The sequence below is a fragment of the Acaryochloris sp. CCMEE 5410 genome (assembly GCF_000238775.2).
GTDB lineage: Bacteria > Cyanobacteriota > Cyanobacteriia > Thermosynechococcales > Thermosynechococcaceae > Acaryochloris.
The window spans coordinates 1748871-1806541 of the sequence record NZ_AFEJ02000002.1; the positions used below are offsets into that span (position 1 = coordinate 1748871).

Annotated in this window: 37 protein-coding genes and 1 pseudogene (2 of these 38 cut by a window edge); 13 read left to right on the plus strand and 25 right to left on the minus strand. The window is 47.9% G+C overall.

Annotated features, from left to right (window positions below; translation table 11 throughout):
- Positions 1 to 3573 carry the 3' portion of a GAF domain-containing protein gene (locus tag ON05_RS28895; protein ID WP_010472454.1) on the plus strand. The gene continues 972 nt to the left of window position 1, outside the view, so the window shows 3573 of its 4545 coding nt (coding positions 973–4545); its start codon lies beyond the left edge, outside the window; it ends in the stop codon at positions 3571 to 3573.
- Positions 3574 to 3624: 51 nt separating this feature from the next.
- On the opposite strand, the gene ON05_RS28900 is transcribed toward ON05_RS28895, so the two are convergent.
- Complete coding sequence (locus ON05_RS28900) at positions 3625 to 4248, minus strand: TetR/AcrR family transcriptional regulator (RefSeq protein WP_236618928.1); 624 nt, start codon at positions 4246 to 4248, stop codon at positions 3625 to 3627.
- Positions 4249 to 4364: 116 nt separating this feature from the next.
- Here ON05_RS28900 and ON05_RS28905 point away from each other — a divergent pair, with 116 nt between their 5' ends.
- Positions 4365 to 4754 carry a DUF4345 domain-containing protein gene (locus ON05_RS28905; RefSeq protein WP_010472457.1) on the plus strand — a complete coding sequence of 130 codons (390 nt, stop codon included), beginning with the start codon at positions 4365 to 4367 and terminating at the stop codon, positions 4752 to 4754.
- Positions 4755 to 4762: 8 nt separating this feature from the next.
- Here ON05_RS28905 and ON05_RS28910 read toward each other — a convergent pair whose 3' ends face one another.
- The 4 genes from ON05_RS28910 to ON05_RS28925 all read right to left on the minus strand — a co-directional run bounded on the left by ON05_RS28910 (position 4763) and on the right by ON05_RS28925 (position 14984).
- Entirely contained in the window at positions 4763 to 5329 is a 567-nt protein-coding gene (locus tag ON05_RS28910; RefSeq protein WP_010472459.1) for an SRPBCC family protein, read from the minus strand.
- Positions 5330 to 5524: 195 nt separating this feature from the next.
- A complete protein-coding gene (locus ON05_RS28915; protein WP_010472461.1) occupies positions 5525 to 6124 on the minus strand; it encodes a DJ-1/PfpI family protein in 600 nt (199 codons plus the stop codon).
- A 127-nt stretch (positions 6125 to 6251) separates the two neighbouring features.
- The gene (locus ON05_RS28920) at positions 6252 to 6989 is read right to left on the minus strand and encodes a hypothetical protein (RefSeq protein WP_010472463.1); all 738 of its coding nucleotides are present in this window, start codon (positions 6987 to 6989) and stop codon (positions 6252 to 6254) included.
- Positions 6990 to 7208: 219 nt separating this feature from the next.
- Positions 7209 to 14984, minus strand: a complete 7776-nt coding sequence (locus tag ON05_RS28925) for a choice-of-anchor I family protein (protein ID WP_010472464.1) — start codon at positions 14982 to 14984, stop codon at positions 7209 to 7211.
- 1054 nt (positions 14985 to 16038) lie between these two features.
- Between ON05_RS28925 and ON05_RS28930 the strand changes: the two genes are divergently transcribed.
- The 3 genes from ON05_RS28930 (at position 16039) to ON05_RS28940 (ending at position 19730) form a co-directional block, all read left to right on the plus strand.
- Positions 16039 to 17007 carry a sodium-dependent bicarbonate transport family permease gene (locus ON05_RS28930; protein ID WP_010472467.1) on the plus strand — a complete coding sequence of 323 codons (969 nt, stop codon included), beginning with the start codon at positions 16039 to 16041 and terminating at the stop codon, positions 17005 to 17007.
- Positions 17008 to 17636: 629 nt separating this feature from the next.
- A complete protein-coding gene (locus ON05_RS28935) occupies positions 17637 to 18866 on the plus strand; it encodes an LL-diaminopimelate aminotransferase (protein ID WP_010472469.1) in 1230 nt (409 codons plus the stop codon).
- 18 nt (positions 18867 to 18884) lie between these two features.
- The gene (locus ON05_RS28940; RefSeq protein ID WP_010472471.1) at positions 18885 to 19730 is read left to right on the plus strand and encodes a sulfurtransferase; all 846 of its coding nucleotides are present in this window, start codon (positions 18885 to 18887) and stop codon (positions 19728 to 19730) included.
- A 31-nt stretch (positions 19731 to 19761) separates the two neighbouring features.
- Here the strand turns inward: ON05_RS28940 and ON05_RS28945 are convergent, their stop codons facing one another.
- A complete protein-coding gene (locus tag ON05_RS28945) occupies positions 19762 to 20289 on the minus strand; it encodes a hypothetical protein (RefSeq protein ID WP_262562462.1) in 528 nt (175 codons plus the stop codon).
- 234 nt (positions 20290 to 20523) lie between these two features.
- Here ON05_RS28945 and ON05_RS28950 point away from each other — a divergent pair, with 234 nt between their 5' ends.
- The 3 genes from ON05_RS28950 to ON05_RS28960 all read left to right on the plus strand — a co-directional run bounded on the left by ON05_RS28950 (position 20524) and on the right by ON05_RS28960 (position 22585).
- A complete protein-coding gene (locus ON05_RS28950; protein ID WP_010472474.1) occupies positions 20524 to 21495 on the plus strand; it encodes an aspartate carbamoyltransferase catalytic subunit in 972 nt (323 codons plus the stop codon).
- Between the two features lie 146 nt (positions 21496 to 21641).
- Complete coding sequence (locus tag ON05_RS28955; protein ID WP_010472476.1) at positions 21642 to 21908, plus strand: hypothetical protein; 267 nt, start codon at positions 21642 to 21644, stop codon at positions 21906 to 21908.
- Positions 21905 to 22585, plus strand: coding sequence for an energy-coupling factor ABC transporter ATP-binding protein (locus tag ON05_RS28960; protein WP_010472478.1), 681 nt, complete (start codon positions 21905 to 21907; stop codon positions 22583 to 22585). The genes ON05_RS28955 and ON05_RS28960 overlap by 4 nt, the downstream gene beginning before the upstream one ends.
- Positions 22586 to 22609: 24 nt before the next feature.
- Here the strand turns inward: ON05_RS28960 and ON05_RS38170 are convergent, their stop codons facing one another.
- Complete coding sequence (locus ON05_RS38170; protein WP_316964643.1) at positions 22610 to 23443, minus strand: calcium-binding protein; 834 nt, start codon at positions 23441 to 23443, stop codon at positions 22610 to 22612.
- A 119-nt stretch (positions 23444 to 23562) separates the two neighbouring features.
- A complete protein-coding gene (locus ON05_RS28970; RefSeq protein ID WP_262562463.1) occupies positions 23563 to 27432 on the minus strand; it encodes a G8 domain-containing protein in 3870 nt (1289 codons plus the stop codon).
- 1046 nt (positions 27433 to 28478) lie between these two features.
- On the opposite strand from ON05_RS28970, the gene ON05_RS28975 reads away from it, so the two are divergent.
- Positions 28479 to 30932, plus strand: a complete 2454-nt coding sequence (locus ON05_RS28975; protein ID WP_236618860.1) for a cellulase family glycosylhydrolase — start codon at positions 28479 to 28481, stop codon at positions 30930 to 30932.
- Between the two features lie 38 nt (positions 30933 to 30970).
- A complete protein-coding gene (locus tag ON05_RS28980) occupies positions 30971 to 31981 on the plus strand; it encodes an acyltransferase family protein (RefSeq protein ID WP_010470219.1) in 1011 nt (336 codons plus the stop codon).
- 45 nt (positions 31982 to 32026) lie between these two features.
- On the opposite strand, the gene ON05_RS28985 is transcribed toward ON05_RS28980, so the two are convergent.
- From ON05_RS28985 to ON05_RS29020, 8 genes are all read right to left on the minus strand, one after another.
- Positions 32027 to 33277: a nucleotidyltransferase family protein gene (locus tag ON05_RS28985; RefSeq protein WP_236618861.1), complete on the minus strand. Its 1251-nt coding sequence runs from the start codon at positions 33275 to 33277 to the stop codon at positions 32027 to 32029.
- 15 nt (positions 33278 to 33292) lie between these two features.
- A complete protein-coding gene (locus ON05_RS28990) occupies positions 33293 to 34258 on the minus strand; it encodes a methyltransferase domain-containing protein (RefSeq protein WP_139025623.1) in 966 nt (321 codons plus the stop codon).
- A 117-nt stretch (positions 34259 to 34375) separates the two neighbouring features.
- Positions 34376 to 35527: a glycosyltransferase family 4 protein gene (locus tag ON05_RS28995; protein WP_010470225.1), complete on the minus strand. Its 1152-nt coding sequence runs from the start codon at positions 35525 to 35527 to the stop codon at positions 34376 to 34378.
- An 84-nt stretch (positions 35528 to 35611) separates the two neighbouring features.
- Positions 35612 to 36760 carry a glycosyltransferase family 4 protein gene (locus ON05_RS29000; RefSeq protein ID WP_010470228.1) on the minus strand — a complete coding sequence of 383 codons (1149 nt, stop codon included), beginning with the start codon at positions 36758 to 36760 and terminating at the stop codon, positions 35612 to 35614.
- Positions 36757 to 37908 carry a glycosyltransferase family 4 protein gene (locus ON05_RS29005; RefSeq protein ID WP_010470230.1) on the minus strand — a complete coding sequence of 384 codons (1152 nt, stop codon included), beginning with the start codon at positions 37906 to 37908 and terminating at the stop codon, positions 36757 to 36759. Before ON05_RS29005 ends, ON05_RS29000 begins: the two co-directional genes overlap by 4 nt.
- A gap of 113 nt (positions 37909 to 38021) precedes the next feature.
- Entirely contained in the window at positions 38022 to 38726 is a 705-nt protein-coding gene (locus ON05_RS29010) for a class I SAM-dependent methyltransferase (protein WP_029315038.1), read from the minus strand.
- Positions 38727 to 38740: 14 nt separating this feature from the next.
- Positions 38741 to 40156, minus strand: coding sequence for a hypothetical protein (locus tag ON05_RS29015; RefSeq protein WP_262562464.1), 1416 nt, complete (start codon positions 40154 to 40156; stop codon positions 38741 to 38743).
- Between the two features lie 316 nt (positions 40157 to 40472).
- On the minus strand, positions 40473 to 40883 hold the full coding sequence (locus tag ON05_RS29020; protein ID WP_010471831.1) for a hypothetical protein: 411 nt from the start codon (positions 40881 to 40883) through the stop codon (positions 40473 to 40475).
- Between the two features lie 131 nt (positions 40884 to 41014).
- On the opposite strand from ON05_RS29020, the gene ON05_RS29025 reads away from it, so the two are divergent.
- The 3 genes and pseudogenes from ON05_RS29025 to ON05_RS29035 form a co-directional block, all read left to right on the plus strand.
- Positions 41015 to 42104, plus strand: a protein-coding gene (locus ON05_RS29025) for an ISKra4-like element ISAcas2 family transposase (RefSeq protein ID WP_076612124.1) whose coding sequence is annotated in 2 segments (ribosomal slippage) — positions 41015 to 41178 and positions 41177 to 42104 — 1092 coding nt in all. Because the reading frame shifts where the segments join, the coding sequence is not laid out codon by codon here.
- 1501 nt (positions 42105 to 43605) lie between these two features.
- Positions 43606 to 44127, plus strand: coding sequence for a transposase family protein (locus ON05_RS29030; protein WP_262562125.1), 522 nt, complete (start codon positions 43606 to 43608; stop codon positions 44125 to 44127).
- Positions 44109 to 44522 (plus strand): annotated as a pseudogene (locus ON05_RS29035) (transposase family protein); the annotation flags it as partial. The gene ON05_RS29030 and the pseudogene ON05_RS29035, both read left to right, overlap by 19 nt.
- A gap of 176 nt (positions 44523 to 44698) precedes the next feature.
- On the opposite strand, the gene ON05_RS29040 reads toward ON05_RS29035, so the two are convergent.
- From ON05_RS29040 to ON05_RS29080, 9 genes are all read right to left on the minus strand, one after another.
- A complete protein-coding gene (locus tag ON05_RS29040; protein ID WP_010471438.1) occupies positions 44699 to 45925 on the minus strand; it encodes a glycosyltransferase in 1227 nt (408 codons plus the stop codon).
- A 24-nt stretch (positions 45926 to 45949) separates the two neighbouring features.
- Positions 45950 to 46723, minus strand: a complete 774-nt coding sequence (locus ON05_RS29045) for a bifunctional 2-polyprenyl-6-hydroxyphenol methylase/3-demethylubiquinol 3-O-methyltransferase UbiG (RefSeq protein ID WP_010471436.1) — start codon at positions 46721 to 46723, stop codon at positions 45950 to 45952.
- Positions 46724 to 46731: 8 nt separating this feature from the next.
- Positions 46732 to 47487: a class I SAM-dependent methyltransferase gene (locus ON05_RS29050; RefSeq protein WP_010471434.1), complete on the minus strand. Its 756-nt coding sequence runs from the start codon at positions 47485 to 47487 to the stop codon at positions 46732 to 46734.
- Between the two features lie 20 nt (positions 47488 to 47507).
- Positions 47508 to 49016 (minus strand): lipopolysaccharide biosynthesis protein, encoded by a 1509-nt coding sequence (locus tag ON05_RS29055; protein WP_029315088.1) that lies wholly within the window; start codon positions 49014 to 49016, stop codon positions 47508 to 47510.
- 34 nt (positions 49017 to 49050) lie between these two features.
- Entirely contained in the window at positions 49051 to 51342 is a 2292-nt protein-coding gene (locus tag ON05_RS29060; protein WP_010471430.1) for a polysaccharide biosynthesis tyrosine autokinase, read from the minus strand.
- Positions 51343 to 51352: 10 nt separating this feature from the next.
- Positions 51353 to 52477 (minus strand): glycosyltransferase, encoded by a 1125-nt coding sequence (locus ON05_RS29065; protein ID WP_010471428.1) that lies wholly within the window; start codon positions 52475 to 52477, stop codon positions 51353 to 51355.
- A 458-nt stretch (positions 52478 to 52935) separates the two neighbouring features.
- A complete protein-coding gene (locus ON05_RS29070; protein ID WP_010471426.1) occupies positions 52936 to 54750 on the minus strand; it encodes an ABC transporter ATP-binding protein in 1815 nt (604 codons plus the stop codon).
- A gap of 704 nt (positions 54751 to 55454) precedes the next feature.
- On the minus strand, positions 55455 to 55595 hold the full coding sequence (locus ON05_RS29075; RefSeq protein ID WP_175307196.1) for a hypothetical protein: 141 nt from the start codon (positions 55593 to 55595) through the stop codon (positions 55455 to 55457).
- A gap of 290 nt (positions 55596 to 55885) precedes the next feature.
- Positions 55886 to 57671, minus strand: the 3' portion of a protein-coding gene (locus ON05_RS29080; protein WP_029315087.1) for a lasso peptide isopeptide bond-forming cyclase. It continues 182 nt past the right edge of the window; the window shows 1786 of its 1968 coding nt (coding positions 183–1968); its start codon lies beyond the right edge, outside the window — the gene reads right to left on this strand; it ends in the stop codon at positions 55886 to 55888.

Below are 57671 nucleotides of genomic sequence, written 5' to 3' on the forward strand. Positions count from 1 at the left end.
GACACGGAAAGTCGTCCCTGGTCAGTGGACTGGATGCGCAAAAACTATGCCCTATCGTCCCAGCCTCGTTCTTCAACCCGCAACAAGACGATATGGGCGATTGCGGATATTTACCGAGAGCCATTATTTCGAGTTTTAAGTCCCGCCTTTCAATCCACGCCCATTCGTGGTGTGATGATTCTACCCCTGTATTTTGATACGGAATTGCTGGGGTGCATTACTATTTTCCGCAATGAGGTGGAAGAAGAACTCTGTTGGGCAGGGTTCCATCATCCTGATAGCCGTCAATTGGCTCCTCGCCAGTCTTTTGAAGCTTGGAGGCAAATCAAAGCAGGGCAATCTCAGCCCTGGACAGACGCCGAAGTTCGATTAGCTGAAGCTTTGGGAGAACGGTTTTCCGCCGCAATTAACCAATACCAGCTTTACCAACAGGTCCAGACCCTCAATACCCACTTAGAAGAGCAAATTAAAGAGCGGACCGCTGAACTACATCGTTCGACGGCGATTGCCAATCAACAGCGCGCTTTAACCAATATCTTATCTAAGTTACAAAAAGCCCTGGATCTCGATACAATTTTCCAAACGGCTACTCAAGAAGCCCAACGCTTGTTAGATGTTGATCATGTGGCCGTTTATCAGTTTGACGAAGACTGGGGCGGTTCATTTATTCATAATTTTCGGGCTGTTAAACCTGAATGGCAAGAGGTAGTCTATTCCACCCGTGAAGTCTGGAATGACTCTCATCTACAAGAGACGAAGGGAGGACGATACCGTCAACATCACGTATCCGTTGTCGATGACGTCTCCAAAGCTGGACTTTCCCCCTGTCATTTGGACACCTATCACTACTACCAGATTAAGGCCTTTTTAATTGCCCCTGTTTTTGTCGGTAGCCGCTTGTGGGGACTGATTGGGGCCTATCAGCACTCCAATCCATATGCGTGGAAACCATTGGAGGTTGATTTTATTACCCAGCTGGCAACGCACTTGGGGGTTGCCGTCCAACAAGCGGGCGCCACGGAAAAGGTCCAGAATCAGGCGCAACAGCTCGCCATTATTGCGGAACAGCAGCATACTCTCACGAATGTGATCTCCAAAATTCGAGAGTCCTTGGATTTGGAAACCATTTTCAAGACCACGACCCGTGAGGTCCGTAGGCTCCTGCAAGTGGAGCGGGTAGTGGTTTTTCAGTTTTTACCGGATGTCCAATATAGCCAAGGAGAGGTGATTGCCGAAGATGTTCATCCCGATTACCGATCTATCTTGGGGTATGACGTCAAAGGCGACTGTTTCCAAGACCGCTACACAGCTAGTCCTGGTGCTCACCAAGTTTTTGCAATTGATGATCTCAACACCTGTAATTTACATCCCTGTTATGTAGAGATGATGCAAGGATTGCAAGTTCAGGCCCATTTAGTCGTACCCCTTTTTCGGAGCAATATCCTGTGGGGGCTATTGGCGATTCATCAATGCTCAGCTCCCCGGCAATGGCAAGTCAAAGAGCGGGAATTCGCGATTCAAATTAGTACCCAACTAGGTGTCGCACTTCAGCAATCCGAGTTCCTTAACCAAGCCCAACAATCCAAGGAGGCGGCTGACGCAGCGAGCCAAGCCAAAAGTGACTTTTTAGCACATATGAGTCACGAATTGCGAACCCCCCTGAATGCAATCTTGGGGTATGTGGAGATCATGCAGCGAGATCCCCAATTAGGGGAGACTCAAACTGAACAGCTTGGCATTATTGGCCGGAGTGGAGAACATTTGTTGTCCTTGATCAACGATGTCTTAGAAATGTCCCGGATTGAAGCGGGGCAGTTGGCGCTTACACCAGTCAGCTTTGATCTATATCGGTTATTAGATTCTCTCCAAGATATGCTGGAGGCCAAAGCTGAATTACAAGGATTGCAGCTCTATTTTGAGCGTTCGGCAACCGTCCCCCAGTTTGTGTTTGCCGATGAAGGGAAACTCCGCCAGGTCCTGATCAATTTACTTGGGAACGGTCTTAACTATACGGAGAAAGGCCAGGTCTTGCTCCAGGTGGATACCCCAGAACAGAGCGGTCAACCCGAGAGGGCCTGTCAACTGACTTTTGCGGTCATGGATACAGGTCCTGGCATCAAGGTCTCTGATGTGGAGCAACTCTTTGAAGCCTTTACTCAGACGGATTCAGGCTATCGTGCTCAAGAAGGGACGGGACTCGGCTTGCCGATTAGCCGCCGCTTTGTGCAACTGATGGGGGGCGATATCGAGGTTGATAGTACCGTAGGGCAGGGCTCCACCTTCCGGTTCACGATTCCCGTCACTCTCGCCGATGCGGCAGACGTTAAGACCGTGAAGTCCACACGACAGGTGGTGTCTTTAGCTCCAGGGCAACCCACCTATCGACTCCTGCTGGTGGAAGATAAATGGGCCAACCGACAGCTGATGCAGCAATGGTTGGCTCCTTTTGGATTTGATATTCGAGAAGCGGTGAACGGGGAAGAGGCCCTGGCGATTTGGCAGGAATGGGCTCCCCATTTAATCTGGATGGATATGCGCATGCCAGTGATGGATGGTTACAAAGCCACTCGAAAAATCAAAGCCCAATGTGGAGACAATCCACCTGTGATTATTGCCCTAACGGCGAATGCGTTTGAAGAAGATCGACTCTATGCCCTCTCGGTCGGGTGTGACGATTTTGTCCGTAAGCCGTGCCAAGAAAGTACCATCCTAGACAAGCTAGCAGAACATCTCGGGGTCCAATATATTTACTCGGAGCCTGAGCCGTCTGAGTCAGACTCGTTGGAGGAGATGGCGTCTATCCAGCCTGAAGATCTCAGAATATTAGTGGCGGATGACAATACGCTCAATCAGCAATTAATGGTGCAACGGTTGGTGCATCTGGGTTATTCGGCTGATGTCGTCAGTGATGGTCAGCAAGTGGTGGCGGCTTGCCAAACCCATACGTATGACCTCATTCTCTTAGATGTACAAATGCCCAAGATGAATGGCTTAGAGGTAGTTCAAACCCTGCGGCAACAAGAGTTTTGTCCTTATGTTATTGGGGTGTCGGGACGAACCTTACCCGAAGAGAAACAAGAATGTTTGGATGCAGGGATGCAGGACTATCTGTGCAAGCCTGTGTCTCTTGAGGACCTCAAAATCGCCCTTAGCCAATATCATCCCCCTTCAGACCTTGCCCTGCCCCAGGCGATGAAACCCGCTCTATTAGATGAAGCAGCTATTCAAGCGCTGATAGAAATTGGTGGAGATGATGGTGGTAGCTTTCTCGTTTCTGTGATTGATAACTTCCTCCGGGATGCGGAGCCGATGTTGGCGGGATTGAAGGATGCGATCGCAACAACAAACTACGTCCAAATCAATGAAATTGCCCATTCTCTAAAATCCATGAGCGCTTCGATGGGAGCAACTCAACTGGCGCATCAACTGAAAGAATTAGAGCATATGAGCAAGCTCGAAAATCTGGCGATCTCTTCCACCTGGATGAATAAGCTGGAACAAGAGTTTGAAGCGGTCAGATTGGCCCTGACCATGGAAAAGCAAAACTACCAGACTTCAGCTGTCTCCAGTTAAGCCCCTGCGGTTTGCCGTTGTCTTTGAATCGTCAAGGGTGGGTATTGATGCCTATACCTGAGGCGAATCAGGGCTGATGAATAAACCATCATGTAGCAACTGTGCGATCGCATCCAGATGCACCTCTATAGCGCCAGGCGTCTGCGTCACGTAAGGCATTTGTTCGTCCATCAGTAATACCGCTAGTCCATGTATAGAGGCCCAAATCAGGCGAACCGCCTGCCCTACGTCATTTTCTTTCAGAGTCTGACGTGCTTGAGCAATCTGGACGATTTGATATAGAGGACCTGCCGCTTGCTTGGAAATAGCGTGGAGATCGGGGTCAGTCACCCGTTCTTTCAAGCTAAACATCATCCGGGCAAGCTCCGTATACTCTAGCGAGAATTCTAGATAGGCCTTAGCCAATCCTCTGATGCTAGTTAGGGTCTCCTCTTGCTCAGACTGAGTGGTGGCTTGTAATCGCTGAACCAGTCGTTCAAATCCCCAATGGACCAAGCTAAAACTTAAGGCTTGTTTACTCGCAAAGTGGCGATAAACGGCAGGTTGGCTAACCCCGCATTGGCGAGCTAGCTTGCTCAAATTTAAGGCTGACGCCCCCTCGGATTGAATTTGTGCAAGGGCGGCCTCAATCAATGCTTCTCTTAAATGGCCGTGATGATACGGTTCACTGCTCACTAGTTACGGTCGTTGGTTTCTAGCACCAGTGTACTGCGTTATACTGCATAACATTGTTATAGACTATAACATTGATATTGAGTCCACTCTAATCACTGCACTATTCGGAGGCTTGGATGAAACGCGGATTACAAATCATTATAGGGATGTTAAGCTTAATTCCTTTTATGGTGGCGATACTTGGCCAGACGTCTGGTTTAGGGAGATGGCTACCAGCAGAAGCGATTACGCCAGAGTTCGATAGCCACTATCGCTATATCACCGGTTTTTATATTTCTCTAGGGGTAATCGCTTGGTGGATTATTCCCAATATCGAAAAACACAAAACGGCATTGCGGATTGTGGCGGGTGCAATTTTCGCGGGTGGCGTGGGGCATGTCATTTCCTTCTGGCAAGTCGGAGCACCGGGTCCACTAACGTTGGTCTTTACAGGTATCGAGTTATGTTTTCCCTTGCTGCTGATCTGGCAGGCTAAACTTCCTCGCCGCCAGTCTAAAACAGGATAACTAAGAACTTAAGCCGCCTTGAGTAACGTTCTGGCCTGGGTTTCTGTTTGAATAGCGGCGAGGGTACGCTTCAAAGTCTCGCGAAACAAGAGATGGAAGCTGCCCTCCAGAAAACCTAGATCTGCATCCGCAGAAACGACCTGTTTGACCAATACCTGGGATGTAGCGAGCGGTAAAACTTGCCAATAGCCCTGTAAATGATTGAGATCGCCTTTCAGCAGGTGAAAGCTCAATTTGCCAGGGGCTATCACGCTATTTTCTGTGCGGACTTTTGATTGAACCTGAGCAAATAGAATCTGAGAAACATTCGTTTGCTCCACCACGGTTCGCTGTGCCGATGCCTCCAGCACTTGGGTCGCCATAACATTAGGGAGAAACTGGGCTAAATGCTCAAAATCCGTCAGCACTTGCCAAGCGGTTTCAGGCTCACTCTCAATGACAACTTGGGCCATATACTGACCCGCTTGACCCGAGACAATGGCTTCTCCACGCCGTAATGCTTGCCGTTGTAAATCAGACAGCCCTGTCGTCAGAGCATCCAAGGGCTGGCGCGGGGGAAAAGAGGTTTGCATCATTCAGCGAGTGAAACTATCAGCGAGGCTTGGACAAAGTATTCTTTACAAATCATAAAGAAAGTTTGTCTTTGTTGCATACATAAAGCCCACCGCCCATAGGCCCATCTGCCAGCAGAGCTGACAGGGCAGGAAACAGTGCATACCGATAGATAAACCCTAGCGGCCCCTGAAAGTTGAAGCACTAAAGCCACCTGATCAAGTAAGCACAGCTTCCGGGTGTTCAATCTGAGTGCCTAAAACCTGTAAAAATGCAGACAGCCACTTCGGATGAGCAGGCCATGCCGGGGCGGTAACCAAATTGCCATCCGTCAAAGCATCATCCACGGCCAGATCCACATATTCCCCGCCCGCAGCAGTGACTTCTGGACTACAGGCTGGATAAGCCGAACAGCGCTTCCCCACCAAAACACCCGCAGCAGATAGCAGTTGTGCGCCATGACAAATCGCCGCTAACGGTTTGTTGGCTTGGGCAAAGTGCTGCACAATTTTGATCACATCTGGATTGAGGCGCAAATACTCTGGGGCTCGACCACCCGGAATCACCAAAGCATCGTAATCGGCAGCAGAGACCTCCGCAAAGGTGGCATTCAGGGTAAAGTTATGGCCTGGTTTTTCACTATAGGTCTGGTCGCCTTCAAAGTCGTGAATCGCCGTTCTGACAGACTCGCCAGATTTCTTGTTAGGGCAAACCGCATGTACGGTATGTCCGACCATTAATAATGCCTGGAAAGGAACCATGACTTCATAATCTTCGACAAAATCACCAACAAGCATCAAGATGTTTTTGCTAGCCATCGCGATGGGTCCCCATGTAAAAGAATTTGTTCTAAGCTCTAGGCTTCTCCTTTGAGAATATCAGCCAAGTTCCCAGAATCATCACCACTACTGTCCCCGTAAGTCGTCCCGTTTCATAGAGCGAAACTTAAAGCACCATCTCATTCTCTGCGGGGGGGGCGATGGGGATATCCGCATTAGACGATGGTTGATGGGTTGCGTCCAAAAAGCGTTCATTGATGAGTTGCTGAAACGTGGCGACGGTAGATTGCCAAAGCTGAATTCGTTCTTTGACGTTCTGGACCCGTTTAATCCCCACCTCTCCACGAACGGGATAATTGAAATTCCCAGAAAAAACCACAGCGGAAACGGATTTTCCGTCTTGTCCTTTGAGTTTGGCTTCATTAATGGCCAGATTGAGCTGTCCTTGCTCCAGCACATAACTGAGCTGAATCGCAGCTTGGGCAGGCGCTTGACCAAAGTCTTGCCAAGCGCCTTGGGCAAATAATTTGTGGAATAGAAACTCATGGGCTCCCCGATCGTTTTCAAAGAAAGGGACGAGGCCCCGAGGATTAACCCCCACTGCTAAATAGTCTGCACTGGGGAGAGTCTCCACAAACTTAACAGCCATTGCCTGGATTAGAAATTGCGGCTGATCTTTAGAGGAAATAGCCTGGGCAAAGGCCACTCGATTGGGTTGAGAGGTAACGCGCACACCGTTGTCATAGGAGATTCGTGCCCCCCCATTGGTGATGACGGGCTGCTGATCGTACTGCCAATCCGACGGCACAATATCGCTGTATTGGAGGAATTCAGGATTGAGAATGGACGGGCTCAGATCCTTGGCCGCAATGATAATGCTAATTTCTTGAAGCGAAATACTCATACTGTGGTCACCCTCACAAATCGAAAAAATGTATATGGCCTATCGTCATCACTCTAGGCAATCACCCCATAAACCACCGTCAAAAAATAAAACGGTCAATATTGGACTGAATTGTTTAATAAGTACTGTAAAGCCGTTCCTTGTTCCATCCGCATGATACACCTAACAAATGCGGGGTCATTCTGGTAAATACAAGGAACGGCAGGAACAGGCTAGGGTTTAGAGAGCAGAATAATCTTGGATAGATAGGTCTGCGAGATCAACCGTTACCCCTTTCAAAATCATCAGGGTTTGCTCCGAACCTGATAAGGAGATGCGAGTATCGCCATCATCAGTTGTGACGCTGAGTTGACCTAGGGTTAACCCGCCAGAGAGGCCTAAGGTATCCAAATCAACCTCAAAATCGAGGACGGTATCTGGATCTTGCCCCATTTCAATGACAAACCAGTCTGCACCGGATCCACCCGACAGATGATCTCTCCCTCGACCTCCAACTAAGGTGTCATCCCCAGCCCCGCCAAAAAGCTTATCGGCTCCAGAACCACCCGTTAGCAAGTCGTTATCAGCACCGCCATACAAAGTGTCTTTGCCGCGACCACCCATCAGGGTGTCATCGCCAGCCTCCCCTAGGAGACGGTCTCGGCCCCGATTCCCTGCGATCTGATCATTGCCATCACGGCCAAAGAGGGTATCTCGTCCTCTCAAGCCTTTGATATCATCTGCTTCAGCCGTTCCTCGCAGGATATCTCGACGGTTGGTGCCCGTAATTTCATTAAAGACAGGCATCACTGCATCAATGACGGTATCGTCTCTGAAATCGAGATTCTGAATCCGGGTATCTTCAGCAGGAGCGGTTTCTGAGGCAGTAAACGCAGGCGTGGTTGGATCTGCATCGGCAGGGAAGTTCGCAGCCAGGTACTCCGCTAAGGCATCTTGCTCGGTCCCTGGATCGGCAAAGGTAGCAGCGCCAGGATCCGTGAGTACGTCGGGTAAGTCAATCCGATTGGCCTCGGGTCCGGTGGGGAAGGGATAACCATCGCCGCCATCGGCTAAGAAGTTAAGGGTAACAAGGCGGAAGGTGCGGCTGGCATCACCAACAATGTCACCATTTTGGACCACAACATCAAGGTCATTGCCATTCTCATCCGTAATGGCTAAGGACTGCACTCGATCGCCAACCGGTGCATCTGGGTCAAAGCTGAACTGAATCCCTGAAATTTGAGGGAATTGGCCGGGAGTGGCCCCATCAGCCGTTGCTGCCACACTATGCTCAATTACCTCCAATAATTGATCGGCGGTTAAGGTCAGCAGGGTCAGACTGTTGTTAAAGCGGAGGGAGTTGTCAATATCGAGCTGAGAGATTTCGCCTGCGGCTTTTCCAGAGACGGGGTTGGCCTGGGGCGGTAACTCATTGCCGTTGGCATCAATTTCGCCAATAGGGGCTCGAATACCACCCCCGTTTTTCAGGGAAATGACGACGGTATCGTCAAAGGTTTTGGCAGCGGCCAAGTTGGCATCTGCCGTCAGATTCCCTAGATTGGTCTCTTCCGTCCGCACACTTTCGCGGCGACCATCGATAAAGACTTCTGAAAGCCCAAAGACATTGCCATCTTGATCCGCTACCACATCAGAGACGGCATCGGTGAGCTGTTGAACGGCAGTGGCTTTGTCAGAGGATGCGATCGCATCTCCCACATCCGTCGTGCCATAGACCGTATTGACGACATCATCGGTAGTGGCATAGGCCCCACTCACTGCCGGTTCCAGGCTGTTGGTAAGGATATTGCCATCGGCATCAAAGTCCAATACCAAGCGACCGAGATAGCTATATTCCCCATCGGTACTAACGACCAATACGGGATTGCCGCTGGCATCTGTGGTTTCAAAGGGATAGTCTCCTACAGCCACATCTCCGGGGCGGAGGACATCAGTTGAGTCTGCCAGGAGGGTATCGGAACCCCCCGCAATAATCACATCAACGCCATCTAGGAGGCCCGCTAGCTCTTGCTCTAGGGCAAATTGCTGCAGGTGGGACACCAAAATAATTTTGTTAATGCCCAGAGTGCGGAGGCGATCCACTTCTGGCTGGAGGATAGCCGCTAAGGCGGCCATGTCATTGGCTTGTGGGCCAATTACCGTGGTGCCGGTGGGTGAGGAAATCGTTTCCAGTAACTGTGTCGTGGCCCCCAGAACACCAATTTGTTCACCACCTTCTTCAATAATGGTGGACGGGGCAATTTTGGGGGTTGCTGTCCCGGCTAAGGATTGTTCGGGTCCAGTGCGGAAGGCGGTATTGACCAAGATGTCGTTGGTAAAGACATCGCTTAAGTCGGCATCCCCGGAAAAATCGAGATTAGCAGACAGATAGGGGAACAAGGCTCCCACGGACCGATCATCTCCTAGACCTGGATCGCGGAAGTCGGGTTCAATAATGCTTGCAAACGTATCCGACCCTAAATCAAATTCGTGGTTACCCACCGCCGAGGCATCGAAGCCGATCCGGTTCATGATCGAGATATCGACGCGACCGCTTCCTTCCCGCAACCCCGCATAGAAGTCGTCAATGGCATCGCCATCTAGATCGGCGGGTAAGCCGAACAGGGTGTTGTAGATATTGTTGAATAAACCGCTATCGCGAAACGCGGTGCGATCGCCCGCCGCATTGAAGAAGGGACCCGCCAGATAGTTATCGCCCGCCGACAGGATCACCGTATTCTCGAACTCATCTTCAAAGAAGTCCGTCAGGGCCGCAAAGTTGGGAGCCCGACCGATGGCATCCACGCCGCCCTCTAAATCCGAGGCATGGAGAATTTGCAAGGTAAAGGTGCCAGAACCGCCGCCGGGGCCACCGCCGTTTCCGCCGCTGCCACCGCCATCCTCAAGGGTAAACCGACCCACAACCGGTTCATGATCGCTGGCCACAATGGAGTCATCAAAGATGACCTGACCATCATCTCGAACAAAGTCATTGTTGACATGGACTATATCGAATTCGGCCCCTGCTGCCAGGGCGTTGGTGGCAAACTGATGATCCAGCACTTGGGCATTGCCATCAAAGATAAAGGTGTAGGCATCATCTGTCTCGACGGCCTGGGGAACCAGACTGGTTAAGACCTGTTCATCGCCGACTCCCGGCAAAATCTCTAACAGATCGTTGGTCGTATCAAAGGTGTTTAAATCCCCCGCCACAATAATATGGGCGTCTGGATTGTCCGCTAATTGCCCATCCACAAAATCATTAACGGCTTGGGCCTGGGCTTCTCGGGCATCTTCACCAGCCTGGATAAAGGGTTGGGTAGCACCAAAAATTGGGGAAGACCCAAACCGGGATGAAAAGTGGTTGTTAATGACTTGAACCGTTTGACCGTTAAATTCGAAGTTAGCGGCCAGGGGTGTGCGGCTGCCTGCAAAGGCATCAGGATTGCTGGCCCCTGCAGCAGCTAGCACCTCGGGGGTTAATAGTTGCAGAGAACTGTCGTCAATGGAGACGCGGTCAGGGTTATAGAGGAAGGCATTGCGAATATTGCCACCGGGCTGTCCTCCAAAAGCGCCATCTTCCGGATCAATGGTGCGGAATTCATAGGTGGGTCCACCAGCGGCTGCGATGGCATCCACGAGCATTTGCAATGTTTGATCAGCCGCAGTTGTACCATCATCGACACTACCCGAGTTATCCTGAATCTCTTGTAAGGCGATGATGTCGGGAGCCTGAAGATTATTGACAATTTGGGCTGCTAAGCGCTCAAACTGACGATTGGCGACATCCGCGGAACCATCCCCATCATTGGGATCTAGGTTGAGAACGTTGTAGCTAGCCACCGTTAATTGGGTATCGGTGCCGACCAAAGTTGTGGTTTCTGGCTCTAAGCCGCTGGGAGTGGGGGTAAAGGCTTCAGTGACATTGACTTCAAAATTGCCAAAGCTGTAGCCCACAACTCCGGTGACATTGCCGAGCTGATCGCCAACATTAAGACCAGGGGTCTCAAAACCATCCGGGAGCAGATCCGGGTCAAACTGGATTTGGATCCGCTCAGGGTTTTGATCGCCCGTATTATTAGGCCCTGAGACCAGATTGAGGGTGCCGCGATCCGTGAGGGCATCATCCGGCGAAACATTTGCCCCCTGATTCGGGAGGGTAAAGGCTTCTGCCGAAAACCGGTTAAAGACCCGAGTCGGCGAGATCGCCACGGCATCTTCCACGGTGACCCGCATGCCTTCAAGGCTTTCGAAGAAGTCAATGGCATCGTTTTCTGGATCGTACTCACCTGGATCCGTTTGCAGATTAACGGGCAGCTCATCCGCGCTAATCACCGTATCGTTGGAGGGTAGACGGCCGTTCTCACCCAGCAAGGTGGCAGTGGGCAGCGCATTACCGCTAGATAAGACTTCAACTGCATCCACACTCAGCTGTGTAATCGATAAGTTATTGGTAGAGGCCCCGCCAGGAATAAACTCTGACACCTGCCCCGTCAGTTCTAGTTCATCGCCAATACTGACGGTAGGGGAACTGCCCGTAAACACAAAAATGCCGTCGGAGGTGCGGTCATTGCCGTCTCCAGTGGCATCTTGCAGGTAAAATCCATTGAAGTCAACGGCGGTAACGATGCCCGTGGTGGTAACCGTTTCTCCCTCGAATTGCGACAGATGGCCTTCACCCTGGATATCGAAGATCTTGACTTCAGGAATAAACTCGTAAACGGCAACGGTCTCGCTCTCTTCATTCGTGACCACCAGTAAGCTCTGGCCGTTAGGGCTGTCATCCGTACTAATAAAGGTCAATCCTTCTGGGGCAATATCGGCATCATCGCGGATATATTGCAGGAATTCTGGAGTAGTCGGATTGGTTACGTCATAGACCAGTACACCGCCCCCGGCTCGTTCTAGACCAATAAAAGCATAGGTACGGTTGCCCACCTGACCGACGGTCACGGCTTCTGGCTCTGCCCCTTTGTTATCGGAGCGACTATCAAACTCAGCAGGGTCGCCATCATCGGCGTTGAACAGTTCTGGGGCCAGCTCCGCCGTAATTCTGGCGATTTGATCGCCGCTATCGAAGACTTGGTTGCCGACTTCATCCCAAATGCTAAAGGAGCGGCCCCCATAGGAGAACAGCTGGTCAAAGTCGCCATCGCCATCAATATCGCCGTCGATGGTGGAAACTTGCAGCCGCCCCAGCTGATCGTCCTGTTGTAAGGTCGCGGCATCGGGGAAGGCGGTTGGATCGAGGGTTAGATCGGCAATACGCGCATCTTCATCACGGGCATCCCCCTCATTGGCAGTGATGTAGTAGGTTTTGCCGTTGGTAGTGAAAGATGCGATCGCATCCGGTTGATACAACCCAAACACCGGATGATTTTGCAGATTGATACCGCCATCGCGATCGCTGGGGTCGAGGGTATTCCCATCCCCAAACTGAATAAAGCCTAGAGTGATGGGGGCTGGATCAGGATCTAGGAGGACACTGCCATCTAAGGGAATATCACCGCCTGCTAAGGCAAAGTCATTATCATTCAGGACCACCAAGGTACCATCGGGGAGTAAGGCTAAGCCTTCCGGTTTATCCCCCGCCAAATATCCGAGGGAGGGTAAATTGGTGGTTTTGATTTTGTTGACGGGCTGAATACCAGCGGCAACTAAGGCATCTGCAGATTGCTGCTCTAGGGTGCCATTTTCGAAAATGCCAATTTCGTCCAGGGTGAGTAAATTGGTAGCAGCAGAAATATCGATCTCGAAGATAAACTTCTTGGCGGTATCACCCACGGCGGAGTCCCGCTCAATCACATAGAATTTGCCGTCTCCGGCAAAAACGGCGTCCCCGATTTTGTCCACTCGACCACCGGAGCGCACTGCTGGGTCTTCCAAGAGATAAACGTATTCAGCGACGGGCTCGCCCGTGGCCGTATCAATCCCCAAGATGCGGATCACATCAGAATTATCAGAGGCGGCCCGATCAGGATTGGCCAGGGGGGTTTGGATAAAGGCATACAAGATACCGGTTTCATCATCTAGCGCGACGGCTTCAAACCCGCGATTTCGGCGGCGATTGATATATTCCGCTGGTAAGGTTTCTGTGCCAAAGGTGGCGGTCTCATTCTCCTGATCGTCACCACCGCCTGTTCCGGCTTGGGCTGCAGTCCCTTCGGGCACATACCGATTGAGCAGTACTCCTTCTGGTGAGAACTGGTAAATTGCCGGACGATACTCATCCACCATCCAGAAATTACCGTTGGCATCCTTCAAAATGCCTTCAAAGTCGCCTCCAAAGGGATCAAAGGCCAGCGGATTACCCAATAAATCTACCGGCTGCTCATCAACGGCCTCATTATTGATATTGGAGCGACCCGTAATCGGAGTACCGTCCCCTTGGGTAAGGAAAATCTGATCGGCAATGGTAACGCTAGTCAGATCTGGGGTCACTTCTAATTTGACAATCCGAGCCTGATAATCCGGTAAGGCAAAGGGGCGCTCATTGATGCCATCCCCATCCACATCTAGGGTGTCAGGATTAGGCCCCCGGTCTGGAATCGTGTAAAAAATTAGATTGCCAGAGCTGGAATCGGTACCGCCGTACCACAGTCCGGATAAGCCGCCCAACAGAATCTCTTGACCGGCTGGCGTCGTCCCCAGACTGGGTAAGTCGTCGAGGGTCAGCTGCGTCAGTTGGGCTGGTCCCCGACTAAAATCCTTGGCCCCCAAGGGCAGGATGTCCGTTACGGTTGCTGAGGCGATATCCACCACCGCAAAGGCATTATTCTCCTGTAAGGTCACGAAGGCGGTGGTACCGTCGGGGGAAATAGAGATAAATTCAGGTTCGACATCTTCAGAGGTGGTTTTATCAGGGAAGATCCGCACCCCTTTAGCTCGGAGTTCTGCTTCCTGGCCATCAAAGGCTGTGAAATCAGCCGTTTGTATGGATAGATTGTCGAAACCTGCCGATAAATCAATAATGCTAATCGAGCCTGCTGGGTCAATATCGTCTTCAGGCTCGCCTTCATTCGCTACCAACACTTTGGTGCCATCTGGGGTAAAGGTGAGCATATCCGGTAGGGAACCCACTTCGATCTCACCCAGAAGTTCCCCATCGCTGTTAAGGAAAATCACGGTGCCGTTACGGGTGGCCGGATCGGCCTCAATCGCCACAGCAATAATGCCGTTCTGGATGGCAACGCTATTGGCTCCAGCCCCAAAGCTGGATAAGTCAATGGCGTCTAATGCTTGGGGCTGGGTCGGATCGCTCAGATCCACAACCTGTAATTCCGTTTCCCCCGACACGACAAAGAGCTTTTGAGAGGCAGGGTCAAAGGCGTTAATTTCAGCCCCATTATCGAGGGTGACTCCCCCAATTTTGGTCAAGGGGCCATCCGAACCACCCGTTGGACCACCATTGCCGACCGTCAGGGAATCGGTGGGCAATGTCAGGGGGGAATTGCTTCCCGTCCAATTACTGGCATCACTAATCGCGGCCAAAAGTTCAGTGGGGGACCCCGTTACTGGACCGCTGTAGACGACGTTATCCACCTCTTGCGTGGGTCCAGCGCCTGCACCTACAGCAACTGCGGTAGTGCCGATTTCAAGGCCAGGGGGTAGCGCCGATGTGTTTGAAGAGGTTGCATCGGCCTGGAATTCAGTGCTGTTGGTCAGTAAGGCGAAGAGAAAGGTGGGGTTGGTGGAAAGACCCTGGAAAGCAATAATTTGATCGCCACTGGTGGATAGGGAAAATCCACTGGTGCCTACTCCAGCATCATTATCGGCAGTGAAGTCGGCATTGTTGTTCACAAAATTGATGACCGTACCTGCGGTCAGAGCAGCGGGTGCAGTGTACTTCACGGCCCCTTCGTTGGCCCGAAAACTGCCATCACTAAGGACGCCACTATCGGTGAACCGAATTTCTGTACCTGCATCGATATCGACAAGCAAGACAAAACTAAAGTCATCAGGATTATCGGAATTGACTCCAATAATTGCGATGTCACCAGCAGAGAGGGAAGTAGCCATGAGCATTCCTAAACAAACAGTAAAAAACAACCTGAAAACGATTAAGTTTTCAGAAGAGACCTAAATATGAGCAATTTTTCGGCTGCTTAATTTAGGGCCGAAGTGGTGATGAGTGAATTGAGAAAGTAGATTCTTCGTTAACCGTAAATACTGCCATCCCCCAACGAAGAATCATGCACATGAGAAGCACTCCCAAAGTATTTGTCCAGCAGTATTGAAAACGTCTAATACTGCTTTAGAAGTACCGTCAGTAAGCCTCGCAGAGGGATGTAAAGACGAGCTAAACTAAAGATTAAGAAGGCTTCTAGTTGCGGTTAAGTTTTGATTATGTTGACAAAAACAAAAATAAACTAAGTTATTTCTTAATGCTTTGCAGAACATCGAAATAATCACCCACACTTTGCCCAGGCTAAAAAGTAAATTTGAAATCCTAAATCTTTGGTAGCTATTCTGTCTTTTTCTTCGCTTTTATATTAGGTGTTTGCAGCACATAAGAAGATAACTATTTAAGTAATAGTTTCTTTTCTAAAGAAACCAATAAAATACAGCGGTTTTACCGCTAAAAGATCTCTATTTTGATGACTACTTTGTGGAGGACTGATTCTTATTAAAAAAATGAGGATATATTTTTGTGTGAATCAAAAGCTATCAACGTCAAAATTGCAGCCCCAAGCGTTCTACATCATTATTAAATGAATAAATATTAAGTTCAACTGGGTTAGCATCTGTGCTCAAGGATATTTCTGGATATGAGTGCAGATTCGATACCTTACTTATTGCGTGAATTAATCTGTCTTTATTGTCTTTTAATACTTTTGAATATCGAATTTATTCTCTATGACGAGTTTGATTAATCTTTAATGAAGAAGCGTTAACCTATAGGATGTTTAGCGCCTTATTCTGTATGAATTTATACATCTTTAAACTGCTGGAATAAGCAGTTTTTTCACTCATTGACATCTGGTTGCCGTCCACGTTAAACAAGGGTTTGTCAGAGAAATCATCTCTTGATAGTTTTTTGTGCGTGCTTTCTGTTGCATCCGGAGGGGTCCATATGGACGTCAGCCTCATCGTCTCAAATATTCTGAATCCACCCGTTCTATTTTTTTTCTTAGGTATGACGGCTGTCTTTGTTCAGTCTGACTTAGAAATACCTGCCCCGATTCCGAAACTCTTCTCGCTGTATCTGCTGTTTGCCATTGGGTTTAAAGGTGGAGTTGAGCTGGTTAAAAGTGGGATTACCCAAGATGTGATGCTGACGTTAGCTGCTGCAGTGGTGATGGCATGCTTTGTACCGCTCTACACCTTTTTTATTCTCAAAATTAAGCTGGGAAATTATGATGCGGCTGCGATCGCAGCCACGTATGGTTCCATTAGTGCCGTTACCTTTATCACTGCCAGTGCCTTTCTAACCGAGTTAAACATTGATTTTGATGGTTTTATGGTGGCTGCCCTAGCGTTGATGGAATCTCCAGCCATTATCGTTGGCTTAATTTTAGTTAACCTGTTTGCCGCCAATCGCGAACAAGAGTTCGCATGGGCTGAAGTCCTTAAAGAAGCCTTTCTCAACAGCTCCGTTTTCCTGCTGGTGGGCAGTTTAATTATAGGTGTCTTAACCGGTGAGCATGGGTGGGAAGTCCTAGAACCCTTTACTCAAGGGCTGTTTTATGGAGTGCTCACCTTTTTCTTACTCGATATGGGGCTAGTCGCCGCTCGCAGAATTAAAGACTTACAAAAAACCGGAGTTTTCCTCGTTGGGTTTGCCATCCTGATACCCATCATCAATGCCGGTATCGGATTAGGCATCGCCAAACTCATTGGTATGTCCGTTGGTAATGCCCTTCTATTTTCAGTGCTTTGTGCCAGTGCTTCATACATTGCCGTTCCCGCTGCCATGCGTATGACGGTTCCTGAAGCCAATCCAAGTCTCTATGTTTCAACAGCCTTGGCGGTGACCTTTCCGTTCAATATTATTGTCGGCATCCCTCTGTACCTCGCTGGAATCGAGTTTTTATGGAACTAAGCGCTTGTTCCTTTGAATACTGTGTAAAGTTTTAGATGCTTCAGCTCAGTCAGATGTTAATGATTATGCTGTCATCCGTAATGTTGCGGGAATAGGCGGGTGAGTTAGAACTGAAACTTAAACCAAACGAGGCGGGATACTGTTTATGACCGTATTTTTTGCTTGCCTAACCTCTTAATAAAACATGAAGAATAATCGTCCTCTTCAGCACAAATTTTGGTAAAGCTGTTCCGTTACGGATACCCCAGAAATCTTGTTAGTGCGCGGTTTGACCAAGATCTGTATCCTCTACTTTAGGTTCGCTTAATAACAACTTTCTGTAACGATTTACCTATTAAAGGAGTTATTAAAAAATTTTACTACTGGTTAAAAATCAGTGTTTGTACGGTGAAAGAACCAGAGAAGACAAGCGAACATGAACAAAAGCAAGCGTTCGTGGTTTAAAAATGATGCCTAAACGATTCTTCAATCACTGCATGCATGTTGGCTTATGGTTATGCGTTGCCTCCATCGCATTGCCTCTCATTGGCAGGCTGTAAGTTAGGGAATGATGTTGTCAATTTAGCGAAACCGACTCAGTGGAACAGTAACGTTCTAAGCTGGTTGAGAGTGTTCATCGCTAAGACAACATGGCAACGATTAACGACAATTATTTAAAGCTCAAAGCAGGTTACTTATTTCCCGAGATTGGTCGCCGAGTCAGCGCATTTGCTGAGGCCAATCCCGACGCACCGATTATCAAGCTTGGCATTGGGGATGTAACAGAACCCCTACCAGAGGCCTGCCGAAGTGCCATGGTCACCGCCGTTGAAGACATGGGGAATCGAGATTCCTTCAAAGGCTATGGTCCAGAGCAAGGCTATGGTTGGTTACGGGAAAAAATTGCAGCCCATGATTTCCAGACCCGAGGTTGTGATGTGGATGCTGGAGAGATTTTTATTTCGGATGGCTCCAAGTGCGACTGCGGCAATATTCTCGATATTTTTGGCGATAACAACACCATTGCCGTCACCGATCCGGTGTATCCCGTCTATGTGGATACCAACGTCATGGCCGGACATACGGGTCCTTGCAATGATCAGGGCGAATATGAAGGACTCACCTATTTACCGATTAATGCAGGCAATCACTTCACGGCTCAAATTCCCAGCCAAAAGGTGGATTTGATCTACCTCTGTTTCCCCAATAACCCCACCGGGGCGGTGGCGAGCAAGAGCCATCTGCAAGATTGGGTGAACTATGCCAAATCCCATGGCTCCATCATTCTGTTTGATGCTGCCTATGAAGCCTTTATTACCGATCCTGAGATTCCCCACTCCATTTATGAGATTGAGGGAGCCAGGGACTGTGCAATTGAGTTTCGTTCCTTTTCCAAAAATGCCGGATTTACTGGAACTCGCTGTGCCCTGACGGTGGTTCCCAAAACCTTAACGGCCAAAGGGTCAGATGGATCCGATGTCGAACTCTGGAAGCTGTGGAACCGCCGCCAATCCACTAAGTTTAATGGGGTGTCCTATATCGTCCAGCGCGGGGCAGAAGCGGTCTATTCTGAAGCGGGGCAGGCTCAAACCCAAGGGCTAATCAGCTTCTACCTGGAAAATGCCAAAATCATTCGTGAGAAATTAACGACTGCTGGGTTACAGGTGTTTGGTGGCGTTAACGCGCCCTATGTCTGGGTGCAGACGCCCAATGGCATTTCTAGCTGGGACTTTTTCGATCAGTTGTTGAATAAAACCAATGTGGTCGGCACCCCTGGATCCGGCTTTGGCGCAGCAGGTGAAGGCTATTTTCGGATTTCAGCCTTTAATAGCCGGGCCAATGTTGAAGAAGCCATGCGGCGGATTACTGCCAACCTCTAAGGAATTGGGGCTGGACCAATGGCACATGTCGGTAATGTGGTTTCACCGCAATGGCTGCATGAGCATCTTTATGATGCGCAGGTCGTCATTGTGGACTGTCGGTTTGCCCTAAGTGCTCCTCAGCAAGGGCGAGAGCAATACCAAACAGGTCATATTCCCGGTGCCTACTATCTGGATTTGAATAAGGATTTATCGTCCCCTGTGCAAACTCATGGGGGACGCCATCCTTTGCCCAATTCGTCTCAATTTGCAGCGAAGCTCTCCCAGATGGGCATCACCTCAGAGACCTTAGTTGTGGCCTATGACGATAGTCGGCAGGCCTTTGCTTCACGGCTGTGGTGGTTACTACGCTATCTCGGTCATGAGAAAGTGGCCGTTTTGGATGGAGGATTGGCAGCCTATCAAGCCCTCTATCCCACCACAACTGATATCCCCGAGATTCGAACAGGAGAGTTCCAAGCCTGTCCTAACCCGGGCCAAGTCGTCGATATCCAGACAGTCAAAGCCCGGAAAAATCAACCCAATGTAACGGTGGTGGACTCGCGCGCCCATGAACGCTATCTAGGTAACCACGAACCTATTGATCCAGTAGCGGGACATATCCCAGGGGCAGTCAACTATCCTTGGCAAGCCGTAACAGATGAGCAAGGCCGTTTGCTTTCAGCCTCTAAGTTGCAAGCTCACTATGCTGACTTAGAAAATGTTGATGAAGTGATTGTCTATTGCGGTTCAGGAGTAACTGCTTGTGTGAACCTGCTAGCCCTCGACATCGCAGGTATAAAAAACGGCCAGCTCTATGCCGGAAGTTGGAGTGACTGGTGCTCCTATCCTCTAGATGAGAATATGGAGGCTCAAGTCCAGTAAAGCAGGCTTTCAAACCCAGGTTCTAGAGCGTTTAGAATGGGCGGTTCTTAGAGTATAAAACTTCACCCGATTTAGACAGTAGCTCTATCTTTGAACAACAGTCTTGGTCAGCGGAATCATACTGGAACAGAATGCCCTTCTTCCCTTGACTTGGGATAACCGTCTGACGCTTATCGAGAAATGTCAGCTTTGTGGATTTCATCTGCTGCAAAATTTTCGGATCACGGACAACCATCGCCACCTGACCATAGCGCAAGGAGTCTTCAGAACGAGACTCACCTATCTTTTGATAGTTCGTTTCACTCAGGAAAATAGACACCTTTTTCTGCGGATCATCGGCTGAATTATAAGTGCTTTTGTTAATAGAAAACCCTGTTTTACCATTGTCGAACTCGATGACAAGTGCAGAATAGTAACCCGTTAAAAGCCCCTCAGATGGATTATCCCAAAGGATAAATGTGCGAGATGGAGACTCTGTGGTTTCGATCACCTCAGCTTCAAGCTCTTGGGCCAGAGTTTCAATCTCTTGAGGGGTAAGTTGACGCTGAAACTGATTCACAATCTTTGGCTGACAAGCAAATAGTAAGAGTGAGCAGAGGCCAATGTTAAAGGCATAGGCAAGAGATTGAGGCATGGTTAAGTCGTCTTATTTGTTTGAACCATTGTCGAGAAAGCTTACTCTAGCAGGATAGTGGATTGACGATGAACAGAGTCGTCCTCACCAAATCCCGATATACTGCTTGCAGCAATTTGAATTGCCTAGCCGATTTTCGTTAATTGTAGTTGGGTGCTTATGGCTGAAACGACCTGGAATCGTCATCATATTTTGTCTCTGGCAGACTTTAGCGCCGATGAACTAAATATCGTCTTACAAACAGCCAATAGCTTCAAAGACGTGCTGTACCGCAAGACTAAAAAAGTCCCCACCTTGCAGGCCCGGTTAGTCACGAATCTATTCTTTGAGCCATCCACCCGTACCCGCAGCAGTTTTGAGCTGGCTGCTAAACGCCTCTCTGCAGACGTCCTCAACTTCTCCCCAGGCACCTCTTCTTTGAGTAAAGGGGAGACTATTCTGGATACGGCCAAAACCTTCTTGGCAATGGGGGCAGATATGATGGTGATTCGCCATCAGCATTCGGGGGTTCCCCAGATGATTGCCCAAGCTATGGACGATCTGGGAGAGCAGGTCGGTGTTCTCAATGCGGGCGATGGGTTTCACGAGCATCCTTCCCAAGGGTTACTGGACCTGTTTACCCTATGCACAAACCTAGATCCGGATCAGCCAACTACTCACCTACTGACGGGTAAAAAGATTGCCATTGTCGGCGATATTTTGCATTCGCGGGTGGCGCGTTCGAATCTTTCTAGCCTGGTCACCTGCGGAGCAGATGTGCATCTAGCAGGTCCACCGACCCTTTTGCCCAAAGAGTTCGCAGACTATGGTGCTCAAGTTCATTGGTCTCTTGAACCGGCTCTGGAACAGGCGGATTTTGTGATGACGCTACGCTTGCAGCATGAGCGGATGAGTCAGCATTTGATTCCCAGTATTCGGGAGTATCACCAGCGGTTTGGGATTACCCGCGATCGCATCCAGCGATGCCAACCCCATGTCAAAGTGCTGCACCCCGGCCCCGTTAATCGAGGCGTCGAAATCAGCTCTGATCTGATGGATGACGAAAGCCTCAGCCTCATTCCCCATCAGGTGACCAGCGGTATTGCCGTGCGCATGGCGCTGCTTTATCTGATCAGTAACCGCAGCCGCTAGAATCGAGATCCGGTTTTCCGGCCTGCACAGTCTAGGCGGGAATTTGCAATACTGGAACAGGACAATCCCAGGTCTTATACCTATAATTAGGACTTCAGACCTGTTTATTCCTGTGAATGCACCTCATACGGCACGTTTAACCATATATGTACACCATTGACATTTCCCTTCGCGGCACGCCTTTAGGACTCTCCGTTCAACGCAAAGAATCCGCTGACGCTGAAGCTCTGTATAAGCAGGTTTTAGAAGCGATCAAATCCGGGAATCCCACCATTTTGGAAATGACTTGCGATCGCGAACCCGATAAAAAAGCCGCCGTTCTCGTCAACGAAATTACCGCTGTTCAACTATCGGATAAGTCTGGAGGAGCCGGTGCAGGCCGCGCTGCGGGCTTCTTTGAGCTAGGGGCATGACCACCCCTGCCATCCAACTGCAGAATTTATCCTTTGGATGGTCTAAAGATCAGCCCGTGTTGAAAAACTGTTCACTGCAGGTGCCCAAAGGCCAGTTCTGGATGCTGCTGGGCACCAATGGCAGTGGCAAATCGACGTTGCTGCGTCTGCTGGTGGGATTACTCAAAGCCCAATCAGGACAAATCGATGTGGCCCAGCCCGTGGGGTTTGTGTTTCAAAACCCTGACCATCAGTTGGTCATGCCCACCGTCGGGGCAGATGTGGCCTTTGGCCTAGTGGAAGAAAATCTGTCTATGGTTGAAATTCACCATCGAGTCAATGAAGCCCTAGACGCCGTCAACTTGATCGATCTGAAACGGCGTCCCATCTACGCCCTGAGCGGTGGCCAAAAGCAACGGATTGCGATCGCAGGAGCTATCTCCCGCCACTGTGAAGTCCTGCTGTTAGATGAACCTACGGCCCTCTTGGATCCAGAAAGCCAAAGCGATTTAGTTGCCCAAGTCCAGCGGCTGGTCAAAAAGCGGGGTATAACGGCCCTGTGGGTCACCCACCGTCTAGAAGAACTGGACTATTGCGATGGCGCTTTCCTGTTGGAACAGGGGCAGGTGATTGATCAAGGTCAACCGCAATCCATGCGAGAGAAGCTGATTAAACGCTGGCAAGCGGCATCCCGTTAAGGGTTCAGCGAGTCAAGCTTACCGCTAGACAATCTGAATCTGGCCTGCACCCAAATTCGCTTTGTTGAGCAAGGTGCCCACCAGAATCTGCTGAGCTGCACCACTTCCATCCGCATCGTAAAACAGCTCACCCTTGGCTTGATCGTAGATAAAACGCTGCTCCCCAGTGGTCGCTGCGGCCCCCAGGGCAAACTGTTGATCGGAGATTAGCCCCAGGGGAAGGGTATTAAGCTGGGCAGAACGGAATGCGATCTCATCTTCACCCACCACAAAATCAGCAATGGTGCCCTTATTGTTAGCGGTGGCTTCTAACACAAAGAGATCGCTGCCGCCGCCACCCACGAGATAGTCTTGCCCAGCACCACCGGTCAGGGAATCATCTCCATCGCCACCATTTAAGTTATCGTTGCCATAGGATCCCCAGAGGATATCATTGCCTTCATGGCCGCTGAGGGAGTCCTCTCCATAGGCACCGTTGAGGTGGTCATCCCCTAGGCTTCCCCCTAAATAATCATCTCCATCGCCACCATCGAGGGTATCCTTGCCTTCGCCTCCCCAGAGGGTGTCATGGCCTTGATGGCCTCGGAGAAAATCATTACCACGGTAGCCATCTAGGGTATCGTCTCCCCAGCTTCCCCCCAGATAGTCATCGCCGTCGCCCCCTTGGAGACTATCATCGCCATTGGCCCCCCACAGGTGGTCATCTCCTTCGTGACCATTTAGGGTGTCATTCCCATTGCCACCATCCAGGCGATCATCCCCTAAACTCCCGCCTAAATAGTCATTACCATCTAGACCCTGGAGGGTATCATTGCCCGCAGCTCCCCAGAGGGTGTCATTCCCATCATGACCATTCAGAGAGTCATGGCCCTCTCCCCCATCTAAATTATCGTCACCATAGGACCCCCAAAGGGTGTCATCTCCTTCATGGCCATTGAGAGTATCATTGCCCCGATGGCCATTGAGGTGGTCATTGCCTAAACTCCCGCCAAGGTAGTCTTCCCCTCTCCCCCATCGAGGGTGTCCTCACCTTCTCCCCCCCAGAGGGTGTCATTCCCTTGATGCCCCCGGAGAAAATCGTTACCGCGATAGCCATCCAGGGTATCGCTGCCCCAGCTACCGCCAAGGTAATCGTTGCCGTCACCGCCCTGGAGGCTATCATCACCATTAGCGCCCCACAGGTGGTCGTCTCCTTCGTGACCATTCAGGGTGTCATTTCCATTGCCGCCATCCAGGCGATCCTTACCTAAACTCCCCCCTAAGGAATCATTGCCTTCTCCCCCCTGCAGGGTGTCTTCACCTTCGCCACCCCATAGCGTGTCATCGCCTTCATGGCCGTTCAGGGAATCATTACCGCGATAGCCATCCAGGGTATCATTGCCCCAGCTTCCCCCCAGATAGTCATCTCCGTCTCCACCGATCAGGTTATCGTCTCCCTCGGCGCCCCACAGATGGTCATTGCCCTCATGGCCATGGAGGAAGTCATTCCCCTTGCCACCATTGAGGTGGTCATCTCCTAAACTGCCTCCTAAATTGTCATCCCCCTCTCCACCATCGAGGGTATCCTGACCTTCACCGCCCCAAAGGGTGTCATTGCCTTGGTGGCCCCGGAGAAAATCATTACCGCGATAGCCATCCAGGGTATCATTGCCCCAGCTGCCGCCTAGGTAGTCGTTGCCGTCACCGCCTTGGATACTATCATTGCCATTGGCCCCCCACAAATGGTCATCTCCTGCATGGCCATGGAGAAAGTCATCTCCATCCCCGCCATCCAGCCGATCGTCTCCTGCATGACCCGCTAAATAGTCATCTCCGTCCAGCCCTTTGAGAGTATCATTGCCATCCCCCCCGTAGAGCTTGTCATTCACAGCTCCACCGGAGCCATTGTCATCAAAGGCCGTTCCTCGAAAAATTAGAGGCAGGGTGTCAATACGAGTCGTACTAACGGGAACAGAATTGACGGAACCATCCCCTGTGAGCAAGATGTTATCGACCGCAACCCAATCATCCCCATCATTGGTGCCCACCGTATTGATCTGGAAGACCAGAAATTGGTAGCCCTCGCCAAAATCGATATCCCAAGAGAGGGTTGTCCAATCAAAGTCATCGCCGCCAAAGGTCTGTTGCACTAGGACCTGGCGCTCCATGGGTAATGCCCCCGCCTGGTAAGGCCCCTGGTTGGTATTGGCGTTGTTAAAAAATTCGCCATTCACCCCCCACAGGCTAATCGTAATTTCGTTATTTTCTCCAGTGCCGCCTTCCAGGTTTCGCAAGTCCAGGCTGAGGGTTTGCATCCCTCGTCGCACCGCACTGTCGTAGATAATTTGCCCAAGATTGGAACGACTCGCCGCTTCCTGGGAGAGGACCACGCCCCCGCCTTGACCAATAGCAGCATCCCAGGAGACGCCATTAGCTGCATACCACCCTAAGTTGGCGCTTGTACTATGGTTGATACCATCCGTTTTAAAGACTGGATTGACGGAAAAATCGCCGTTACCAAACGCATTGACATATTGGGTTGGCGTCACCTCAATGGTTTGCGAGAGGGAGCGAGTCGCCCCATATTCATCCCAAATCTGTAGGGTAATGTTATGGGAACCGGCTTTGTCAAAAACATAGCTCGTTTGGCGACCAAATCGATCCGCCACATTGTCCCCATCAAAATCCCAGGCATAGCTCACAATCCCTCGACTCGGATTATCGATAAATGTCGAATCTGGATCAAAAGATGAGCTGGCATCGAAGCCCATCGCCAGTCCCCCAATGGCTTGACTGGTAAATAGAACCGAGGGGGCTAAGTTACCAGGGACATCCGAAAACGTATTATTGCCCTGAATCTGAAAGAAAGAAGGGAAGTCTGGATCCTTAATCGTAATATGGGGCGGTGTTAGGCCAAAATGCTGGTCATTATTGACCAGGGTGCTATCTTTTAACGAAGACCCCACAAAATCCCTATCGGCATCGTAGGGGACCGCTATACCGGTCTTAAAGCCTTCAATATGCAGATTGATGTATCGCTGCTCTAACGAAGTGTCATTGACATGAACCCCTGTGCCAATGGGTTGACCAGAATGAATTAACCCATTGATGAGGTCAACATTACCGCTATACCGTAAGAGCACCCCATTATGGCGAATATTCCACAGGGCAAAATTATCAATCACGGACCGATAATCATGGGCCGTAAAGGTGGGCACACTGATGTTTAACTGGCCATCTTGGTTGGTCATGCGTGACCAGAGGCTAATGCCTGACGTCGAGTTATAGCTCTGAAAGCCGCTGAGTTTCCGCAATGGCACCGCTGCCACATCAATCGTACTCTCGTCTGCAGTACCTTTAGCGATATCCTGCAAGCCCGGTGGCAGAATGTTGACATCAACCGTTTGCGCATCGCGAACCGATTCAGTCCCCGCATCAAGCCCCAACAGTTCGATGGCAGATCCAGCCGCACTCACGGCAATATTGTCAATGATGGCAACCTGAGCTGCCCCTTGCACCCAATAGCCATCACCATTGAAGCCAAAATCAAAGAGATTGGTGCGCGGAGACAAAGGATTAATATCATGGCCAGGGCTGGCATCCCCGGTGGTTTTGATGGTTAGATTGTTACGCCAAGTGCCAATTTCGTTCCCCGACTCGGCGACAATGCCTGCCCCCACCACATCAAAGACCACATTATCTTCTAGAACTGCATGACTATCGTGGTGGACGATCCCCCAACCCGGACTGCCAACGACGGCATTACCTTGAGCCACAGCGGGGATGCCATTAATATCCTCGGCACCAGTTCGATGAAAATGGAGGGCATACCGACCTCTGGGGTTAGTCCCTGTACCGACGGAACCATCCACGTTCTGGCCAGGATCATCGACGATTAAATTCTTATCGGAGCGGCCTAAATTATAAAAACCAGCATTGAGCACCTGAACATCAGCATTGTGCATAAACATGACGTGTCCACGCTGCTGATTCGAAATTTGGTCTGCATTTTCCGTCTCAAACACAACATTGCGGCTGGTATTCGCAATATACAAATTCACCTGATCTTGTAATCCGTCAGGCCTTTTATGATCAAATCGGAGAACCGAGTTATCTCCAGTCAAAATATTGTTGTTCGTAAACCGAATCCGATTGCCGTTGATTTCTGTAATCGTCAGCACTTCATCCTGAAAACGGGTGTTATCGGCATTGGAGCCTCTCCAGTTGTAGGCCGTACCGCCCAAAACAAGCTGATCGCCCACTTTCCAGCCTAAGGGACCACCCGTTCCGTCCAGCTTGAGCACCAGCTCGTTATCCCCAGCCATGGGATCCTGTTCCAGGGCCACAAAATCTAATTTTTCGGCACCATAGATTCTGGCTTTACCATGGCTGATCAAACCTCTGCTGAGCTGCCTTGGGTCCCACTGGGTATCGATGGGACTATCACTGGTAAAGGTGATTCGGGTGGTGACATCGGCTTGGACCGGATTATCTTCCGTACCAATCAGCAATGTCCCTGATGGAGACACGGCAAAGGTATCTAGCAGTAGCTGCGTATCTTGATCCGAAGAAAATTGGAGGGTGCCATCGACTCGTAGCGTATCAATGCGGGCAGTACTCTCTTGGTCATAGGTAACCTTGACCCCGTGGGCAATCACAACTTTGGCGTCATCACCAGGGATCTGCCCACCTTCCCAGGTATTGGGGTCAAACCATGATCCATCCCGTATCGCTTTGTGGGTGGCTTGGGAATGGGGGACGAGATCCAAAAAAGCTGCGTGCTCATGTTGTTTGCCTGGATTATCTGCATGGGGTTGCCCCATCCCCCCATGAGACATGGGGTGGGCCGTATTTGGTGTATGAGACATACCAGAGGTATGTGAAGCACCAGAAGTATGTGCAGTACCCGGTGTGTGTGATGTGTGTTGATGAGTTTGCATAGAAAACTGGATCTTGCGATCGCAAGATCTCCCCCAAAAAAAGATCAAAGTCTGGTCCTACTACGTCAGCGATAGCAACCAGTGAACAAATTTTTTTTGCAGCAAACCTAGATAAGCCACGATTATTTATCTAGGTTTGTTGCGATATTCTAAATTTCTAGAAAATACTGGGTGAGGAACTCGGCTCAGGACAGGAAAATAAAAGCATGGCAATCTGGTAAATACAAATCCTTGGGAAATCCAAAAAAATCAAGAAATAGCCTGAAAAACTCTTCCTATAAACATTGATCTTAAAAATGATGCACCCTGCATTTTGGATCAATATTTTTCTAAGTATTTAGGGAGTTTTTTGATCCTGGCTATGCCTAAATCAGATAAATTTTGAGCCTAAAAAACAGCCCTATACCAGTTATAGTACCCATTCTATGGTGATGGCTCTACACAAATAACTCGGCCTAATGTATATTTTCTCCGTATACATAAAATGTACAAATACTGAGACTAATCAATAAAAAGCTAAAATCAAAAAATATTTGCTTCTTAAGTTAATAACAAATAGCCTAAAAATATAGACATACACTAATCACGACAGAGAAAAAATTTTTTCCTGATATAAATATATTTCAACAAGTTTTATTCCTAAAAAATGATTTAAGTTATACTTATTCTCAAGATTTTTTTTAGCTAAATGCGACAATTCCCTCTCGATGGCAAGGGGTTTTAAAAGGGTTGGTGACTAGATGATTACCCCGGCTCCCTGCGATCTCATGGCTTATCAGATCGAAATGGCTTAAAAGATCTAAGCAATGAAGAGATTTCTGGTCTAGAACAGAGATAGGTCGCTGTCTAGGTATGTTTATAAGATCATCGGCGAGAAACTTCTCCAGGGATAACCAGTCTCTATTCAAGCAGCAGGTTATCACCGCCTTGTTATCGGCTCATATTATGCATTCAACCTTTAGGAGCTTTGGTGTATGTCTCGTCGTCAGCCATGGCTAGACAGGCAGCTAGCTAGATACCCATTTTTGATCCAACGCCGATGGTGGAGACGAGGGGGCATTAGTTTTTTCCTGGGCCTTTTCCTCTGGGTGTCCTGCTCGATGGGGAGTCTATCGGCACAGTTCAATCCCAAACAGCTGGAAGTGCCCGATGGCTTTGGGGTTGCCATTCATTTCACCGACCCCAAACCCGGCGAGATGGATCTGCTAGAGGCTTCAGGGGTTCGTTGGATACGAGCCGATCTGGTGTGGTTACGGACGGAAGTCAAAAAAGGTCAGTACGACTTTTCAGCCTACGATCGACTGCTAGATCAATTAGAGCGCCATAATCTCCGGGCCATTTTTATCCTCGACTATGGCAACCCCCTGTATGATGGCGGCTTTTCCCCGCATACCGATGCTGGGCGTCAGGCGTTTGCTCGCTGGGCCGTGGCTGCCGTCAAGCATTTTCAAGGGCGCGGGGTTGTCTGGGAGATGTACAACGAGCCCAACATTTTGCCCTTTTGGAGTCCTCGCCCTAATGTCCAGGACTATATCAAGCTGGCCAAAACCGTTGGCAAAGCGATTCACCGTGTCTATCCTCAAGAAGTAATTATTGGCCCCGCTCTCGCCGGTAGTGTGAATAAGCCCGGTCGCCAGGAATTTTTGGAAGCCTGTTTTCAGGCGGGATTATTGGAAGATTGGTCTGCTGTTTCTATTCACCCCTACCGGATCACACGACCTGAAACCGTAACTCGTGACTATCGCCAACTACGGTTGTTGATTGCCAAATATGCACCGCCCGGCAAGAAAATTCCCATTATTGCCGGGGAATGGGGATATCCATCATCGACGGCTTGGCGGCAGGGTAAAGTCATTGATCTGACGACCCAGGCCAAATATTTAGGGCGGCAATGGTTAAACAATCTGGCCAATGAGATTCCCTTATCCATCTGGTATGACTGGCAAAATAATGGTCCGAAGGCAGAGGATCCAGAGCATAACTATGGCCTGATTGGCTATGCTGACCCCAAGCAGAATCGACCGACCTACGAGGTTAAACCCGCCTATCGGGCTGCCCAAGCCCTCAATCAATCTCTCAAAGGGTTTCAGTTCAATAAACGACTCGATGTTGGGCGTGCTGATGATTATGTTTTGCTCTTTAATCAGGGCAACCAGGTCAAGATTGCGGCTTGGACAACTGCACAATCACCCCACACAACCGTTATCCCCACCAGTCCTGGATCGTTTCGTGCCCTTGATTATCTCGGCCAAAATCCCAAAACCCTGAAAGCAAACGCTCAAGGACTGTCTTTATCTCTTACAGATGCTCCTCAATATCTAACCCCTACCCAGACCAACGCCCTCCTGCAAATGGCTGCCGCCTGGGAAACGCTGCCGCTGGAGCAGGTCGTACCGGGCTCTCAGACCATTGACGTGCCTCTACGCCTCAGAAATTCCCTCTCAACCCCCATTCAAGTGAATTCGGGTACCCAAACCGCGACCATTCCCCCTAGACAAACCCAATCCCTGGTGACCAGGGTAACCCCTTCGCGTCAGGGCAAGGCACAACCTCTACGTTTAGAGTGGCAGATTCAAGGTCTCGGTACCCTGGCGCAACGGACGGATCTGCTGCTCACCAATCCTTTGACCGCGACCATTTTGCCTATGGGGACAAACCAGTTAACCGTCGTTCTTCAAAACCCTGCCGGAACGGCCTTGAAGGGGAGAGCAACCCTGACCAACCTCCAAGGCTTAGGGGTCAAAACCCGAAGCCAACCCATTCGGTTTGCCTCTGGGGAAACCCAGAAATATCTCAAGTTCAAAGCCCGACGCACGCAAAGTACCTATCAGGCCGGGTTAGAGGTGGCAGAAGGGGGAACCTTACATACCTTTCCACCTCAGCAGTTCAAGACTGTGATTAATTTCGCCGATCTAAGCGCCAAGACGGTGGGTCAGGCGCTGCAAACGATTCCTGGGGGGGATGCGAAGGTGCGATCGCAACAGTCCCTAACCGTGATACCGTCCGCCTCTCGCGATGCAACCACTGTGGGCCGCAAAGTGCTCAAAATCACCTATCAATTCCAAGCTGGGTGGAAATATCTACACCTACTCCCCACCCGTCAGTACCAATCCCGATTAAACATTCAAGGCCGCCCCCAATCCCTGGGACTTTGGATTCACGGGGATGGGAGTGACAATCAAATTTCTTTACGATATCAAGATAAAACCGGGCAAATCTTCCAGCCTAAGAGTCAGGTCATCACCTGGAAAGGATGGCGGTACATTACCTTTGCCTTAGATGGCCAGGATGCCACGGTATGGGGAGGGGCAGCCGATGGGATTGTTCACTATCCCCTGCAGCTCAATTCCCTGCTCGCCATCGATAATGCCAAGAAACAGGTTACCTCAGGGGAAATTTATGTCGGCCAGCCCACTTTGGTATGGTGAACCATCGACATACATAAGCACGAAGGTCTTGGATAGGTATGCCCCAAGCAGCCGGACATCCCCCGCAACAACGGATCGAATGGATTGATTATGCTAAGGGCATCGGCATTTTTCTCGTCGTTCTTGGCCATGTCCTACGAGGGCTAGGGGATTCAGTGGGTCAGGGCTATCAGCCCGAACTACGGGCAATGGATCAGTGGATCTATGCCTTTCATATGCCTTTATTTTTCTTACTCTCAGGTTTATTTGCAGATCGTGCTGTCTCTAAACCGCCTCGAAGGTTTCTAATCGATCGCTTTCAAAAGATTCTCTACCCTTACTTTCTTTGGTCTGCCCTCGTGGGCGCCCTCCGCATTCTCTCAGGCCAAAACAAAGGAACGACCCTACTCCAATTTCTCACGGGATTTTGGACGACGATTTATTACCCCATTGATATCTTCTGGTTCTTATTTGCCTTATTTTTGATCTCGACCCTGTTCTACGGCTTTAGGAAGCTCAAGGTCCCCCTCGCATTGCTTCTCTTAGCCTCAAGTGCGCTGTACGGGGTATCGGTGATTTTTCCCCTCTGGATTAGTTGGGATCCTGGGCAACGCGTTCAAACCTATGGCCTCTATTTTGTACTGGGGGCCATGGCTCGTGCCTTCTTGATGGCTAAACGTCCTCCTCAAGCCATGGGGATAGGCATCATGAGTAGCATTTTAATCCTCACCCTTTGCGTCTATTACCAATTTCTAGTGACCCCCGTCCCCAATCCAGTCCTCGCCTTGATCGGGGTGTATGGTTGCATATTCCTCGCTCAGTTGCTCGCCCAACAGCAATGGCTACCCATCGTCCAACAGTGGGGCATGGCCTCCCTCCCCATCTATGTCTCCCATACCATCGCCACCGCCACCACCCGCATCATCTTGGAAAAAGGGCTTCAGGTCAGCCATCTTTATGTCCATGTTGTCTTGGGGGTGACGGCAGGGTTATTGCTGCCCATGCTGTTGGTTAGGGGTCTCGAACGCATCGGTTTCCCCTATTTGTTTACCTTGGCTCGTAAAGCCTAGGCTCGACGATTCCCCTTCGCACCCGTACCCGATCGGGAGAACCGGTTATGACTCTTGGGGGTTGGCTGAACTCAAATGTTTAAGCCCTAACCGCAAGGGCCGGATCAAAAAATAGAGAAAATATAGGGGCTTCGGCAAAACGAGAAAGTCACGGTCGTTGACATTGGGTAAACACTTGAGCCAAAAGCCATGAATCGGGCGACGAATATCCAGGATACAGGCAATGCGATCGCGCCTCGTTTCCGTCATCTGCCAGTGACGAATAAACTTCTGGGGCGTAAAGCTTCTGCCTAATGTATTCTCTTGATCAAATAGTCGTTGCGCAAAATCCCGCGCCAGCCGCGAGCAGCCCGGATGAGCATCAATTTTCCCTTGCACTACCTCCGGCAACTTGGTTCCTAACACTTGATGGGTCAGACATAATCCCAGCAGCACCATACGTTCGCAGCCCATCTGGGCCGCCTGCTGTAGAAATCGCGGCCAATCGCGCCCTGGCGTTTGTTGAATACACTCAGAGACATCACAGATCCATTTGAGTTTTCGCCAACAATCTTTCGAGCCATGAATGCAGAGATACATCAACAAATCATCTGCCCCAAAACTATAGAAGGTATGTCCCGAGACCAATACCGGCTCACGATTATCCCAAAGATAATCAAATGTAAATTGAGAAGATAAAAATCGTTCGACCGTGAGCGTCTGATGCAAATCAATCGATACCGAATTTTTGATCAACTGATATTCACTTTTAGAATTCCGGAGCGTTAACTCCAGATCCTGATCCAGTAAGTTCCACTCATAAGCCAGTTGATATCCCTCCGCAACCAGCACCTCTATCGTTTTGGCAAAGTCTTTAGGACTCACCAAAATATCTAAATCACAAAAATGTCTGAGGCTGATGCTGCCGTACACAGAAGCCGCTAATACTGGCCCTTTAAACGGTAAGGCTCGAATACCGTGGGTTTGTAAGAAATCCAGAATCTTGAGCAGATCTCTAGTCAAGACGGTATTGAAGATGGCAATTTGCTGAACATAAGCCGTTAGATCCTTCAGGACGATAGCAGGAATTTGCTCCTTCCCAATCGACTTGACGGATTGATACAGCAGCGTCTGAACACCATGGACATTCGCGAGTCGAACCAAGGTATGCCAATCCATTGAAGGTTGAAGAAGATGTCGAATTCGCGCTTGCTGATCCCCATCTATCTTCGTACGGCAACAGGTCCGTAAGAGTTCAACTTCAGGGCTGTCATTAGCCTTCTGCTCAAGTCCCCCCAATGCTATTAAGTCCTTCAATCTCTCACCCTAGGATTAAATATTCCCTTTATAGAGTTTAATAAGCTCTCTATCCGATAGGATTTTTGTATCTTTTTTTCCTATAAAGTAATAGCCAGATGCAGCATCAAAAACCCCTGCTTGTTGGACTAAATATCGATCAAAATATTGCAAATAAAAGGATGTCAGCCTAGTAAAAATTTTAATCAGCTTACGTAGTGCTTTCTGTTTTGTAAAACTGAGCAAAAAGTACTGATAAGACCAGGCTAACGCCATACCGGGGCCACCAACCGGACCACTCTCCACCTCCTGGAAGTGACGAAATAGGCGTCGATGTCCTAAGTGGGTAAATCGCGTAAAGTCATAGCGCCCCATATGCACTTGTTGCATAAAAGGAGTTTCAGCATAAACGAGGCCATTTGGTTTGAGTACACGATGCATTTCTGCCACACATCGATAGGGATCCACCACATGTTCTAGGACTGCTTGAATAATCACACCATCTATCGACTGATCTGCAAATGGAAGATCGTGAGCATCACAGATTAACTGGGTTCGTTCACTGAAATAGATATCACTTTCAATCAATTCAATATTTGATTGGCGAACCAGCTCTTCCATCCCTTGCCCCAAATTGCCACAGCCAATCACCAACACTTTGGGATGCTCTGAATATTGCAATAGCTGCTGCGTAAACTGTTGATAGTTCTGCTTGGCCACGGGATTCACATCAATATTAGGCAGTGCAGCGCTGATGCGAGCTTTGACTCCACTACTGGTTGACGGGGGCACATGCCCCTCCTCCTGCTCAAACTCAGCAATGGAAAAGATACTGGCGTCTTCATTCAATAAAACGGGAGCACGATTGACGACAGGAAAGACCGAAGAACAGTCAGCATTCTGACAAGACAAATGGCGGTCCTGCAGCTCCAGCTGGCCTTTGCAAACCGGGCAGCATAGCAAAGATTGAGCAATATCAGAAAAACGGAATTGAGAACCCATACTGGTCATTTACATCTGTTGAGATCAGGAGCAGAGTTTATATTACGCGCAGTATCTTCACCATACTCAACGCTCTGAAGCAATTTTATTCTAAAAAATTATTTTATCAACCTCCCTTTAAACTAGCGTGGCCAGGGCCTGGTCAACGGCACCGAGGCAAACCTCAGGGGCAAACTTAGTGGCAGCAGACTGCATACCCTGTTCAGCTAAGGTCGAGGCCAGCTGTTGATCATTCAACAACTCACGAATCGCGGCAGCTAAAGCATTTGCATCCCCTGGGGGGACTAACCGCCCCGATTGTCGATCGGCAATCACTTCCAACATGCCTCCTGCCGCCGTCGCAATCACCGGCTTTTGGGCTAGCTGACCTTCAATGGCAATTCTGGCACAAGGTTCAGGTTCAGTAGAGGCATGGATAACAATATCGCAAGCTTTCATCAAAGCCGGGATGTCTTGGCGAAAACCCAACCAATGAATTCGATCTGCTAGATCTTTGTCAGCCGCCATTTCTTTGATCATGGCGACATAGTCTTGTTCTCCAAACAAAGCATCGCCCACCAATAACCCATGAACATCTGGTAAAGACCGCAACGCTTCAATTAAAACATGTTGACCTTTCCAGGGAGAGAGACGACTAAACAGTCCCACCAAGGGTACATTCTCAAGCTTGAGTTCTTGGCGCACAGCTATTGCAGCTTCCGGGGTGACTTGATCAAACCGGTCCGACTCAATCCCGTCATACATCACTTTCACCAAATCAGGACGACCACCCACAGCGATAAAGGCATCAGCCGTTGCCTGAGATGCAACCCAAACTTGAGCGGCTCGGTTATTCGCCAGCGTAATGGCGACACGACGATTCACACCACTAAAATGTTTGGCAGTCAGGATATCCCGTAAATGCCAAACTAACGGGGGGGTCCCGATCAATGTTGCCAAGCTAGACGCAATAAACGCTTTTTGAGAATTTGCACAAATAAAATCAAATCCTTGAGAGGCTTTAGCAATCTGCTGCGCCATTTGCCACAGAGCTGGAATCGCTTTGAGGGAAGCCAAGCCACTGGATGTTCGAATAGACAACAGCGAGTCCGGTGCATTAACAACAGTAACCGGCACCCCAGCCTTTTCTAAAGCCTGGCGAAACGGTCCATCTTCAAATAGCAACATCTGGCTCGTTGCTCGATAAGCAGCAGCAATACTCAAACAGCAATATTCTGCCCCTGCTAGCGCACCAACGTGGTTTACAAATAGAATGCGATGCTGTTTCATAGACTGTTTGCCATTGAAGGTATCAATAAGAGTAAGAGGGAAAAACGGTAATCGGTGTATGCAGATTTATCAGTCCATTACTCCTTATGAGTAGTCATCCATAACCTCCTGGTAAGCCCCTTGAACTTGCTGAACAATAACAGACCAGTCGTAGTTTTTACGCACATGATCTTCACAGACTTGAGCACTAGGCAAATGACGCTTCTCAGAACAAGCTTCCAGAATACCGGCCGCGATATGTTGCGGTGAATATCCCGGTAACACCAAATCTTCACAAAAGGGCCTCAAGATTTCTGGAATCCCACCGACAGGGGTCCCTAAGATGGGAGTCCCCGCTGCCAAGGATTCTAAAACCACTAACCCAAACCCTTCCAAGGAGAGGGTGGGTAAAATGGCTAAGTCAGCTGCACGATAAGCCATCGGCAAAGCTTGATCAGGTAAATACCCAATCATTTGAATATGCTTCGTGAGCCCCAATTCATGTATACGGGCTTTCAAAGCTTGCTCTTGTTCGCCTTTGCCAGCCATCATTAACAAGACTTCTGGATACTGCCGACAGACATTAGCCATCGCTTCTACTAAATTGTCTAGCCCCATGCGCTTGGATAATCTGCGTGCCGTAAACAAGATGAAGCGATCTTGTGGCCATTGCAACTTTGTCCTTGCAGTCTCAGGTGATATAGAGGTCGCAAACCGCTCGGTCTCTACTCCCCCAGGAATAATCTGAACCCGCTCTCCAGGGATATCATAAGTATCATGCAAAATATCTTTGAAGGCTTGAGATAAAACGATAAAACGGTTAGCACGGCTAAATACAGCTCTTTCCATCGCTTTCCTAGCTTGAAAACCCAGGTTTTTATTGCTTTCCACGATACTTTCTAAAGACCAAGGGCCATGAAAATGGACAATAAAGGGGCGATGATCCAGCTGGTCCAGCATTGGGAAAGTGTATAGAGCGAAATGAGACACCAATAGCGAAACATCGTCCTGCTGGAGCAGCATCCGAGCGGTTTGGCGTGCCCCCCATAATCGTTTCAGCAGGGAAGACTGGCGAGGTGCAAAGGCTCTGACCTGGTCATTGGTTTGCTCAGAAACCGTGGGAGGACCCGTGACCACACCAGCAACCTCAACCCCTACCTGAGGGAGATATCGAGTCAAGTCATAGTAGTAGCGATCTAACCCCCCTCCTTGCTTATCTGGGAACCAATCCATACCAATTTGCAAGGTTTTCATGTTGAGTCTCGCTTGTTGATCGCTGCTTCATAGGCCGCTAAACGCTGTTGAGCAATGGTGAACCAGCTGTAGCTCTGGGCCGTTTGATAAGCGTTTTGTTGCAATCGGGCTAATTCTGAACGGTTCTGAATCAATCGTTCTAGGGACTCCACAATAGCTCGACTATCCCTTACGGGAACGAGCAAGGCATCATGGCCATCTTGAACAATATCTGAAGGGCCAGGGGTCGGCGTTGTCACGGGAGCCAATCCGCAGGCCATCGCCTCAATCAGAACCTTGCCAAAGCCTTCAGATAGCGTAGGGAACAATTTGATATCAAATCCTTGAAGCAGGGCAGGTAATTCTTCGTGTTGATAATAGCTAATGACGGTAAGACGATCGTGTACTTGAGGGTCAAAGTCAGCATAAACCTGTTCCGGCACGCCATAACCATTGAGTTCAGTCCCAATTAAGCTGACCTCGACCTCAGGATATTTCAGCAAGATCTCATTAAGGGCAGGAGTACTATACTCGATGCCTTTACGCTGCACATAGGTTCCAACCTGAGCAATGCGTATCCGTCCATCCCCAGGATATTTCAGGGGTAAATTCAGAAAATAATTCGGTAATCCATTAGGAAAAACATGAGCAGTCTCTGGGTTAACTTGTAATTGGTTAACTGCATACTCGGCATCCACTCGATTCAGAAAAAAGGTTAAATCCGCACATTTCAGGGACTGAGCGATTTCCCACAATTGAATACTGCCCCGGTAAAGGGGATACTTCCAACTCAGGGTCAGACTCCCCAAAGCTGCATCCTGTAGACGTTCTTCATGTTCTAAATGATCTAAACCATGACTTCTCGTCACGAGTAACGGAGGGTTTGGCGTTAGGCGACGGAGGAACCGTGCCCACACCCAAACATCTCCGGTAGAGGCATCAATGACATCAATCTGATGCTGTCTCATAATTTGAGCAATCTTGAGGGCAGTCGCCTCCGGGAAAATGAGATCTTTGAGCTTCATAGAAAGCCATGAAGGCAAGTCATCAAATGAGTAGGTATAGACTTGATGTCCTAATTCTTGATACTTTTCCTTGAGGTTTAAGGTACTCCCTGCAGCACCTGAATTTGGATCAAGATATTCATGGAGAATCAACAGGATATTCATACTCAGTTTTGTAATCGCAAAAGATTCAAAATTAGCAGTAAAAAATTAGCAGTAAGAATAGAAATATCTAAAGCACACCCTATTGCACCCAGTCAGTCTTTTAGAGAATCCGATCAATGTAACGTACAGAAATAGATATCATCCTTCTCTATGTCAAATCCAAACCTTTTACGTTCCTCAGAAGTAAACTCTTGCAAATAGGGCATCACTGAGACACAAAATCCAGCTTTTTCTAAGCGCTCTTTGTAATCCAACCCATAGACCCGCACATGATCACTTTGACCAAAGAGTTGTTCTCGTTGTTGGGGATCGGTGATGCTCAAATCTTCATAGGTTTGTTCTCGCAAAATGGGAACTTGAATCACGGCCCAGCCTTCTGGTTTCAATACTCTTGATAGCTCGTGCATCGCCTGTGCATCATCTGGAATATGTTCCAAAACATGTGAACAATAGATGACATCAAAACTGTTATCTGGGTATTGAATATCCGTCAGATCCATCTTGACCATAGCTGAGTTATTCAAATCTGCTGTTAAATAGTCAATGGACTCACATTGAGCAAACTTGTCTACTAGGCACTCTTCAGGAGCAATGTGTAGCATCTTTTTAGAATGGGCAGCAAACAAGTCCGTTTTCTGCTTAAAAAACAGCCACATCATTCGATGTCTTTCCAAGCTACTACAAACAGGACAAATGGCATTTAGCCGAATTTGAGTAGTATGCATCGGCTTAAAGAGTCGGACATTTGATTGGCAAATCGGACAATGATGCTGAGTTCCAAAATATAAGGACTTTTTAAGTGTTTTAACAATGGGCATAGTATATTAGCATCCTAGAATTCTTGCTGCACAATGTAATGAACTTTATAGTACTTATACGCGGCTATACCCAGGCTCAAAAACGTCCAAACGATCAATCCAGGGATTTCTGGAAAGTATTGACCTGTCAACATCATGGGTAGGAGTCCGACACAAATAATTTTGACGGCAATGAGAAAGTTATCTCGACTTGGCGGTTTAACTGTCACTATTTTGGCAATCAGCATAAATACACCCATAAAATAGATCATTGTGCCAATTAAACCGAACCATAACAGCATGGGTAAAAAGGTACCGTCTCCACTACTAATATTGCTAATGGACTCTAGATAAAAACCAAAGCCTTTACCGACTGGGTTAAATACAATCTTCTCAAATAAGTCAGAAAAAGCTTCTGCTCTAAGGTTAAGAGCTTCATCACTTTCTAGAGATTGGAAACTTGCAAATCTCTGACTAATACGCTCATTCAATTCACTCACTGAAAAAACAATGGTGAGGATGCTCGAAAAGGTTAGGGCTAGAAGGCCCAATAATTTTGACTGCTGCTGTGGGCGCAGGGTCGTAATATACAAGCCCATCACGAGTAATAGACACAACCATGCGGTTCGAACCACCCCAGCTAATAGGGTAATGGCTCCAAATAAAAGCGCTAAGAACTGAGGCCAACTGAGGGGTGGGCAAAGGGATAGTAAGACCCCAGTAACCATGGGAAATGATAACTGGTGAGCTGCTGAGGTGGTACTCCACACCCGAATCCCAAAGGGTTCTGGAGTGCCTCTAGCTTGTATACCTGTAAACGTTAAATAGAACCGATCCCAATCGGGTGCAACGACATATTGATACAGTCCATAAATGCCCATGACAATGACGGCATAAATGAAGATTTTGTAAATGAATTGGCATAAGTCAGGATAATTTTGCCAGTGAGAGTATAAGTAATAACCAAATACAATGGGACAAATAAATCCAAGGGCCAAGTCAACCATTGAAAAGTCCCGGATTGGGTTATTCGCTAGGCCGACTAAAACACCATAGGTCACTGTACCTAGACATAGAATAAATGGCAATCCAACTGACTTTAATTCTCTGGGCAGACTCTTGATACAGTTGGGTAAAACAATTAAGCTAACAAGCTCCGGGGTTGTGTAAAATCCTCCCATCGTATACACACCCGCCTGGAAATCAATGATGCGACGGATCAGGCTACTGAGAAACCATAGCCAAAAGGTATAGGCAATATAGAGTCTTGGGCAGTATTGAAAGAGGTAGATACCGACCGCCAGGGAGCAAACGGGGTAAATCAGCACCAGAAATCGGCCCGCACCGATCAGAAAAAAGAATATCAGCAGGCTGATTAATCCCCCAATCGCTAGCCATCCATATTTTTCATAGGGAGTGGGTTTAAGGCTAGCAGTTGAGAGTGTATTCATAAATCAGCGTAATCAGGCCTGTATTGAATCGTTGGAGAGTAGCCAGTCAAGTGAGTAGGAAAGTTAGGAGTGATGAGACCCGACTAGTAAATGTTGCGTAAGGAACTGAACGCTAAAGTTAGGAGTGGACATAAAAATGCCCATTCCCCTCTACTAATGTACTCACTTCGCATTCCAAGTGCCCAATGAAGGACAACTTTTGCTGGCATACTCACGCCATACAATGAATACTCACAACGTTTAAGCGGTCTACGAATCATACTATGCCAGAGTTCGCAAGCATCACCGCGAGCTAAATCAATGGCATCAGGCATTCTTAGTTGTTGATAGCTTCTAGTTTCCGATTAGGTGAAGCAGCAGTTTCGGCCACCTGAAAATATTTCTGGGATGCGAGGCCAAGGGTTAAGAAACTCCAGAAATAAAACCCTAAAGTTGCCATCAAAACATTATTAAAGGCGATGATGCTCACTGTTCCAATCACAAATGCTTGTGAAAATAGGGAAAGATAATCTTTCGGACTCGAACGACAGAGCTTCAATACTAATGCCAGTAATCCCACTACATAAGGGATTATGCCAATCCAGCCAAAATAAAATAAATATATAAATATGGGAGCATCAACAATATTGAAATCTCCCAAATCTAGAGAACCTGCCAATCCTACTCCAATCAATTGGGATATGGCTGAATCAAAATAAGTGTTATATAAATCTTGGCGGATATTCACGCTTATATCATCTTCATAGGAAAACAGGCTGAGCAGTCGAGCAGCAACCTTATCATATAAAACATCGGGGAGCGTGTCACTTCTTTGAGAGGAAAATGATAATTGATCTTAGATGATCCCTCTTATTGACTATGACACCAGAAGAAGAACAAGAATTCAATGCTTGCGTCACACGCATTTCAGAACTGCTGTATCAAGACTCCCAATCCCAGTCTCTGCCCATGAAGACTTTGGCAGAGATTGAATGCACCGTTCGGACTCAACTGCAAACTCATGTGTCGCCTCAAATGGGTCTTTTTTATCGACCAAGTTAGCCCGCCAGATGTCGGAGAATATCGACGGACCTTAAAAAGCATTCTGGGCAAACTCAACCTCACTCGGACCCAAGCAACAGCCCTCAAGGTCAAGCCCAACAGTCAGTTAAGCCCCTACTTAGAGATGTGCGCCCTGCGTATTAGTGCCAATGTTTCCTATGCCCATGCATCAGAGGATCTAGCAGTTTTAACGGGTATCACAGTCAGCTCCAAAACGCAGCAGCGTCTCGTTCATCGTCAAACCTTCAGTCCACCCTCTTTGACGCAAGGAGTCACTCAGCTCAGCTTAGATGGGGGCAATATTCGGTTGATTACTCCAAAAGGGGAACCCTGCCACTGGCGTGGTTATAAAGCAGTTCGCATCAATGGCGATAGGGTTGGCTTGGCCTACTATCAAGACCATACTTCCCTCTGCCTGGCGGTGAACCGCTTCAGATTTGCTGCAAGGGTTTACTGTCTTGGGGATGGTCATGTTGGGATTTGGAAGCTTTACCGACAGATGAGACTGCCAACTCAACAGGAGCAGATCCTAGACTGGTTCCACTTGATGGAGAATTTACATAAAGTCGGTGGGTCACTCAAACGGCTGCAGCAAGCTGAAACCTTTTTGTGGAGAGGGAAGATTGATGAGGCCATCGATTTGTTCTGTGGTTTGAGCAAACCTCAGGCTAAACGGTTCTGTCAGTATTTGCGAGACCACCGAGAGCGGATTCCCAACTATGGTTACTATCAAGCTGAGGGAATACCCATTGGCTCTGGTGCCGTTGAGTCGCTTGTTAAGCAAATTGACCGAAGGACAAAGATTTCAGGTGCGCAATGGCAAGAAAAACATATCCCCAAAGTCCTAGCTCATCGCTGTGCCTATCTCAATCGACAACTTGACTCTATTTTTCTCCTGAAAAAGTGACACGCTCCCAAAACATCGTTCGTAAGTATTAAGGCGGACGTTATGACAATAAGAAGCAGGATAATAGCTAATATACGCACTTTATTTCTGCTTTTAATTCTGAATAAGAAGATTGCCAGGGTAATAAAAAAGCAGAGCCATGCAGCCCTTGCTTGACTTAGCAATAGTCCTAACCCCGCTAAACTTAAAGTAGGAATACGAAGCGGCCAGTCAAATCTATACAAGAGGATCATCAATCCAATCAGTACGGTCGTAGCAAAGGTTTGAAAATCTGTGGTTCCACTCCATATCCTGATGGCGAAAGCTTCTGGTAATCCATAGGACCATTTTTCCACTGATCTAAGCCAATGGATATCCCAGCCCGGTGCAAAAACAAACTGCAAAATACCATATACACCTAAAACCAGCGATCCCCAGAGGATTGTATTTTCGATAACTGATTTATAAGTCGGATATCTTTTCCAGTTCAGGTATATATGCAGTCCGAATAGTATTGGACCCACCAAAGCAGAAAACTGCTCAATTAGGATGAGATCCTGGGGTGGACTTTTAATCAGCGAGATAAATAAGCTATAGACCGAAGCAGATAAGGTGAATAGAAATGGCGATAATTTTTTAATAGGGAATCTTGGTTGAATACTGAATTAACGTAAACGCAGAGATTAAAGTGACTGAATTGGCAGCAAATGTCAAATAACCGTGATTAATAGAATTAATTTTGAAGTCAATAAATCGCTGAATTTCTGGTGAGATAAAATGCACCCAGAATGTGAAGCCTATGTACATTCCTGTTTTTTTAAAGTATAAGTATATGCCTAATAGAATTGCCGAAATTGGCATTATTTGCATTGAGTATCTTGAAAAGCCAATCGTTAGGATCAGAATCTAAAAAAAGATAAAAGCAAGAATCAACATCCATGCCATTCGAGATTCCTGATCAGTATTGTTTATATACTCGTTAAGTTTATGCATTACTGAATCATATCTATTTTTATTTATTCGCTATTTAATTAACGCTCAGATATACCATTGTTTTCAGCAAAAACATCCCGACTTTCTGTTTGAGAAGAGCCGAGATAATGTCAATAGTTTGGTTAGCTATCTGTCTTTTTAACTGAAGATAGCTTGGTGTTTAATTCCTAATATATTAAGGCAGTCAGCTGTGAATCGAACCAGTAGGATTCACATTTGTGAGAGAAAAAATACAAAAAATGGCATGGGCTAATCCATGTAAAAGCTTATGCATATCACACATAATCAATGTGATAAAATTTTTTCCACTAAATTAAAAACAACCTTGGTGAATTCAATATCATTAGGCAAAGTTTTTGTGGCTCATCAATCACATCAATAAGCCGCAAGATTCCATTGTTCAAAATCTCTGAATAGATTTAGAACATAAACCTTGAAGCATCTAATTTATTTATAAAAAGTTTAGACCTGTCCGAAATATAAATGGTGGAGAAAAAAGATGGTAGAACGGAGTTTTACCGCTCTACCAATGATCAAAAATCCCCTTGATTATATTCATAAATATCCCCATCGCAGCAAGCGAGTGTTGGGCATTGAATACCCTCAATTTCTCCAACTGTTGGAACAAGCCGAGTTGAAGCACAACGAGCAAAAAGCCGAGATAGAGCGACATAAAAGCCGGGTCAATGCCAAAGGAGGAGGACGCAAACCGCTGTTATCCGTCGCAGAGGAGGTTTGCCTGTGCCTGTTCTACTTGCGGCACTATCCCACCTTTGAGGTGTTAGGACTCCAGTTTGGGGTGTCCAAGAGTGAGGCAAATGATACGGTTCACTACTGGCTGGCGATTCTACGAGCACTGCTCCCTGCGAGTTTGTTTGAGCAAGTGGAATCCAACCCGAGCGATTATGCCATTGTCCAGGAGTGGTTAACTCAGTTCCAGTTGATTGTCGATAGCTTCGAGCAAGCCAGAGAACGCCCCAGCGACAACGAAGAGCAACGCTTGTATTTTTCTGGCAAAAGAAACAGCACACCTTCAAGTCGCAGATTGTGACCCTGCCTGGCGGCAAAGATATCGTCGATGCTACAGCAGGCGAGACGGGACCCACCAGTGACATTTCTGTGTTTCGAGAGCGACAATCGCAATTTGCTCCAGGACAGGGGTTCGCTGCCGATAAAGCCTATGTGGGAGCACAGCATGTACAAACCCCACACCAAAAGCCACGGGGCAAAGAGCTGACACCGCAACAAAAGGCACAGAACAAGGAATTTTCCAGTACTCGTCGCATCTTTGTCGAGCATGTGATCCGCGCAGTGCGGATTTTCCGAGTTGCTCAAGAGCGATTCCGTCTGCGTCATGAGACTTATGAACAAGTGATTCTTACCGTTTGTGGCTTAGTTCGATTGCGATTGGGCATGATTGTTTTGCCTGGTTTATCTCAGCCTTAAAAAGGGAGGATGCGATGAATTAGCCGACGCTATCTTTTGGGGCTAAACTAACAGGAACTATCTCCGACCCCCATTCCGTCGTTGAGTCTGCTGTCAAAGCAACCATGCTCAAAACCAGACACACTATGGGCTGTAAATTTTCGGACAAGTCTAATGATCAGGTTCAAACAGCATTCTTACATTTGCTTATAAATACGAATTAACTGTTGTGTGAGCTGGTTGATATTGAAGTGGGATTGAACATAAGCCCGTCCAGACTGCCCCATCTTGACCCAGCGTTCTGAGTGTTCGATGAGATAGATGAGTTTTTCTGCGATCGCATCTGGGTCTCGCTCCGGTAACAGAAAACCCGACACATCATGTTCCACTAATTCGGGAATACCGCTGTAATGGGTGCTCACGACCGGTAATCCCATGGCCATGGCCTCCATCAACGCCACTGGAATTCCCTCTTGATCACCCTTTTGACCAGTTACACTGGGAGCTAGTAATAAGTGAGTCTGATTTAAAATCTCAATCACTTCGTCTTGGGATTTCCATCCCACCAACTTAACCATAGAGCCGACATCTAGCTCTGTGATCAGTTGTTCGATGGAATCTCGTAAGGGGCCATCACCAACAATGGAATATTTAACTGGAGAAGTGCAATTTTTGAGTTGCGCAATCGCACGAATCCCGTACTCAACCCCTTTCTTTTCAACTAGGCGAGCCACGGTAGTGATCTGCACAGGCTCACCCTCTTGGATTTGCCTAGCAATCCACAAGAACTGATCACAGTCAATGCCCATATGATGAACTGTAATTTTATGGGCAGGGCACCCCAGCTCAATTAATCGATTTTGCCAGTAATGGCTAATGGGTAAGAAGCGCTCGCCTTTGCTAAAGAGTTGTTGATATGCATCTATTCCAGCTTCTTCCAAATACTCAGTGATATCCCACGCATGAAAGGTGGTGCACAGCTTACCCTGAACAGCGCCAATATCCCGCAGTTGTGATCCTAAGATGCCTAAATGTCCAAAATGACAATGCACCACATCATAGGTGGGGCGTTGTTTGAGAAACGGAATCACAGCATATAGCAGCCGAAATGATAGGGCTTGCTTGCCATAGCGCCAGATATTTAGAGATCGAAAGATGAGAACAGGATCCTTCAAGCAGCCTTTGAGAACCAGCAGCAGTGCTTTCAAACTCCTTAAAAGGTAGTTTGTTGGCATCGACGGATAGTACTGAGTGCAGTCCAAAAGCTGATATTTTTCAACATCCGGATGAACTGTCGTCATATTCTGAGGGCGACTGGCATACATATCTATCGTGTGTTTCTCATCAAGAATATGAGTAATTTGGTTCAGAATAAAAGTTTCTGATATGGATGGAAACGCTCCGACCAAAAAAGCAATTTTCATATAACCCTAAGCAAGAATAAATGACTATTGATTGAAGGGCTTTTTAATGTATTTGTACTTCAGAATGGGCATTATTAACTTGTTTTTTGCTTTAATTCCATACCGTTTAACCTGTTCTTTGAAGCTAATCCGAGGGACTTCATCATAGGCTAAGTCTTTAGCCAGTACACAATGGACATACTGATTTTTTCGATCTAAGTCCGGGTAGCCAAAATACTGTAATTTGAAATTCCCATGGGCCGCCCACTGGATCAAATCACCAATTTCAATGGTTTCATCAATCACTTGTAGCTCATCCGGGTTATGCAGATGTAGATATCTCTGATATTCAGGACTAGGATAGGTTAAGACCACGACCGCATCCCCAGCCGTAACACGGCCTAAATTCGCGAAAAAGGCTTCATAGTGGTTTGGAGGAAGATGCTCAATCACATCCACCATCGACACGAGATCCACGGGCTGTTGGATAGTGTCTTCAATTTTTTTAAATTCATTAATAATATCAACCTTTAAAAAAGTGATATTTTTATCTATCACTGTTTGTTGGGCATAGGCGATATTTTTATCGGCGATATCACAGGCCCAAACATGCCCTGTCTTAATCTTGGCCCCAATCTTTTCGGATACTAGCCCGATACCACACCCGATATCCAGAACCTTGCTGTCTGGCCGTGTATATTTCCCAATCAGTTCGACTGCTTTGTCGATCCGCGGGTTGCCATACAGGCGATAGCTCAACATCCGCGTATCGCGGAATTCATTGTAGTAATTTCTGACTTGTTCTACGTTGTTGGTCATCAAAGGTCCTATATTGATTTGCTTGAGTTGACAAGTGGCCGAGCCACAACTAGATAAACAGCGGAATTTTCTTGACGCTGTTCAGGGGAATAGGAACGGTCTAAACAGCGAATAACCTGTTGCATCAATACAGCAAATACTCGTTTAAAGGGACTTCTTATCTTAGGGATTAAGGCATCTTGAATCAGGCAGGCTGAAGCGGCTGCGAATCCCAGCACTCCAGTAATCTCAACCACTTCCCAATGGCAGTCTGTCAACAGCTTGGTGAGACCGGCTCCAGTCCAGCGCCAATAATCCGTCGGAATAGGATGATAGGGCCAATAGCCATGGGTAGATAAAAGCAAGAGGCCGTTGGCTTTGCAGACCCGATGGGCTTCCGCTAAGTAAGCAGCGGGAGATTCGACATGTTCCAACACTTGGGTGGAAATCACTAAATCAACACTGTGGTCACCCAGGTCAACACTGCCGGTATCCGGATCAATGGCTAAATCAGCCAGGGGGTTACTCGCTAAGTCGGCCCCCAAATAGTTCTGAACTGTTGGGGTGAATAAACTACGATAGGGCATCGAGCCACAGCCCATATCGATCGCGGTTAAGTCATGATGCTGTTGGTGGAAGGGTTGAACATGGTTCGCAATCGTTTGCTCAAGGGCCTGACGAAGCTTCACTAAAATGTAGTAGCGATCGCTGGTCCAGGATGGGTTGAGACGAGGCTCAACTTGATTGATCGTGTCGAGCGGATGGTCCGTTGAAGTTGGGGTCATATCCAGTCTCTGCCTCTCCTTTATGCCGCCTTTAAATCAGACATTAATTGTTGCAGATCCCCGAGGATGCGCCTGCCTTTGGGAAGTGTGACTAAAGCCGTAAAAAAGCTGCAGACCGTCACGACAAACGCAAGACAGCACCCCCAAAAAGGCTGAGGTTGAACAAAGTATCGTAGGGTTCCGAGGGCCAAAAGGGTCCAAATCGTCGCAAAGCCAAGGGGAGCAATGGTTATATAGAAGTCTTTCGTTTTGACAGGCCCCTGTCGCCCCACCACAAAAAATAGTAAGGGCATCGTGATACCTAGGGCGACACTGGAATAAGAGATGGCCACCCCCAGAGCCTGCCAGGGTAGGCCAACCCCAAACGAGAAAATGGTAATCGTCGAACTCAAAAGGCCCCATCGGAATAAATCATCCGTTCGATCTTGGGTAATAAATAACCAGCCTACAGAATTGGCGATGGGCCGCATCAGCCCTGAAATTCCCAGTAATGCAAAGATGGCGCTGGCACCGAGCCACTGAGAGCCCAATAGCACCTGAATCAGCCAATCTGATGCCGCAATCATAAATAGGATAATCGGCAAGGTCAATAGCATGAGTTTTTCTAAGATGCGCAAATAGACTTGTCGATATCGATGCGGGTTGTCTACTAAGCGACTGAGCACGGGAACGGCCACATTGGTGATCGGAGCGTTAATTTGGCTAATCGGCAAAAGCAAGAGTTGATAGGCTTTAGCGTAGAGTCCTAATTGCTGGGAGCCCCAAAACTTACCAATTAACACGTTGTCCAAATTGAGGGACAAGTAGTTCACAATACTGAAGCCAGTGATATTGCTGCCGAAGACCATCAGCGATCGCATCTCCGTATTCCAGGTGGGTAAACCCGGCACCCATCGACAGGCTATCCAAATGCCCAGGGTATTGACGCTAATCGTCACCAGGGAAAGGGCAATCAGTGACCAGTAGCCCCAACCGAACCACACACATAGAAAGGCCGCACTCACTCCAGAGAACTGGGCAAAAATATCGTTAAAAGCTAAGGCGTTGTAAGACATTTGCCGCTGGAGTAGCGCCGTATGTTGCACCCCTAAGCCCCCCATGACAATGCCACCGGCTAAAGCAATGGTAATCAGGGTCAGCCTCGGCTCATTGTAAAAGCCAGCGATCAAGGGTGAGAGGCAAGCCGCGAGAATTGCAACTCCTAAGCTAAAGCTCACATTAATCCAGAACAGCGTACTGACCTGCTCATGATTAATGTCTTCTTTCTGGACCGTTGCCATGGATAGACCCAGATCTTTGAAGATCGTCACAAAGCCCATGACTGCGGTTACCATCCCCACTAAGCCATAGTCATTCGGGGTTAAGAAACGCCCCAACACAACATTGGCCACAAGGGTCAGCGTAAACTTCAACCCTTGAGCCGTGATCGTGGTGGCACCACCTCGCACAGCGCGTTGCTTTAAATTGCCTTGCAAATGCTTTGTACTGAAGAAAGCATCTGCAGTATGGTTAGTCTTTCGGATACGCAAGGGTTCGGCCTGATGATTCGGTCGACAGACTCACTTAAGCTTTTAGGTAAGCATAATTTTTGTGGGTGGGATTAACGCCATTTGCCACGAGGCCAATCACATTCAATTTCTTGTGAGCAGAAATTGCTTTCGATAATTCTAACCGGGTGACTTGTTTCATCCGCCCCACCATCACAACACCATCGCACCCTAAACCGATGGGAATGGTATCGACAACGCCCAAAACGGGCGGACTATCAATCAAAATCAAGTCATAGTTATTTTCAAAAGCTTTAAGCACATCTTGCATCCGTTCTAAGCTCAGCAGCTTGACTGGATCAGCCGATAGCGGCCCCGCCGTTAACACATCAATGCTGAGATCAGACGGAGGCAAGGTACCTGGATCTAGTTCAGACTCATCCCACCGCATATACACCCATTGCGGAGTCGTCTGAAGCTCTGCCAAGGTGACATTCCCATTGAGCAGGGTTGATAGTCCTTGGTGGTTATTCAAGTTAAACATGTAGTGCAAGCTTGGATTTCGCAAATCCGCATCAATCACAAGGACTCGTTGATCTAAGCGGGCAGCACTAATCGCTAGGCCTAAGGCCAAGGTTGATTTGCCTTCTCCAGCCCCAGCTGAAGTAATCATCAAGGTTTTGTAGGGATTTTTGGTTTGTAACAGCTGGATGTTGGTATAAATCAAGTCCAGAGATTCCCGCAGGGGCTGCCACTGAAACAGTTCCGGGGTCGTAAAGGTGGGGCTTTGGGTTTCGGCTACCGGCAGAATAAGCGAATCACGCAAGTCAGCGTTTGAAAGTTCAGGAATCGCTCCCAGTAAAGGCAAGGGGAACTGATTGCCCAAATCATCTGAGTTATGGAACTTATCGTCCATCGCCTCGCGCACAAAGGCCGCGAGCCCCCCTAGAAATAATCCCACCACTGCGCCCAACATCAAGTTACGACGGGCATTGGGGCTAATTTGCACTCCCAGTTGGGGGGCCTCGACCACTTGCCAATCAAAGCCACCTCGAGCAATCTCTAACCCCAGCTCTTGCCGAGCTTCTAGCAGCTTTTGCAACGTTCCTCGCCGAGTGGAAACTTCTGGTTGAAGGCGATTGAACTGGGCTAATAACTCCGGGTATTGCTTCAGTTCAGCGGTTAATTTCGCTTCGGTCTGAGCTAAACTGCGATCGCGTGCTTGGAGGCTCTGTAGGTTTTTCTGAAGCTCACTCAACTGCCTAACGAGGGATAAATCATTGTCTCCAAACTGGCCAGCATTGAGCTGATTCTCGCTGGTGGGCAACTGCCCTGCATCGCCCCCTAAGACCCGACCGACTTCCTGCTCTAGTAGGGCCAATTGGTCTCGACGTTGATTGAGTAAGTTGAAAATGACGGGATGATCTTCCGTTAAGGTTTGGCGTTGTTGCGCTAGCTCTAATTCCGTTTGCTGAATTTGATTCAACAGGGACTGATACCGAGTCGATTCACTTAAACGAGCTGATGTTCGGGCTTGCTCTGGGGCTAGCTGAATCTGCCGCTGCACACTGGTATAGCTGGCATAGGTTTCCCGGTATTGAGCATCTAACGCCTGTCGTTCGGTTTTGATCCGATCCAAAGCCGTGGATGCCGTTTGGGCTTGGGTGGCAGGGTCAATCACATTGGTGCCACTGCGAAAGGTCTTTAGAGCCGCCTCTGCTTCTAAAACGCTGCGGCGAACCTCTGGCAATTGCTTATCAATAAACGCTAAACCTTTGGACAGACGGAGCTTCTGCTGTTCTAAATTGTAGAGTTGATAAACCGCTAAAACCGTTTCTAAAATCTCTTGGGTTTTTTCAGGCTGAGTACTGATATAGGTGGCTTTTAAGACTTTAGTCGCGACCTTGCCTTTACCTGTACTATCTGGGGCATACACAGGACTAAAGGACAAGGAGGACCTTAAATCCTCAATGGTGATATTTGGATATTCTGTTTGTAGGCGTTCAACGGCCCTAGACAAAACTTCCGACCCCGCCAACACCTGCAATTGCGTTGTGAGATCCACTTGAACGTTCGGATCAGCGAATCGATTTTCTGCCGTCTTCGGCCCTAAACCATTGGGTTTGGACTGATAGTTAGACTCCACCAAAAGCTGCATCGTGCTTTGATACAGGGGCTGAGTTTTCAAAGTTAAGAATATAGAACCAGCGATGGCACCGACAAAGGCACCTAAAAACCAAAATTTCCGCCGGACCAAGATAGAAAGCAGATGTCCATAACCCCAGTCCTTATCAATGGTTTGGGCAATTAAAGCATCTTGTTGATGAGTAAGCTTATTAGGGGGTTTATATAAACTGCTTTCAGTCACAATCTGTATTTCAACTTATAGAAGGAACAAAAGAATTTTGATTAATGGTTTGGGTCGGATAAATCTGGTTAATAACTTGATGGATTTTTTGAAAAAAGACGGGCTCAGAAAAGTGTGACAGGGCATGGTCACGGATATATTGATAGTCCCATTCGATCTGTTGCGATCGCACAAGCGCTGCCTGCAAGGATGAGGCCGTTTGTTGATGGAAAAACACACCTGTTTGACCTGGAACTTGGGTATCGATAACACCACCTGCACCAAAAGAAACCACAGGTGTTCCACTCGCATTGGCCTCAACGGGAACCAAACCATAATCTTCCAGTGCCGCCACGACCACCGCTTTAGCTTTAGACATCAGATGACAGCGTTCGGCATCAGAGATATACCCTAGAAACTCGATATTTGACTTAGCGCGTCGTTCCAAATGCTCCCGTTCCGGGCCATCTCCCATAATTTTTAACGGCCAACCTAACTGATTAAACGCATCAATAATAACGTCAACACGCTTATACCCCAACAATCGGGCAGATACCAAGAAAAAATCCTCTTTTTGGTCTGAAAAAGAGAACTTAGAATTATCAATTGGGTAATTAACTACTATCGCTTGTTTACTGTAAGTCGACTGGATACGGCGGGCGACTTCAGTAGAGTTAGCAATATATAGATCAGGTTCTTGGGCATAGGCCAGATCAGCCCTCCTCATCACCCGAAACATTTTTTCTATAAAGGGGTAGAGATGCTGATAATCCGCATACTCCCGCAAATATGTTTGGGTATCCCACAGGAAACGGGTGATGTTATGGCAAAAGCAGATATGTTTGGCATCCGGTCGGGTGCGCACCGCTTTGGCAAAGCTGGTGCTACTGCTAATGATGAGGTCATATTTCTGTAAATCTAACGCCCTAAACGCTGGGTAATAGAAAGGTGCCAGCAACCTAAAATACCGAGTGGCTCCGGGTAATTTTTGCAGAAGGGTTGTATGGACGAGGCGATCTCCCAACTCTATCGTTTGCTGAGGATCATAGAGGGAAGTGAATATATCTGCACTGGGGAAGTGACGACACAACAGCTCGAAAACCCTCTCAGCGCCTCCGCGCTGGGTCAGATAGTCATGAACTAGGGCAATCTTCATAATTTCGTTCGTACTTTACCTGCTACTTCACCAGAACCCTTTGTTCAATTTTTAGAAATCCAACGGATGTGGAGGAATAGGCTCGACAATATCATGAGCTTGACAATACAACACTTCGTAAAAGGATACCTTAAACATTAGAACTCTTGCTTCATAAAGACTACAAAACCCCATTCAATAAGTAGCGCAGCTATTTCACTGGTCACCGCATGGGTTACCTACTTTATGGGCTTCAATCTCAATATTTATTGAGGAAAAGGAGGTAGTCATTCTAAATTTTTCTTTCAGCAATAGTTCCTCGCTTAAATCGTGAGGGGAAATAATGTTTGAAGGTATTGGAAGTAAGTGAAAGTCTTGAGAAATTGGCTTAATTAGCCCACTTGCACCTCAGCAAGATCAGTATAGCGTGGCATTTTTCCCCTCGCCAGATAATTTAGAAAGTTTTTTGCTGTGACCGGTTATCGATAGTTCTGGGCTTGGGTTTCAAACATCGATGCATAGACCCCGTTGAGGTTCATCAACGTATGATGATTACCTTCTTCAACCATGTAACCTTGTGACATCACATAGATATAGTCCGCCATCTTGACCGTCGACAATCTGTGACTAATCAAAATAGCGGACTGATCTTGCATAAGTTCTCGAAACTGCTGGAACACCTCATACTCAGCTTTGGGGTCCATGGCACTCGTCGGCTCATCCAAAACAATCACTTGAGAATCCCTCAGAAAGGCACGCGCCAGGGCGATTTTTTGCCACTGCCCAATACTGAGTTCTTCTCCTTGATCAAACATCTTGCCCAAAACAGTGTCGTACCCTTGAGGTAACGACTGAATCACTCGATCGGCCCCGGACAGCTGAGCCGCCGATCGGATTCGATACTCATCAGCTGGTCTCTCAATATTCCCTAACTGGATATTATCTCGGGCTGTGAAATGATATTTAGCATAATCTTGAAAAATGACGCTGATATGGCTTTTTAGCTCAAGCTTACTAAAGCTTTTGAGATCGATGCCATCAATTGTGATACTTCCCTCAGTGGGATCATATAGTCGGCAAAGTAGTTTAATTAATGTCGTTTTTCCAGAGCCATTCTCGCCCACCAAAGCAATAACTTGACCTGGCTGAAGCTTTAGAGAAACATTGTGAATTGCTTTACGTTCGGTCGTTGCATATTGAAAGCTAACATTATGAAAAACCACACCAGTAGCCAAAGATTTTGGAAAAGGTTGTGGACATGTTGGCTCCAAAACCTTTGATTCTATATCTAAAAATTCATATAGATTCGCTAGGAACAAATTATCTTCATAAAGCCCAGACAGACTCTGTAACAAACCCCTCAGACTATTTTGGCCTTTTTGTAGCGCTTGATAGTAGAGGACTAAGTCCCCCAACTTAAGAACGCCTGCCAAAGTTTGCTGAACCATATAGACAAAAATGGCAAAGACAAACAGCCCTGCAATCACCTGAGCACCAAAAAAGGCAAAGGACCGTTTAGAAACTATCCCTACTTTTTCCTTGTAAATAAGTTCTCGTAGTTGGGAATATCTATGTTTGAAATGCTCTCCTAGATTGAATAGCCGAATTTCTTTGGCGAACAAATCACTGGTTTGTAACCATCCCAAATACATTGCCTGCCGTTCTAGCTGAGTACGACGACGTTTCCAGTGGTACATTACCCCTGCAAATTTCATCCGCACCAATACAGTCGGAATCGCAGCCACAAACAGCATTCCGACAATGCCCCAATGCAGGGCCAACAATAACCCCAACATTGCTAGTAATGAAATTGAACTTTGCCCTGCTAAGGCCAACCGTTCCAAGATGCGGGGAGGCCGATAAGGCGCTTCTTGTTGGGCGCGCTGCAGAGCATCATAATACTGGGCATTTTCGTAATACTCTAAGTCAGCCGAAATCGATTTAGAGTGGATAATGCCCTGCATATAATCCGTGACTCGCTGAGCATGGGCAATGGTAACTAAATCTGATAGAGAGGCAAAGAGGGTCGTACTAATCGTCAAACAAGCGGCAACGATCAATAAAGGCACGATATCGTTGAGCGCGGCTGCTCGGTTCGAAAGTGCCAAACTAATCGTCACTTGATCGACAATTAGCTTAGTCATATAAATAGAAAATAAGGGTAGTATGCCCTGAATGATTACCAAGCCAATGCGTGCCAAAGTCCAGTTAGGACTGCTTTGCCAAACCAGTTTTAAAGCTGGGATGAAGTGCAAAGGGCGTTTAAATCTTGCTTTGATAAATCCAGTCAGCATAAATTGCCATGTGACAATGCGTAGTGCGAAACTATCCTAACCCTGTAAGCAGAACTCAGCGAGGGAGATGATCGATATAACCGACCTTCACTACAAGTCTGGGTCAAGAGAATCTGCTATGCCGATCACAAAGTCGAAACCTCTGAAAGACCAACCAACAGATTAAAAAGACGAAGTCGAGAGGACCATAACTCAGCCTAAAAAGACAGCATCACATAAGCTAGGACTCTTGTAGCAAAGCTCAAATCGTTAATACTTGGCATGCCCTACTTAGGAGGGTGCGATTTTTTCCGTTTCAGCTTAAACAAATAGAGCCAGCATTTGGAAGGCTGACTCTACTCGCTTCAATATTCAGTTGAAAAATAACTGAAAAGGATGACTATGACGTTACATCATCAATATCACCAGCGGGGATTGTCCCGAAAGGCACATCTGTAGCATTCAATGACGGTGAATTCTTAGTCATATCCTCTACGCTGCCGTACACCTTCAATTGGGGTGCACCATAAGTTCTCTTCATGGTCTTAGCTTACTCCTTACTTAATCTGTGGCTGTTTTAGCATATGCAAGCATTTGCAAGTTAACAGCATCTAACATTAGTCAATTAGGTGTTTTACCCCCCAGGTCAGCTGTGAAACAATTCACGCTGGACCAGGACGCCCATATTCTAGCAACAATCAAAAATTAGTGACTGGATAAAATGACTAGGATGTAATGTCGTCAATATCTCCGGCAGGAATGGTTCCAAATGGCACATCAATAGCATTGATTGATGGCGCATTCTTCGTCATATCTTCTACGCTTCCGTAGGTTCTGAGTTGAGGTGAGTCATAAAATTTTTTCATGGCCTTAGCTTGCTCCTTAAGTCATCTACTTTTATCAGCTGTTCTGGTTTACTTATATGGGTTTCCATACAAGTTGACAGCGTCTAATTAAATTTAATTAGGTGTTTACCCCCCAGGTCAGCTGTGAAACAAGTTTCTAGCCGGACCTTGATGCCATTATGTGAGGCATTACCCAGAGGGTAAATGTACCAAACAGACATCAATTCAGCATACAAATCCAGTTAAGCTATTATAGCTTCTCAAATTTATTGGGGGCATTCCAATCCTTAAATATTCATAAGATTTGATTGCTATGACAGGAATTCTAAAGGATTGTCCCTTAGATTGGCTTGTTGTAGCCAAAGAGTCAGGTTGACGGCAATCCATATCAGTAAAGTATCGTTAGCTTCGGCTTCTCCCCTTTGCCATCGCTGAACTAGCTGACTTAGCTCTTGCATATCAAGAAACATCTCAATGGCATCAGGTGGATGACTGAGGACTTGATGGATCAGGTCTATGCCGTACTTTTCTAGAGTATGGTCAAACGCTGTGCCCAAATTTCCTTTACCGGCACGCCATTGAATTTGGGGAGGGAGAATACCGTCCAGTCCGCGTCGGATAATCAACCGCGTCCAACCATTTTGCATCTTTTGCTCTTCGGGTAGAGAGACACAAAATTCCACCAACCGCTTATCCCAAAAGGGGAACCTCAATTCCACTTGGGAGGCGGCAGCGGTTCGATCCATTACTTCTAGGGTCGCAGAGACTAAGCCAGATGTAACGTCAACGATATGTTCGTGACGCTGGGAAGGTTGGGCACCAAAGCGCTGACGACGCAGGTGTTTATAACGCTGCAGCACGGATGCTCGATCAACAAAGTCTGGGGTGAGGGGGATGGCCCATGGCCTAGCTGGAGACGCCTCAGACGTATTCTGCTGCCCACGGGATTGCCAGGTTTTGACTTTACCTAAAATTTTGGTAATCTTTGTTTTTTTTAGGAGGGGATTGATGCCAAATTTACGGACATAGGACCGATACAAGGGCCATAAATCGTAACCAAAGCTTTGGCAAAACCCCTTCATCTCGCGCCATAACTTGAACCACCGCCCTGCTTTGGCCAAGGTGCGTAAATACCCAACACCATGGGATACCGCCTGATCACCATCAAAGCCATCCAATAACACCCTGACCGATTGGCTTTGAGCGATTTGATATAAGGCATGGGTTAAATGAGCGTTACAGGCAAATAAGGGTTCGTCTTGGAGAGCCAGCATATGCTGATAATCGGTCCAGGGGCTGAGTTGATCGCCTTGTACATACTGAGGCTCGATGGGTCGCTGATGAATCACGGCATTCATAAATTCCTGCTCATCAGATGCCGTAATTTCATTAAACACGGCGGAGAAAGTGGGGAATTTAGTGGTCTCTTGCGCCTCCTGTCTCAACTGGGCTGTCATACAGGTAATCGAGGAAGAATCAATTCCGCCACTTAACATGGTGCCGATGGGAAATGCACTTCTCAGACGGCAGCGCACGGCTTCGGTGAAAATGGATTGAAACTGTTCCGCATAGGCTTGATCGGAGTCCAGCTGAAGTTCAAAATCAGGATCGAGGGACCAATAGGCTGAGATGTTCAGACTATTTTGGCTCACTGTCATCCGATGGGCAGGAGGGAGACGAACAATCTGCTCATAAAAAGTCGTTTCTGCATCAAATAGCATCAGGGTCAGATAGTCAGCGACCCTGGTTTCATTGAGGGCTTTAGGCACTTCTGGCAAATGAAACAGCGCTTTCATTTCGCTGGCAAAGGCAAAGACTTGTTCGGAGGCATAGTAAAAGAAGGGCTTGACGCCAAAATGATCGCGAGCACAAAACAAATGCTGTTGAGTTGCATCCCAAAGGGCAAAGGCAAAATCACCCAAGAGATACTCAGGGCATTGTTCGCCCCATTTTTCGTAGGCAGCAAGAATAAGGGCGCTATCGGTAATCACTGCTGAGGGAGACTCTTCCAGACCCAGCTGGATCATTAGGTCCGCACGATTATCAATCCGGGCATCTGCCGTCAGCACTAAAGTTTGGGACGTATTGCTGAGGGGG

What these genes read in the sequence shown, in the direction of transcription:
- ON05_RS29005 (WP_010470230.1), bottom strand. Translation starts at nt 37,908, where the DNA reads ATGAATATCCTGTTGATTCTCCATGAATATCTTGATCCAAATTCAGGT.
- ON05_RS29030 (WP_262562125.1), top strand. Translation starts at nt 43,606, where the DNA reads ATGATCAAAAATCCCCTTGATTATATTCATAAATATCCCCATCGCAGC.
- ON05_RS28950 (WP_010472474.1), top strand. Translation starts at nt 20,524, where the DNA reads ATGGCTGAAACGACCTGGAATCGTCATCATATTTTGTCTCTGGCAGAC.
- ON05_RS28905 (WP_010472457.1), top strand. Translation starts at nt 4,365, where the DNA reads ATGAAACGCGGATTACAAATCATTATAGGGATGTTAAGCTTAATTCCT.
- ON05_RS29040 (WP_010471438.1), bottom strand. Translation starts at nt 45,925, where the DNA reads ATGAAAATTGCTTTTTTGGTCGGAGCGTTTCCATCCATATCAGAAACT.
- ON05_RS28990 (WP_139025623.1), bottom strand. Translation starts at nt 34,258, where the DNA reads ATGGGTTCTCAATTCCGTTTTTCTGATATTGCTCAATCTTTGCTATGC.
- ON05_RS28960 (WP_010472478.1), top strand. Translation starts at nt 21,905, where the DNA reads ATGACCACCCCTGCCATCCAACTGCAGAATTTATCCTTTGGATGGTCT.
- ON05_RS29010 (WP_029315038.1), bottom strand. Translation starts at nt 38,726, where the DNA reads ATGCCCATTGTTAAAACACTTAAAAAGTCCTTATATTTTGGAACTCAG.
- ON05_RS29065 (WP_010471428.1), bottom strand. Translation starts at nt 52,477, where the DNA reads ATGAAGATTGCCCTAGTTCATGACTATCTGACCCAGCGCGGAGGCGCT.
- ON05_RS28980 (WP_010470219.1), top strand. Translation starts at nt 30,971, where the DNA reads ATGCCCCAAGCAGCCGGACATCCCCCGCAACAACGGATCGAATGGATT.
- ON05_RS29075 (WP_175307196.1), bottom strand. Translation starts at nt 55,595, where the DNA reads ATGAAAAAATTTTATGACTCACCTCAACTCAGAACCTACGGAAGCGTA.
- ON05_RS28910 (WP_010472459.1), bottom strand. Translation starts at nt 5,329, where the DNA reads ATGATGCAAACCTCTTTTCCCCCGCGCCAGCCCTTGGATGCTCTGACG.
- ON05_RS28995 (WP_010470225.1), bottom strand. Translation starts at nt 35,527, where the DNA reads ATGAAACAGCATCGCATTCTATTTGTAAACCACGTTGGTGCGCTAGCA.
- ON05_RS28955 (WP_010472476.1), top strand. Translation starts at nt 21,642, where the DNA reads ATGTACACCATTGACATTTCCCTTCGCGGCACGCCTTTAGGACTCTCC.
- ON05_RS28935 (WP_010472469.1), top strand. Translation starts at nt 17,637, where the DNA reads ATGGCAACGATTAACGACAATTATTTAAAGCTCAAAGCAGGTTACTTA.
- ON05_RS29045 (WP_010471436.1), bottom strand. Translation starts at nt 46,723, where the DNA reads ATGACCAACAACGTAGAACAAGTCAGAAATTACTACAATGAATTCCGC.
- ON05_RS29000 (WP_010470228.1), bottom strand. Translation starts at nt 36,760, where the DNA reads ATGAAAACCTTGCAAATTGGTATGGATTGGTTCCCAGATAAGCAAGGA.
- ON05_RS28940 (WP_010472471.1), top strand. Translation starts at nt 18,885, where the DNA reads ATGGCACATGTCGGTAATGTGGTTTCACCGCAATGGCTGCATGAGCAT.
- ON05_RS29050 (WP_010471434.1), bottom strand. Translation starts at nt 47,487, where the DNA reads ATGACCCCAACTTCAACGGACCATCCGCTCGACACGATCAATCAAGTT.
- ON05_RS28920 (WP_010472463.1), bottom strand. Translation starts at nt 6,989, where the DNA reads ATGAGTATTTCGCTTCAAGAAATTAGCATTATCATTGCGGCCAAGGAT.
- ON05_RS28930 (WP_010472467.1), top strand. Translation starts at nt 16,039, where the DNA reads ATGGACGTCAGCCTCATCGTCTCAAATATTCTGAATCCACCCGTTCTA.
- ON05_RS28915 (WP_010472461.1), bottom strand. Translation starts at nt 6,124, where the DNA reads ATGGCTAGCAAAAACATCTTGATGCTTGTTGGTGATTTTGTCGAAGAT.
- ON05_RS28925 (WP_010472464.1), bottom strand. Translation starts at nt 14,984, where the DNA reads ATGGCTACTTCCCTCTCTGCTGGTGACATCGCAATTATTGGAGTCAAT.
- ON05_RS29070 (WP_010471426.1), bottom strand. Translation starts at nt 54,750, where the DNA reads ATGCTGACTGGATTTATCAAAGCAAGATTTAAACGCCCTTTGCACTTC.
- ON05_RS28975 (WP_236618860.1), top strand. Translation starts at nt 28,479, where the DNA reads ATGTCTCGTCGTCAGCCATGGCTAGACAGGCAGCTAGCTAGATACCCA.
- ON05_RS29015 (WP_262562464.1), bottom strand. Translation starts at nt 40,156, where the DNA reads ATGAATACACTCTCAACTGCTAGCCTTAAACCCACTCCCTATGAAAAA.
- ON05_RS28970 (WP_262562463.1), bottom strand. Translation starts at nt 27,432, where the DNA reads ATGTCTCATACACCAAATACGGCCCACCCCATGTCTCATGGGGGGATG.